Origin of the sequence: Oerskovia sp. Root918, assembly GCF_001428945.1 — a bacterium.
Taxonomy (GTDB): Bacteria; Actinomycetota; Actinomycetes; order Actinomycetales; family Cellulomonadaceae; genus Oerskovia; species Oerskovia enterophila.
This window is the reverse complement of the sequence record NZ_LMJG01000002.1, coordinates 115,048-171,974: the sequence shown is the minus strand read 5'-3', so window position 1 is coordinate 171,974 and position 56,927 is coordinate 115,048. Positions and strand designations below refer to the sequence as shown.

At 71.7% G+C, this 56,927-nt stretch carries 53 protein-coding genes (2 of these 53 only partly in view); 34 read left to right on the top strand and 19 right to left on the bottom strand.

The annotated features are described in order from the left end of the window. Nucleotides 1-994, bottom strand: the beginning of a protein-coding gene (locus tag ASE27_RS05570; protein WP_056647217.1) for a glycoside hydrolase family 3 N-terminal domain-containing protein. The gene continues 1,301 nt to the left of window position 1, outside the view; the window shows 994 of its 2,295 coding nt (coding positions 1-994); its start codon is at nucleotides 992-994; its stop codon lies off the left edge, out of view. Between the two features lie 173 nt (nucleotides 995-1,167). Next, the gene (locus tag ASE27_RS05565; protein ID WP_056647214.1) at nucleotides 1,168-1,740 is read right to left on the bottom strand and encodes a TetR/AcrR family transcriptional regulator; all 573 of its coding nucleotides are present in this window, start codon (nucleotides 1,738-1,740) and stop codon (nucleotides 1,168-1,170) included. 73 nt (nucleotides 1,741-1,813) lie between these two features. Here ASE27_RS05565 and ASE27_RS21120 point away from each other — a divergent pair, with 73 nt between their 5' ends. Together ASE27_RS21120 and ASE27_RS05555 are read left to right on the top strand one after the other, a co-directional pair. Then, nucleotides 1,814-2,443, top strand: coding sequence for a sugar O-acetyltransferase (locus ASE27_RS21120; RefSeq protein WP_056647211.1), 630 nt, complete (start codon nucleotides 1,814-1,816; stop codon nucleotides 2,441-2,443). Nucleotides 2,444-2,541: 98 nt separating this feature from the next. After that, on the top strand, nucleotides 2,542-5,862 hold the full coding sequence (locus ASE27_RS05555; protein WP_157257394.1) for a BTAD domain-containing putative transcriptional regulator: 3,321 nt from the start codon (nucleotides 2,542-2,544) through the stop codon (nucleotides 5,860-5,862). Between the two features lie 62 nt (nucleotides 5,863-5,924). Here ASE27_RS05555 and ASE27_RS05550 read toward each other — a convergent pair whose 3' ends face one another. The 3 genes from ASE27_RS05550 to ASE27_RS05540 form a co-directional block, all read right to left on the bottom strand. Further along, nucleotides 5,925-6,758: an ABC transporter permease gene (locus ASE27_RS05550; RefSeq protein WP_056647205.1), complete on the bottom strand. Its 834-nt coding sequence runs from the start codon at nucleotides 6,756-6,758 to the stop codon at nucleotides 5,925-5,927. Further along, nucleotides 6,755-7,789 carry an ATP-binding cassette domain-containing protein gene (locus tag ASE27_RS05545; protein ID WP_056647202.1) on the bottom strand — a complete coding sequence of 345 codons (1,035 nt, stop codon included), beginning with the start codon at nucleotides 7,787-7,789 and terminating at the stop codon, nucleotides 6,755-6,757. Before ASE27_RS05545 ends, ASE27_RS05550 begins: the two co-directional genes overlap by 4 nt. A 199-nt stretch (nucleotides 7,790-7,988) precedes the next feature. After that, nucleotides 7,989-8,927, bottom strand: a complete 939-nt coding sequence (locus ASE27_RS05540) for a heme A synthase (protein ID WP_056647197.1) — start codon at nucleotides 8,925-8,927, stop codon at nucleotides 7,989-7,991. 180 nt (nucleotides 8,928-9,107) lie between these two features. Here ASE27_RS05540 and ASE27_RS05535 point away from each other — a divergent pair, with 180 nt between their 5' ends. After that, entirely contained in the window at nucleotides 9,108-9,869 is a 762-nt protein-coding gene (locus ASE27_RS05535) for a hypothetical protein (protein WP_056647194.1), read from the top strand. A 59-nt stretch (nucleotides 9,870-9,928) separates the two neighbouring features. On the opposite strand, the gene ASE27_RS05530 is transcribed toward ASE27_RS05535, so the two are convergent. Together ASE27_RS05530 and ASE27_RS05525 are read right to left on the bottom strand one after the other, a co-directional pair. Continuing rightward, nucleotides 9,929-10,744 carry an ABC transporter permease gene (locus ASE27_RS05530; protein WP_056647191.1) on the bottom strand — a complete coding sequence of 272 codons (816 nt, stop codon included), beginning with the start codon at nucleotides 10,742-10,744 and terminating at the stop codon, nucleotides 9,929-9,931. Continuing rightward, nucleotides 10,741-11,700 (bottom strand): ABC transporter ATP-binding protein, encoded by a 960-nt coding sequence (locus tag ASE27_RS05525; RefSeq protein WP_056647189.1) that lies wholly within the window; start codon nucleotides 11,698-11,700, stop codon nucleotides 10,741-10,743. The genes ASE27_RS05530 and ASE27_RS05525 overlap by 4 nt, the downstream gene beginning before the upstream one ends. Nucleotides 11,701-11,871: 171 nt before the next feature. Between ASE27_RS05525 and ASE27_RS05520 the strand changes: the two genes are divergently transcribed. The 8 genes from ASE27_RS05520 (at nucleotide 11,872) to ASE27_RS05485 (ending at nucleotide 18,980) form a co-directional block, all read left to right on the top strand. Then, nucleotides 11,872-12,771, top strand: coding sequence for a metalloregulator ArsR/SmtB family transcription factor (locus ASE27_RS05520; protein ID WP_056647186.1), 900 nt, complete (start codon nucleotides 11,872-11,874; stop codon nucleotides 12,769-12,771). Between the two features lies 1 nt (nucleotide 12,772). Further along, nucleotides 12,773-14,227 (top strand): Fe-S cluster assembly protein SufB, encoded by a 1,455-nt coding sequence (gene sufB, locus ASE27_RS05515; protein WP_056647181.1) that lies wholly within the window; start codon nucleotides 12,773-12,775, stop codon nucleotides 14,225-14,227. Next, on the top strand, nucleotides 14,228-15,460 hold the full coding sequence (sufD, locus tag ASE27_RS05510) for a Fe-S cluster assembly protein SufD (protein WP_056647179.1): 1,233 nt from the start codon (nucleotides 14,228-14,230) through the stop codon (nucleotides 15,458-15,460). A 10-nt stretch (nucleotides 15,461-15,470) separates the two neighbouring features. Beyond that, the gene (locus tag ASE27_RS05505; protein ID WP_056647177.1) at nucleotides 15,471-15,812 is read left to right on the top strand and encodes a non-heme iron oxygenase ferredoxin subunit; all 342 of its coding nucleotides are present in this window, start codon (nucleotides 15,471-15,473) and stop codon (nucleotides 15,810-15,812) included. Nucleotides 15,813-15,856: 44 nt separating this feature from the next. After that, nucleotides 15,857-16,621: a Fe-S cluster assembly ATPase SufC gene (gene sufC / locus ASE27_RS05500; RefSeq protein ID WP_056647175.1), complete on the top strand. Its 765-nt coding sequence runs from the start codon at nucleotides 15,857-15,859 to the stop codon at nucleotides 16,619-16,621. Between the two features lie 74 nt (nucleotides 16,622-16,695). Beyond that, nucleotides 16,696-17,994, top strand: a complete 1,299-nt coding sequence (locus ASE27_RS05495) for a cysteine desulfurase (protein WP_056647173.1) — start codon at nucleotides 16,696-16,698, stop codon at nucleotides 17,992-17,994. A 93-nt stretch (nucleotides 17,995-18,087) separates the two neighbouring features. Then, nucleotides 18,088-18,636: a Fe-S cluster assembly sulfur transfer protein SufU gene (gene sufU, locus ASE27_RS05490; RefSeq protein ID WP_056647170.1), complete on the top strand. Its 549-nt coding sequence runs from the start codon at nucleotides 18,088-18,090 to the stop codon at nucleotides 18,634-18,636. Further along, on the top strand, nucleotides 18,633-18,980 hold the full coding sequence (locus tag ASE27_RS05485; RefSeq protein WP_056647167.1) for a metal-sulfur cluster assembly factor: 348 nt from the start codon (nucleotides 18,633-18,635) through the stop codon (nucleotides 18,978-18,980). The genes sufU and ASE27_RS05485 overlap by 4 nt, the downstream gene beginning before the upstream one ends. Before the next feature lie 147 nt (nucleotides 18,981-19,127). Here ASE27_RS05485 and ASE27_RS05480 read toward each other — a convergent pair whose 3' ends face one another. Beyond that, entirely contained in the window at nucleotides 19,128-19,787 is a 660-nt protein-coding gene (locus ASE27_RS05480; RefSeq protein ID WP_056647164.1) for a Rid family hydrolase, read from the bottom strand. 343 nt (nucleotides 19,788-20,130) lie between these two features. Between ASE27_RS05480 and ASE27_RS05475 the strand changes: the two genes are divergently transcribed. Then, entirely contained in the window at nucleotides 20,131-21,744 is a 1,614-nt protein-coding gene (locus tag ASE27_RS05475) for an FAD-dependent oxidoreductase (RefSeq protein ID WP_056647161.1), read from the top strand. Nucleotides 21,745-21,884: 140 nt separating this feature from the next. Here the strand turns inward: ASE27_RS05475 and ASE27_RS05470 are convergent, their stop codons facing one another. Together ASE27_RS05470 and ASE27_RS05465 are read right to left on the bottom strand one after the other, a co-directional pair. Beyond that, a complete protein-coding gene (locus ASE27_RS05470) occupies nucleotides 21,885-22,493 on the bottom strand; it encodes a dihydrofolate reductase family protein (RefSeq protein ID WP_056647157.1) in 609 nt (202 codons plus the stop codon). 175 nt (nucleotides 22,494-22,668) lie between these two features. Continuing rightward, nucleotides 22,669-23,571, bottom strand: a complete 903-nt coding sequence (locus ASE27_RS05465) for a neutral zinc metallopeptidase (RefSeq protein ID WP_056647154.1) — start codon at nucleotides 23,569-23,571, stop codon at nucleotides 22,669-22,671. 479 nt (nucleotides 23,572-24,050) lie between these two features. Between ASE27_RS05465 and ASE27_RS05460 the strand changes: the two genes are divergently transcribed. Next, nucleotides 24,051-25,649, top strand: coding sequence for an ABC-F family ATP-binding cassette domain-containing protein (locus ASE27_RS05460; RefSeq protein ID WP_056647151.1), 1,599 nt, complete (start codon nucleotides 24,051-24,053; stop codon nucleotides 25,647-25,649). A 90-nt stretch (nucleotides 25,650-25,739) separates the two neighbouring features. Here the strand turns inward: ASE27_RS05460 and ASE27_RS05455 are convergent, their stop codons facing one another. From ASE27_RS05455 to ASE27_RS20565, 3 genes are read right to left on the bottom strand one after another with little or no spacing between them, the layout of a single operon-like run. Continuing rightward, nucleotides 25,740-26,777 (bottom strand): SURF1 family protein, encoded by a 1,038-nt coding sequence (locus ASE27_RS05455; protein WP_235535364.1) that lies wholly within the window; start codon nucleotides 26,775-26,777, stop codon nucleotides 25,740-25,742. After that, entirely contained in the window at nucleotides 26,774-27,022 is a 249-nt protein-coding gene (locus ASE27_RS05450) for a hypothetical protein (protein WP_056647148.1), read from the bottom strand. Before ASE27_RS05450 ends, ASE27_RS05455 begins: the two co-directional genes overlap by 4 nt. Then, nucleotides 27,015-27,482 (bottom strand): DUF3099 domain-containing protein, encoded by a 468-nt coding sequence (locus ASE27_RS20565; protein WP_235535363.1) that lies wholly within the window; start codon nucleotides 27,480-27,482, stop codon nucleotides 27,015-27,017. The genes ASE27_RS05450 and ASE27_RS20565 overlap by 8 nt, the downstream gene beginning before the upstream one ends. Nucleotides 27,483-27,654: 172 nt before the next feature. Here ASE27_RS20565 and ASE27_RS05440 point away from each other — a divergent pair, with 172 nt between their 5' ends. From ASE27_RS05440 to ASE27_RS05425, 4 genes are all read left to right on the top strand, one after another. Further along, complete coding sequence (locus tag ASE27_RS05440; RefSeq protein ID WP_056647146.1) at nucleotides 27,655-28,383, top strand: beta-ketoacyl-ACP reductase; 729 nt, start codon at nucleotides 27,655-27,657, stop codon at nucleotides 28,381-28,383. A gap of 130 nt (nucleotides 28,384-28,513) precedes the next feature. Next, nucleotides 28,514-29,281, top strand: coding sequence for an enoyl-ACP reductase FabI (gene fabI, locus ASE27_RS05435; protein ID WP_056647143.1), 768 nt, complete (start codon nucleotides 28,514-28,516; stop codon nucleotides 29,279-29,281). A gap of 14 nt (nucleotides 29,282-29,295) precedes the next feature. Further along, complete coding sequence (locus ASE27_RS05430) at nucleotides 29,296-29,865, top strand: histidine phosphatase family protein (protein WP_322788294.1); 570 nt, start codon at nucleotides 29,296-29,298, stop codon at nucleotides 29,863-29,865. Nucleotides 29,866-30,000: 135 nt separating this feature from the next. Continuing rightward, a complete protein-coding gene (locus ASE27_RS05425; protein WP_056647135.1) occupies nucleotides 30,001-30,306 on the top strand; it encodes a hypothetical protein in 306 nt (101 codons plus the stop codon). Between the two features lie 44 nt (nucleotides 30,307-30,350). On the opposite strand, the gene ASE27_RS05420 is transcribed toward ASE27_RS05425, so the two are convergent. Genes ASE27_RS05420 through ASE27_RS05410 form a run of 3 tightly spaced genes read right to left on the bottom strand, consistent with a single transcriptional unit; the run spans nucleotide 30,351 to nucleotide 32,780 of the window. After that, a complete protein-coding gene (locus ASE27_RS05420) occupies nucleotides 30,351-30,869 on the bottom strand; it encodes an HAD domain-containing protein (RefSeq protein WP_056647132.1) in 519 nt (172 codons plus the stop codon). A gap of 2 nt (nucleotides 30,870-30,871) precedes the next feature. Beyond that, on the bottom strand, nucleotides 30,872-31,549 hold the full coding sequence (serB, locus tag ASE27_RS05415) for a phosphoserine phosphatase SerB (protein ID WP_255354362.1): 678 nt from the start codon (nucleotides 31,547-31,549) through the stop codon (nucleotides 30,872-30,874). Then, entirely contained in the window at nucleotides 31,542-32,780 is a 1,239-nt protein-coding gene (locus tag ASE27_RS05410; RefSeq protein WP_056647129.1) for a glucose-1-phosphate adenylyltransferase, read from the bottom strand. The genes serB and ASE27_RS05410 overlap by 8 nt, the downstream gene beginning before the upstream one ends. 136 nt (nucleotides 32,781-32,916) lie before the next feature. Between ASE27_RS05410 and glgA the strand changes: the two genes are divergently transcribed. Continuing rightward, on the top strand, nucleotides 32,917-34,137 hold the full coding sequence (gene glgA / locus ASE27_RS05405; protein WP_056647127.1) for a glycogen synthase: 1,221 nt from the start codon (nucleotides 32,917-32,919) through the stop codon (nucleotides 34,135-34,137). Here the strand turns inward: glgA and ASE27_RS05400 are convergent. Continuing rightward, complete coding sequence (locus ASE27_RS05400; RefSeq protein ID WP_056647124.1) at nucleotides 34,101-34,940, bottom strand: hypothetical protein; 840 nt, start codon at nucleotides 34,938-34,940, stop codon at nucleotides 34,101-34,103. The genes glgA and ASE27_RS05400 overlap by 37 nt on opposite strands. 27 nt (nucleotides 34,941-34,967) lie before the next feature. Between ASE27_RS05400 and ASE27_RS05395 the strand changes: the two genes are divergently transcribed. From ASE27_RS05395 to ASE27_RS05370, 6 genes are all read left to right on the top strand, one after another. Further along, nucleotides 34,968-35,753 carry an ABC transporter ATP-binding protein gene (locus ASE27_RS05395; protein WP_056647120.1) on the top strand — a complete coding sequence of 262 codons (786 nt, stop codon included), beginning with the start codon at nucleotides 34,968-34,970 and terminating at the stop codon, nucleotides 35,751-35,753. Between the two features lie 156 nt (nucleotides 35,754-35,909). Beyond that, nucleotides 35,910-36,359, top strand: coding sequence for an NfeD family protein (locus ASE27_RS05390; protein WP_056647117.1), 450 nt, complete (start codon nucleotides 35,910-35,912; stop codon nucleotides 36,357-36,359). A gap of 70 nt (nucleotides 36,360-36,429) precedes the next feature. Further along, nucleotides 36,430-37,665, top strand: coding sequence for an SPFH domain-containing protein (locus ASE27_RS05385; RefSeq protein WP_056647114.1), 1,236 nt, complete (start codon nucleotides 36,430-36,432; stop codon nucleotides 37,663-37,665). Nucleotides 37,666-37,793: 128 nt separating this feature from the next. Then, a complete protein-coding gene (locus ASE27_RS05380) occupies nucleotides 37,794-38,567 on the top strand; it encodes a TetR/AcrR family transcriptional regulator (RefSeq protein ID WP_157257393.1) in 774 nt (257 codons plus the stop codon). 146 nt (nucleotides 38,568-38,713) lie between these two features. Beyond that, entirely contained in the window at nucleotides 38,714-40,453 is a 1,740-nt protein-coding gene (locus ASE27_RS05375) for an ABC transporter ATP-binding protein (RefSeq protein ID WP_056647106.1), read from the top strand. A gap of 215 nt (nucleotides 40,454-40,668) precedes the next feature. After that, a complete protein-coding gene (locus tag ASE27_RS05370) occupies nucleotides 40,669-42,588 on the top strand; it encodes an ABC transporter ATP-binding protein (protein ID WP_082608590.1) in 1,920 nt (639 codons plus the stop codon). Nucleotides 42,589-42,806: 218 nt separating this feature from the next. On the opposite strand, the gene ASE27_RS05365 is transcribed toward ASE27_RS05370, so the two are convergent. After that, nucleotides 42,807-43,250: a hypothetical protein gene (locus tag ASE27_RS05365; RefSeq protein WP_157257392.1), complete on the bottom strand. Its 444-nt coding sequence runs from the start codon at nucleotides 43,248-43,250 to the stop codon at nucleotides 42,807-42,809. Nucleotides 43,251-43,453: 203 nt separating this feature from the next. On the opposite strand from ASE27_RS05365, the gene ASE27_RS05360 reads away from it, so the two are divergent. The 4 genes from ASE27_RS05360 (at nucleotide 43,454) to ASE27_RS05345 (ending at nucleotide 48,584) form a co-directional block, all read left to right on the top strand. After that, nucleotides 43,454-44,461, top strand: coding sequence for a phosphodiester glycosidase family protein (locus tag ASE27_RS05360; RefSeq protein ID WP_082608574.1), 1,008 nt, complete (start codon nucleotides 43,454-43,456; stop codon nucleotides 44,459-44,461). Further along, nucleotides 44,458-45,687 carry a glycosyltransferase family 2 protein gene (locus ASE27_RS05355; protein WP_056647097.1) on the top strand — a complete coding sequence of 410 codons (1,230 nt, stop codon included), beginning with the start codon at nucleotides 44,458-44,460 and terminating at the stop codon, nucleotides 45,685-45,687. Before ASE27_RS05360 ends, ASE27_RS05355 begins: the two co-directional genes overlap by 4 nt. Before the next feature lie 138 nt (nucleotides 45,688-45,825). Next, nucleotides 45,826-46,677, top strand: a complete 852-nt coding sequence (locus ASE27_RS05350; RefSeq protein WP_056647094.1) for an RNA methyltransferase — start codon at nucleotides 45,826-45,828, stop codon at nucleotides 46,675-46,677. Nucleotides 46,678-47,279: 602 nt separating this feature from the next. Further along, nucleotides 47,280-48,584 (top strand): MFS transporter, encoded by a 1,305-nt coding sequence (locus ASE27_RS05345; protein WP_056647091.1) that lies wholly within the window; start codon nucleotides 47,280-47,282, stop codon nucleotides 48,582-48,584. Nucleotides 48,585-48,712: 128 nt separating this feature from the next. Here the strand turns inward: ASE27_RS05345 and ASE27_RS05340 are convergent, their stop codons facing one another. After that, on the bottom strand, nucleotides 48,713-49,501 hold the full coding sequence (locus ASE27_RS05340; RefSeq protein WP_056647089.1) for a metalloregulator ArsR/SmtB family transcription factor: 789 nt from the start codon (nucleotides 49,499-49,501) through the stop codon (nucleotides 48,713-48,715). 185 nt (nucleotides 49,502-49,686) lie between these two features. On the opposite strand from ASE27_RS05340, the gene ASE27_RS05335 reads away from it, so the two are divergent. The 6 genes in view from ASE27_RS05335 to moaA are tightly spaced (at most 3 nt apart) and all read left to right on the top strand, a layout consistent with a single transcriptional unit that may run on beyond the window. Next, nucleotides 49,687-53,463, top strand: coding sequence for a nitrate reductase subunit alpha (locus ASE27_RS05335; protein WP_082608572.1), 3,777 nt, complete (start codon nucleotides 49,687-49,689; stop codon nucleotides 53,461-53,463). Nucleotide 53,464: 1 nt separating this feature from the next. Then, entirely contained in the window at nucleotides 53,465-54,991 is a 1,527-nt protein-coding gene (gene narH / locus ASE27_RS05330) for a nitrate reductase subunit beta (protein WP_056647086.1), read from the top strand. Then, complete coding sequence (narJ, locus tag ASE27_RS05325; protein WP_157257391.1) at nucleotides 54,988-55,746, top strand: nitrate reductase molybdenum cofactor assembly chaperone; 759 nt, start codon at nucleotides 54,988-54,990, stop codon at nucleotides 55,744-55,746. Before narH ends, narJ begins: the two co-directional genes overlap by 4 nt. A gap of 3 nt (nucleotides 55,747-55,749) precedes the next feature. Beyond that, complete coding sequence (gene narI, locus ASE27_RS05320) at nucleotides 55,750-56,457, top strand: respiratory nitrate reductase subunit gamma (RefSeq protein WP_056647083.1); 708 nt, start codon at nucleotides 55,750-55,752, stop codon at nucleotides 56,455-56,457. Continuing rightward, complete coding sequence (locus tag ASE27_RS05315) at nucleotides 56,454-56,924, top strand: molybdenum cofactor biosynthesis protein MoaE (RefSeq protein WP_056647080.1); 471 nt, start codon at nucleotides 56,454-56,456, stop codon at nucleotides 56,922-56,924. The genes narI and ASE27_RS05315 overlap by 4 nt, the downstream gene beginning before the upstream one ends. Next, nucleotides 56,921-56,927 carry the start of a GTP 3',8-cyclase MoaA gene (gene moaA / locus ASE27_RS05310; RefSeq protein ID WP_255354696.1) on the top strand. Its footprint extends 1,163 nt past the window's final position, so the window shows 7 of its 1,170 coding nt (coding positions 1-7); its start codon is at nucleotides 56,921-56,923; the stop codon falls past the right edge of the window. The genes ASE27_RS05315 and moaA overlap by 4 nt, the downstream gene beginning before the upstream one ends.

The following is a 56,927-nucleotide window of genomic DNA, read 5'->3' as shown; positions in this document are numbered from 1 at the left end:
TGAGCGCGAGGATGCGAGCGACCGCGGCATCGAGCTGAGCCTCGTCCAGCAGGCCCTGGCGCACGGCCTCCTGGGCCCCCTCGAAGAACTGGGGCGTGGTCATGACCATGTCGTTCCCGGCGCGCACCGCGGCCGCGGCCGCGTGCGTGTGGTCGGGCTGGATGTGCTGCTCCCAGACCATCCGGCCCACGTTGTCCCAGTCCGTGACGAGGGTGCCGGTGTACCCCCACTCGCCGCGGAGCACGTCGCTGAGCAGCCACTCGTTGACCGTGATCGGCACGCCGTCCATCGACTGGTAGCCCAGCATGAAGGTCCGGCATCCCTCGCGCGCGACGCGCTCGAACGGCGGGAGGAACCAGGAACGCAGCTTGCGGCGCGAGATGTCGGCCTCGGTCGCGTCGCGCCCGCCCTGGGTCTCGGAGTAGCCCGCGAAGTGCTTGGCGGTCGCGAGGATCGCCGTCGGGTCGTCGAGCCCGTCGCCCTGGTAGCCCCGGACCATCGCGGACGCGAGCTCGCCGATGAGGAACGGGTCCTCGCCGAACGTCTCGCTCACGCGGCCCCAGCGCAGGTCGCGCGTGATGCACAGCACGGGGGAGAAGGTCCAGTGGATGCCCGTCGCGGCGACCTCGACCGCGGTGGCCCGGGCCACGCGCTCGAGGAGCTCGGCGCTCCAGGTCGCGGCCATGCCGAGCTGGGTCGGGTAGATCGTCGCACCGAGCCAGAACGAGTGCCCGTGGATGCAGTCCTCGGCGATGAGCAGCGGGATCTGCAGGCGGCTGCGCGACGTGAGCTCGTGCGCCAGCAGCGCGTTCTCGGGGGACGTGTGCAGGATCGAGCCGACGTGCACCTCGTTCACGAGCCGCTCGACACCGTCGGCGGCGTTGAGCTGCATCATCTGCCCGACCTTCTCCGGGAGCGTCATGCGCCCGACGAGGTCGGCGACGCGCTCGGCGACGGGCCGCGAGGGGTCCTGGTAGGGCAGGAGGTCGGACATGTGCGGGGTCCCTTCGGAGACGACGACGGTGGCGCGAACGGTGCGGTCGAATCGATCCGAGCAGGCAGTCGTCGGACGGTTCGAGAAAACCATACACTGATAGGTAATTGTCATGACGGCCGAGGAGGGCAGCAGCGGTGAGGGGTGCGCGCGGGCCGGGCGCCCGTCGAGGCTCAGGGGCGCGGAAGCCCCAGCACGTCGTACAGCAGCGTGCTCAGCGGACCCTCGAGGCGGGCCTCGTCGTCGACCATCCACTGGAGCTGTGCGCCGTCGGCCGTCGCGATGATCAGGCGCGCGATCGCGTCCGGATCCAGGTGGGACGGGAGCTCACCGGCCTCCTGCCGCTCCACGACGTCGGCGCTGAGCGTCGCACGCAGCCCCGCGTAGCGGTGGGCCAGGACCTCGTGGGCCGGGTGCTCGCGGTCGTGGGCCGCTGCCGTGAGCGACACGAACAGCTCGACCAGGCCGGGGCGCTCGGCGTTGCCCTTGACGTTCTCCGCGAGGGTGCGCGGCGCGTCGTGGTAGATGGGGCGCCCCGTCTGGTCGCGGCGCACGATCACCTGGGTGAGCAGGTCCTCGCGCGAGTCGAAGTAGTGCATGACCCCGGCGACCGTCAGGCCGCAGCGCGCCGCTACGGTCCGCAGGCTCGTGCCGCGGTACCCCTCGTCGGCGAAGACCTCGAGCGCGACGTCGAGGATCTCCTCGCGCTTGAGCCGTCCCTTTGCGTACACGCCGTCCCTCGCCACCCGACGATCCTATGCGTGACCCGCGCTGCCGACCGGTAGCGTCGGACGACTACCGAACGACCAGGAGAAGCCGATGACGACCGAGCAGTACCGCACCGTCCGGGCGCGGATGAACACGGGCGAGCCCTACGTGGACTACGGCGAGGGGCTCGCGCAGCTCGAGGCCGAGCGGGTCGCGGGCAAGGAGCTCGCGTACGACTTCAACCACTCGCGCCCGAGCCAGGTCGAGGAGCGCGGGCGGATCCTGCGCGAGCTGTTCGGGACCGTCGGGGAGGGGGTCTGGGTCGAGCCGCCGCTCAGCGTGTCCTACGGCTCGCACGTCCACGTGGGGAACCACGTCTACGTCAACTTCAACCTCGTGCTGGTCGACGACGCCGACATCCACATCGGCGACCGGGTCATGTTCGCCCCCAACGTCACCGTGAGCACCGCGGGCCATCCCGTCGAGCCCGAGGCGCGCCGCGACGGGACCCAGTTCTCGCTGCCCGTGCGCATCGAGGACGACGTCTGGATCGGCTCGAACGTCGTCATCCTGCCCGGGGTCACGATCGGCGCGGGCTCTGTCGTCGGCGCGGGCAGCGTCGTGACGCGCGACGTCCCGCCGCGCGTGGTCGCGGTCGGCTCGCCCTGCCGGGTGCTGCGCCCGGTCGACGACCAGGCTCGCGCTGCGGTCGCCGCGGGCGTGCCGGTCGACGGAGCCTGAGGGGCCCGCACCGGACGCGGGAGGGACCCGACGCCGTCGGGTCCCTCGCGCGGTCGGCGCACCTCGGCGGAGGTGGGGCGCGCACTAGAGTGGGGCGGGTGTCCTCGTCGGTCCCGCGCCCTCGCGCCCTCGTCCTCGGGCCGGTAGTCGTCGAAGGGCGCCACGGGACTCCCGTCGCCCCCTCCAGCGCCCGCGCGAGAGCCCTCGTGGTCGCGCTCGTGCTCGCGCAGGGGCGGACCGTGAGCACCACCACGCTCGTCTCCGACCTGTGGCCCGACGAGCAACCTGCCGACCCGCGCGCGGCGCTCCAGAGCCTCGTCTCCCGCACGCGTTCGGCGCTGGCCGAGGGCCTGCTCGTCTCGGGGCCCGGCGGCTACTCCCTGCGCACCGAGAGTGACCTCGACGTCGCGCGCGAGCGCACCCGTCACGCCGCGGAGGCGCTCGCGGCGGGGGACTCCCACGAGGCCGTCGAGTCGGCGCGCGCCGCGCTCGAGCTGTGGCGGGGCGAACCCGGCGACGACCTGCTCGACCTGCTCGGCGGTCCGGTCGGCGAGGAGCTCGTCGCGACGGCCGAGCACCGCCGGGCCGAGGCCGAGCAGACCCTGCTCGACGCGCTCCTCGCCGCGGGCGACCACCAGGCCGCGGTCGGGTGGGCCGAGCGGGCCGTCGAGCGCGCTCCGCTCGACGAGGACGCGCACCTTGCCCTCCTGCTCGCCTACGAGGGGACGGGGCGCGGGGCCGACGCCCTGCGCGCGTTCGGCGCCCTGCGCACCCGGCTCGCGACCGAGCTGGGGACCGACCCGCGCGCGGACCTGGTCGCGCTCAACACCCGGATCCTGCAGGCCGCGGGCTCCTCGCCCGCACCCCGCGCACCCCGGCGGGGGACGGCGCTCGGGCTGCGCGCCGCGCCCAACGCCCTGGTCGGCCGCGAGGCCGACGTCGTCGCGATCCTCGGCCTCCTGGCGCGGTCCCGGCTCGTCACGGTGCTCGGGCCGGGTGGCATGGGCAAGACACGCGTGGTGCAGGAGGTCGCCCACCGGTCGGTCGGGACGACCCCGCTCGTCGCGGTCGTCGAGCTCGCGAGCGTGCGCACGGGCGAGGACATCGGCCTCGCCCTCACGTCGGCGCTCGAGATCCGGGACACGCGCGGTCTGCGGCTCGGCGACCAGGTCGCGCGCACCGAGGTCCACGAGCTCGTCGCCGACCGCCTCGGGGAGACCGAGACCCTGCTCGTGCTCGACAACTGCGAGCACGTCGTGGAAGAGGCCGCCCGCTGGGCTGCCGAGCTGCTCGCCGTGGTCCCCGGGCTCACGATCCTCACGACCAGCCGTTCGCCCCTCCAGGTCGGTGGCGAGCAGGTGCACCCGCTCGACCCCCTCGCCACGGCCGGCTCCGTGGACGGTGGCGTGGGGCCCGCCGTCGAGCTCTTCCGCGCCCGCGCGCTCGCGGCGCGCCCCGGCGCCGACCTGCCCGACGACGTCGTCGACCGGCTCTGCACCCACCTCGACGGTCTGCCGCTCGCGATCGAGCTCGCGGCGGCGCGCGTGCGCACGCTCTCAGTGCAGGAGATCGAGCGCCGGCTCGACGCCCGCTTCGCCCTGCTCACCACGGGCGACCGGGGCGCCCCCGCCCGCCACCGGACGCTGCACGCCGTCATCGACTGGAGCTGGAACCTCCTTACCGCCCCCCAGCAGGAGCTGCTGCGCCGCCTGTCCCTGCTGCCCGACGGCTTCGGTGCGCAGACCGCGCAGGAGGCCTCCGCCGTCGGGCTCGACGACGTCGAGGCGCTCGTCAACCAGTCCCTCCTGAACGTGACCGACGAGCCCCTGTGCCACACCGCGCGCTACCGCATGCTCGAGACCGTGCGCGAGTTCGGCGCGCTCACGCTCGACGAGGCCGGGGAGCGCGAGACCGCCCAGGAGGCGACCTACCGGTGGGCCGTCCACCTCGCGCGCCGCGAGGTCGCCCGCCTCGAAGGACCCACGCAGGTCCCGGCGATGCTCGCGCTGCGCGTCGAGCAGGAGAACCTCTTGCACGTGCTGCGCACGGCGCTCGCGGCCGACCGGCCCGACGTGGTCCTGCCCGTCTTCCATGCGCTCGGCCTGCACTGGTCCCTGCGCGGGGCCCACACCGAGGTCGTCGGGCTCGGCCGCGACGTGCTGCGCGTCGTCGCGGGCTGGCAGGGTCGGGCCGTGCGGGGCGCACCGGACGTTCCCGCCGAGCAGCTCACGCGCGAGGCGGGCATCGTGCTCTTCCTGCTCACGGCCTCGACGCCCAACGGCGACCCGGCGACCGGCGTCCGAGCAGCGGCCCGGCTGCGCCGTCTCCACCGCGACGCCGACATCGGCTCGCGCGCCGCCGCGCTCACCGACCTCCTGGCCGACGCGGGCGACCCGCTCGGCATGGGACCGCGGCTCGCCGAGCTCCACGGGTCGCCCGACCCGTTCGTCGCGCTCGTGACCCACCTGCTCAGCGCCCAGCTCTCCGAGAACGCCGGACGCCTCGACGAGGCGATCGCGCAGGTCACCGTCGCGCACGGGTTCGCGACCCGCGCCCAGGACACGTGGGGAGCAGCGACGTCGGCCCTCTTCCGCGCCCAGCTCGCGAGCGAGCAGGGCGACGCCGCCCAGGCGCTCGAGTGGGTCGCCCGTGCCCGCGAGGGGCTCGGCCGGCTGCACGCGGACGAGGACCTGCGCCAGCTCGACTGGCTCGAGGCGACGAACCTCGTCCTCGTCGGGCGCATCGCCGAGGCCGAGCCGCTGTTCACCTCGCTCGTCGAGACCGACGACGACCCCGTGCCGTCCGGGCTGGGTGGGACCGCGCACGAGCTGCGCTCGATCGGGCATGCCGGCCTGGCCGAGATCGCCGCTGCGCGCGGTGACCACGCGCGTGCCCTGGCCGAGCTCGAGGCGGCCAACGCCTCGGTCGGGAGCGGGCCTCCGCGGCGCTCGCCCTGGTACACGATGTTCGCTGCGGGGTGGCTGTCGACGATCGTGCTGCCCGCCCCCGGGACGACCGGGCCGTGGGACCCGGACCCGCTGCCCGTTCCCCAGGCCGAGCGGCTGGCCCGCGAGATCCGCGTGCGCATGATCGCCGGGCACCGCGCCGCTCCGGGGATGGTCGACTACCCCGTCCTCGGGACGGCGGCGCTCGCCCTCGGGGCGTACCTGTGGTCGTCGCCCGGGCTCGGCCGGGTCGACGACGGGCTCGTCCTGCTCGAGCTCGCGCAGCGCATGGGAGCCCGGCAGGACGTGCCCTCGCTCCGCACGCCGGACCACGTCGCGTGGGCGCGCACCCTGCACGGTGACGCGCGCGTAGACGATGTGCGCGACGCCGTCGGGCGGCTGGCGCACGACGACCTGCCCGGCCGGGTCATGGAGATCCTGCGCACCGGCCCCTGGACCCGACCCACGGCATGACGACGGGCGGTGCCCCGGCGGGATCCGCCGGGGCACCGCCCGTCCGTGGTGGAGCGCGACGCTCAGGCCTTGCGCATGTACGCCCGTACCGTGAGCGGCGCGAAGACCGCGACGATGACCGCGGCGCCGAGCAGCGAGATCACGGCGTCCGCACCGAGCACGCCGTTGTTCGTCAGCTCCCGGACCGCCGTGACCAGGTGCGAGACCGGGTTGAGGTTGACGAAGCCCTGGAGCCAGCCCGGCATGGTCTCGGGCTGGACGAACGCGTTCGAGAGGAACGTGAGCGGGAACAGGACGATCATCGAGATCCCCTGGACGCTCGACGCGGTGCGTGCGACCACCCCGAAGAACGCGAAGATCCAGCTCACGGCCCACGAGCACACGATCACGAGCAGGGCCGCCAGGACTACCGACCCCAGGCCGCCCGCCGGGCGGTAGCCCATGACGTAGCCCATCGCGAACGTGAGCGTCGTCGCGATGCCGTACCGGACGGTGTCCGCGAGCAGCGCCCCCGACAACGGCGCGATGCGCGCGATCGGCAGCGAGCGGAAGCGGTCGAACACGCCCTTGTCCATGTCCTCGCGGAGCTGGACGCCCGTGACGACCGACGTCGTGATGACGGTCTGGACGAGGATGCCCGGGATGATCGTGGGCAGGTAGCTCACGACGTCGCCCGCGATCGCGCCGCCGAAGATGTACGTGAACATCAGCGTGAACAGGATGGGCTGGAGCGTCACGTCGACGAGCTGCTCGGGCGTCCGACGGATCTTGAGGATGCCGCGGTACGCCATGGTGAACGTGTTGCGGACCGTCTGCCCGAGGCTCGTGCGGTTCGTCAGGTCGCGGTCGGTCGCGGCCTGGATCTGCTCCCGGGGAGCAGTGAGGGTCGTGGTCATCGCAGGGCCGCCTCTCGCGTGGTGCCGGTGGTCGGTACGGGCGCGCCGCCCGTGGGGCTCGGGGTGGCGTCCGCGCCCGGCTCCTCGGCCGCGACGCCGTGACCCGTGAGGGTCAGGAAGACCTCGTCGAGGCTCGGCTTGTCCATGCTGATCGAGTCGACGCCGATGCGGGCCTCGCGCAGCCGGACCAGCAGGTCCGTGACCTCGTCGGGACCCGTCACGGGCACCGTGATGCGTCGGGCCTCGGGGGACGTCGTCGCGGGCACGCCGAACGTGGCCTCGACGATGTCGAGGGCCGACCCCAGGTCCGCGGCCGCGACCAGCCCGAGCTGGAGCGACTGGTTCCCGACCGCGTCCTTGAGCTCGTCGGCCGTGCCCTCCGCGACGACGCGCCCGCGGTCGATGACCGCGATCCGGTCGGCCAGCTGGTCGGCCTCGTCGAGGTACTGGGTCGTGAGCACGACCGTCGACCCCGTCGCGACGAGCTCACGGATCGTGTCCCACATCTGGGCGCGCGTGCGCGGGTCCAGGCCCGTGGTCGGCTCGTCGAGGAAGATCAGGGGAGGCTGGGCGATGAGGCTCGCCGCGAGGTCCAGACGGCGGCGCATGCCGCCAGAGAAGTTCTTGAGCGGACGCGTCGCGGCCTCGGTCAGGCCGAAGGTCTCGAGCAGGTCGGCGGCCTTGCGTCGCGACTCGGCGCGCCCGAGGCCGAGCAGGCGCGAGAAGATCACGAGGTTCTCGGTCGCGCTGAGCGTCTCGTCGACCGAGGCGTACTGGCCCGTGACGCCGATGAGCTGGCGCACGACCTGCGCCTCGCGGACGACGTCGTGCCCGAAGACCCGGGCCTCGCCGGCGTCGGGGCGCAGGAGCGTGGCGAGCATGCTGATGGTGGTGGTCTTGCCGGCGCCGTTGGGGCCGAGCACGCCGTACACCGAGCCGGTGCGGATGCTCAGGTCGACGCCGTCGACCGCCCGGTTGTCGCCGAACGTCTTGACGAGGCCGTGTGCCTCGACCGCCCATTCGTGGGTCATGGATTCCTCCTGGTTGCTGGTGGGTCCAGCCTCCGGGAGGGGCCTGTCACGCCGGTGTCACGGCCCTGTCATGCCGCTGCCGCGGGAGTCGGGGGGAGTGAGGGGAGCGAGAGAGGGCCGTCGTTCCCGCAGGAACGACGGCCCTCTTCGGTCCTGCGGCCCAGGCGCGACGGCGGGCGGCAGCGACAGGTGGTGAGCGTCAGGCGCGGACGCGGAGCGTGAGCAGCGTCCAGGTGAGCGACGTGATGAGGAGCCCGGCGCCCAGCATGTGCGCGGCGACCAGGATCTCGGGCAGTCCCGTGAAGTACTGGACGTAGCCGATCAGCCCCTGGAGGAGCGTCACCCCGACGAGCACGAGGACGGCCTTGCGGGCACGGGCAGGGGCGGTGGCCTGACGCAGGACCATGACCGTCAGCACGACCAGCACGACGAGGAAGAGCCACACCGAGGCCGCGTGCGCCTTGCTGATGAGCGCCGGGTCGAGGGAGAAGCGGTAGGCCACCTCGTCGTCGCCCCCGTGCGGGCCCGAGCCTGTCGCCAGGACACCCAGGACCAGTAGCGGGACGGCCAGGACGGCCAGGACCCGGCCGACCAGCGTGGTCCGCCGGTCCACGGCGGCCGTGGGCTGCCCGTCGCCCTCGCCGGAGCGGTACAGGAGGTACGCCGAGACCGCCACGAGCGCGGCGGAGACGAGGAAGTGGACACCGACCACGGCAGGGTGCAGGTGCAGGAGGACCGTGACGCCGCCGATGAGGGCCTGCAGGGCCACCCCGATCAGGGGGAGCGAGCTCGCCCGCCGGAACGACGTGGAACGCGTCGTGTCCGTCCAGAGGAGCACCAGGACCGCGAGCGCGATGATCCCGACGACACCCGTGAGCGTGCGGTTGCCGAACTCGATCAGGGGGTGGATGGACATCGCCGAGTGGAACTCGGGCGTGAAGCTCCCGGGCTCGCACAGCGGCCAGGTCGAGCAGCCGAGGCCGGACCCGGTCAGACGCACCGCGCCGCCCGTGACGATGATGCCGATCTGGCCGACGAGGTTCGCGACGAGGACCGGTCGGGTCCAGCGGCGGAAGCGGTCGACCTTCGCGTACCAGGCGGGCGAGGTGGGTACCGGGGCGAGTTCTGCGCTGCTCACCGTCCAAAGGTAGCCGCGGGGACAGTGCGGCCCTCAATCGCCGAGGACCCGTGCGGGTGTGAGATTGGCCCGCAGGAGACCGCCGGAAGGGAACCGTGACGGGACGGTGCGTCGTTCCCGACGGATCATGGCCATTTCGATACCCTCACGGGACCTTTCGATACATTCCAGGGGGTTTTCGTGACCGTTTCCCGACCTGCTCGCCGCATCCAGGGGATCGGAGCGCTCGCGGTCGCCCTGCTGGTGCTGGCCGGCTGCACGCCAGGAGCGGACCCGCAGGAGACCCCGGCCGCGGGTGAGACCTCGCCCGCCTCGGGAGGGACCGGGACGACCGACGAGGAGGCGGGCGGTGACGCGGCTCCCGGGCAGACGGTCGGCGAGGAGTCCGGGACGGATGCCGGTGCCGGGGCGGGGACGGCCGGATCCTTCGACCGGACCGCGACCCTGGTCGTCCGCCCCGAGGGCTTCACCTCGGCGAGCGCCTTCCCGTCACGCGCCGGCTGGACGACGCTCGGATCGACCGGCAGGTGCACCGTGTCCAGCACCGCGACGAGCGTGCCCGACGAGGACCAGGTCGCTGCGGAGCGGGACATCTCCCTCGTCGCGCTCGCAGACCTCATGGCTCGCGAGCAACGGGCGAGCGACCCGTCGAGCGTCTCCGAGGTGCTCGTGGCCGACGGCAGCCCGGGGGAGCCCCGCGGGACGAACGCGGCCGTGCAGGAGTGGACCGTCGAGCGCGCAGGCACGGTCGTGCGCAGTCGTGTCCTGGTCCGGTCGGTGTGGACGCGCCTGTACACCGGCGAGGGGCTGCGCGAGAGCACCTACGTGGCCTTCGAGTGCACCGGGACCGCGGTCGACGAGGCGGCCTGGGCGACGGCACTGGCACAGGTGCGCCTCCCGTCCGCGGGCGGGGAGACTGCCGGCACGTGGCGGTTCGAGTGATGCGGGTCCGTCCCACGGTGAGCCGATGGCCGGGGTGCTCCCGGCGCCGGGCGACGGACTCAGTGCCAGCGGAACAGCTTGCCCGCTCCCCAGCCGAGCGCCGCGGTCCACCCCAGCAGCACGACCACGGAGAACGCCGGGACCTCGCCGAGGAGCAGCGCGCCGCGCATGGCCTCGCCCAGCGCGCCCGAGGGCAGCAGCAGCGCGACCTGCTCGAGCGCCCCGGGGAGCTGCGCGGCCGGGACCAGCACGCCTCCCGCGACGGTCAGCAGGACCAGCAGCAGGTTCGCGACCGCGAGCACGCCCTCGGCGCGCAGCGTCCCCGCGAGCAGGAGCGCGAGGCTCGTGAACGCCGCGGTGCCGAGCAGCACCGCGAGCAGGGCCGGCAGGATGCCGGCCGGGTCCGGGGACCATCCGAGCGCGAGCGCGACCCCACCGAGCACGACGACCTGGACGACCTCGACCGCGAGCACCCCGAGGATCTTGCCCGCGAGCAGCCCGCCCCGGCCCAGCGGCGTCGTGGACAGCAGGCGCAGGACGCCGTTGCGCCGGTCGAAGGCCGTCGCGATGGCCTGCGAGGTGAAGGCCGTGGACATGACGGCGAGGGCCAGGACGCCGGGCGTCACGAAGTCGATGCGCGAGTACCCCTGCGTGTCGAGGTCGATGAAGGTCGTGCGGGCCAGGCCCACGAGCAGCATCACGGGCAGGATGATCGTCACGAGCAGCTGCTCGCCGTTGCGCAGGATCATGCGCGTCTCGAACGCCGTCTGCGACGCGACCCGCCGCCACGCGGGGGCGGCGCCGTCCGCGAGGGCCGCCCCGTCGGTCGGGGCGGGCCGCTCGGCGACCGGGCCGGTCGTCGTCTGGTCGGTCATCGGAGCTCTCGTCCTGTCAGGTCGAGGAAGACGTCCTCGAGGGTGCGGCGGCCGATCGTGATGCGTGAGGCGAGCGCGCTCTCGTCCGCGAGCCAGGCGGTCACGACCGCGACGGTCGACGGGTCGACCGGCCCGGTCACGCTGTACGAGCCGGGCTGCGTCTCGGTCACGGTCCACGCGGAGGTGGGCGACGTCGTCGGGCCTGCCTCGACGCGCCGGGCCAGCGCCTCCACGTCCAGTCCCGCGCGCGCCTCGAGGCGCAGCGTGCGGTTCCCGTCCGCGGACGGGCCCGCGTGCAGCAGGTCGGCCGTCGCGCCCGAGGCGATGACCTGCCCGTGGTCCACGACGTAGACGTGGTCCGCGAGGTCCTCGGCCTCGTCCATGAGGTGGGTCGTCAGGACGATCCCGACGCCGTCCGCGCGCAGCTCGCGCACGAGCTCCCACACCGCGTGCCGGCTCTGGGGGTCCATGCCCGCGCTCGGCTCGTCGAGGAACACGACCTCGGGGCGGCCGACGATCGCCGCGGCGAGCGCGAGGCGCTGCCGCTGACCGCCCGACAGGCGTCGGACCGTGGTCCGGGCGAAGCTCGCGAGGCCCAGGCGCTCCGTGATCTCCGCCACGTCGCGAGGGTTCGCGTACATCGACGCGACGTGGTGCAGCATCTCGAGCGCGCGCACGCCCGTGGGCAGGCCGCCGTCCTGGAGCATGACCCCGACGCGCGGGCGCAGGTCGCGTGCGCTCAGCAGGGGGTCGAGCCCGAGCACCCGCACGGCGCCCGCGTCCGGGGCACGCAGCCCTTCGCAGCACTCGATCGTGGTGGTCTTGCCGGCCCCGTTGGGGCCGAGGACGGCGGTCACGGCGCCTCGTGAGGCGGTCAGGCTCAGGTGGTCGACGACCGCCCGGCCGTCATAACGCTTGACCACGTCCTGGAGGACGACGGCGGGGGAGTCGGGCACGGTGGCGATTGTAGGGGAGCCGCCTGGGGCCCGCTGTGAGGTACGCCTTGCTTGCGTCGGACCATTTAGCGCATGAGACTGTTACCTATATCGACCTGTCCCCGGGGCTCTTGCGCGCCCGCGGACCAGGCGAGGCGGATCCCAGCAGGCCGGACGACGTGGAGGTGAGGCATGACGCACGATGCACGCACGTCGGGTGCAGCCCCCCGCTCGCTGCCCGCCGTCGCGCTCGGCAGTGACGCATCCCACGTCGCCCTCGACGGTGACGGGACCACGCGCGAGCGCGTCCTCTCGCTCATCGTGACCGACGGGCCCGTGAGCGCCGCCTCGCTCGCGACGGACCTGGGCCTCACGCCCGCAGGCGTCCGCCGCCACCTCGCGCAGCTCGAGACCGACGGCCTCATCTCGGTCCACGACTCGGGCACCACCACGGGCATGCGCGGACGCCCCGCACGGCACTACGTCGCGACGAACCGGGGCCAGTCCGAGCTCTCGGGGGCCTACCCCGACCTCGCGACCCAGGCCCTGCGCTTCCTGCGCGACGTCGCGGGCGAGGACGCGGTCGAGGACTTCGCGCGTCGTCGCCTCGAGGAGCTCACGGACCGCTACGCGCCCCGCATCACGGCCGACGACGTCGCGGGCCGCGCCGAGCAGCTCGCCGCGGTCCTCGCCGAGGACGGGTTCGCGGCGAGCGTGCGCCCCGTCGCCGGGACCGCGACCGTCCAGCTCTGCCAGGGGCACTGCCCGGTCCAGCACGTGGCCGAGGAGTTCCCCCAGCTCTGCGACGCCGAGGCCCAGGTCTTCTCCCAGCTCCTCGGCTCGCACGTCCAGCGGCTCGCGACCCTCGCGGGCGGCGGGCACGCGTGCACCACCAACGTCCCCGTGCTCCCCGCGGTGACCCGCGCACCCGAGGCGAGCGACGCCGTCGGGCACGAGACCACCGGACGTCGCGCCACCGCGCGCGGACCGCGCGCCCCGGCGCACCCCCCAGCACGACACCCCGAACCGACAGGTTCATCGACCACCGCCCCACCGCCCCCCTCCGTCGTCGACGGAACGTGGAAGGAATGACATGAGCGCTCCCACCCAGGACACCGCTGGCGTGTCCCAGAGCACCGGCCAGTCCGACGAGGAGATCATCGCCTCGATCGGCTCCTACGGCTACGGCTGGCACGACAAGGACGACGCCGGTGCCACCGCGCAGCGTGGCCTCTCCGAGGCGGTCGTGCGCAACATCTCGGCGCTCAAGAGCGAGCCCGAGTGGATGCTGAACTACCGGCTCAAGGCCCTGCGCCTGTTCGACAAGAAGCCCATGCCCAACTGGGGCAGCGACCTGTCGGGCATCGACTTCGACAACATCAAGTACTTCGTGCGATCCACCGAGAAGCAGGCCACCTCGTGGGACGACCTGCCCGAGGACATCAAGGACACCTACGACAAGCTCGGCATCCCCGAGGCGGAGAAGCAGCGCCTCGTCGCGGGCGTCGCGGCCCAGTACGAGTCCGAGGTCGTCTACCACCAGATCAACGAGGAGCTCGAGAAGCAGGGCGTCATCTTCCTCGACACCGACACCGCGCTGCGCGAGCACCCCGAGCTCTTCCAGGAGTACTTCGGCACCGTCATCCCCTCGGGTGACAACAAGTTCGCCGCGCTCAACTCGGCCGTGTGGTCCGGCGGCTCCTTCGTCTACGTCCCCCCGGGCGTCCACGTCGAGATCCCGCTGCAGGCCTACTTCCGCATCAACACGGAGAACATGGGCCAGTTCGAGCGCACGCTGATCATCGCGGACGAGGGCTCGTACGTGCACTACGTCGAGGGCTGCACCGCCCCGATCTACTCGAGCGACTCGCTGCACTCCGCGGTCGTCGAGATCATCGTCAAGAAGAACGCCCGCGTGCGGTACACGACCATCCAGAACTGGTCGAACAACGTGTACAACCTCGTCACCAAGCGTGCGACGGCGGCCGAGGGCGCGACCATGGAGTGGGTCGACGGCAACATCGGCTCCAAGGTCACCATGAAGTACCCCGCGATCTACCTGCTCGGCGAGCACGCCAAGGGCGAGACGCTGTCGATCGCGTTCGCGGGCGAGGGCCAGCACCAGGACGCGGGCGCCAAGATGGTGCATGCGGCCCCGCACACGTCCTCCTCGATCGTCTCGAAGTCCGTGGCGCGCGGCGGTGGACGCACGTCCTACCGTGGCCTCGTCCAGGTCCTCGAGGGAGCGGAGCACTCCGCCTCCACCGTTCTGTGCGACGCGCTGCTCGTCGACCAGATCTCCCGGTCCGACACCTACCCGTACGTCGACGTCCGCGAGGACGACGTCTCGATGGGTCACGAGGCGACCGTGTCGCGCGTGAGCGAGGACCAGCTGTTCTACCTCATGTCCCGAGGCATGGCAGAGACCGAGGCCATGGCCATGATCGTGCGCGGGTTCGTCGAGCCCATCGCGCGCGAGCTGCCCATGGAGTACGCGCTCGAGCTCAACCGCCTCATCGAACTGCAGATGGAAGGGTCCGTCGGCTAAATGACTACTACTGCGAGCACCACAGAGACCGAGCCGATCGGCCTGAGCACGGACCACACGCAGGCCGTCCAGGACGGCGCTCACTCGCACGGGGTCGGCGGCACGCCGCAGGGATCCCGCGCCGAGCGCATCACCTCGTTCGATCCGACCGTCATCACCGTGCCCACCGGGCGCGAGGAGGAGTGGCGCTTCTCGCCGGTCCCGCGCCTCGCCCCGCTGTTCGCGGCCGAGCTCGGCAGCGCCGGCGTGCGCACGACCGTGGTCGACGCCCCCGAGGTCACGGTCGAGATCGTCGGCCGGGACGACGAGCGGCTCGGCCGCGCGGGCGTCCCCGGCGACCGCACCGCCGTGACCGCGTGGAACGCGTTCGCCGAGGCGACCGTCGTGACGATCCCGGCCGAGGCCGTGGCCAGCGAGGTCACGTCCGTGCGCATCGAGGGCCTGTCCGACGAGCCCACCGCGACGCACCTGCTGATCCAGGCCGAGCGTCACAGCGAGTCCGTCGTGGTCATCGACCACGTGGGCTCCGCGACGCTCACCGAGACGGTCGAGATCGTCGTCGAGGACGGCGCGCACCTCACGGTCGTGTCGGTCCAGGACTGGAGCGCGGGCGCCGTGCACGCGAGCTCGCACCGCGCCCGCATCGGCCGCGACGCCAAGCTCAAGCACGTCGTCGTGACGTTCGGCGGCGACGTCGTGCGCGTGACCCCGGACGCCGAGTTCACCGGCACCGGTGGCGAGGTCGAGATGGTCGGCCTGTACTTCGCGGACGCCGACCAGCACCAGGAGCACCGTCTCTTCGTCGACCACGCTGTCCCGAGCTGCAAGTCGCGCGTCACCTACAAGGGCGCGCTGCAGGGCGAGGGCGCGCACACGGTCTGGGTCGGCGACGTGCTGATCCGTACCGAGGCCGAGGGCACCGACACCTACGAGCTCAACCGCAACCTCGTCCTCTCGGACGGCGCGCGGGCCGACTCGGTGCCGAACCTCGAGATCGAGACGGGCCTCATCGAGGGTGCCGGGCACGCCTCGGCGACCGGTCGCTTCGACGACGAGCAGCTCTTCTACCTGCAGGCCCGTGGCATCCCCGAGGCCGACGCCCGTCGCCTCGTGGTCCGCGGCTTCTTCGCGGAGCTCATCCAGGAGATCGGTGTCCCGTCGGTCGAGGAGCGTCTGCTCACCTCGATCGAGGCCGAGCTCGCCAAGTCGATGAGCGTCATCGAAGGCCGGTGACCGGACCCGCATGACTGCACAGCTTGCTTGCATGACCGACGACGTGGCGCCCGAGGAGGCGCTGCGCGTGGAGCTCGAGGGCGAGAAGGGCCCCGTGGAGGTCGCGGTCGTCCGCGACGGCGACGGGAACTGGCACGCCATCTCGGACATCTGCTCCCACGGCGCGGTCTCGCTGTCCGACGGCGAGGTCGAGGGCTGCTTCATCGAGTGCTGGCTGCACGGCTCGCAGTTCGACCTGCGGACCGGCATGCCGACCGCGCTGCCCGCGATGCGCCCTGTGCCCGTCTACCCGGTCACGATCGACGGCGAGCGCGTGCTCGTCGACATCGACCAGACCGTCTCCCCGTCCTGACCCCTGAACTTTCTCGATACTTTCCGAATACTGGAGAACACCACATGTCCACTCTGGAGATCCGCGACCTGCACGTCAGCGTCGAGACCAAGGAAGGGCCGAAGCCGATCCTGCGCGGCGTCGACCTGACCATCAACAGCGGCGAGACCCATGCGATCATGGGCCCCAACGGCTCGGGCAAGTCGACCCTCGCGTACTCGATCGCCGGTCACCCCAAGTACACGATCACGAGCGGCACCGTGACGCTCGACGGCGAGGACGTCCTCGCGATGACGGTCGACGAGCGTGCCCGCGCCGGCATGTTCCTCGCCATGCAGTACCCCGTCGAGGTCCCGGGCGTGTCCGTCTCGAACTTCCTGCGCACCGCGAAGACCGCGATCGACGGCGAGGCCCCTGCGCTGCGCACGTGGGTCAAGGACGTCAAGGGCGCCATGGAGAACCTGCGCATGGACTCGTCCTTCGCCGAGCGCTCGGTCAACGAGGGCTTCTCCGGTGGTGAGAAGAAGCGCCACGAGATCCTGCAGATGGAGCTCCTCAAGCCGAGCATCGCGATCCTCGACGAGACCGACTCGGGCCTCGACGTCGACGCGCTGCGCATCGTCTCGGAGGGCGTCAACCGCGCCAAGGCGAGCACCGACGTCGGCGTGCTGCTCATCACGCACTACACGCGCATCCTGCGATACATCAAGCCGGACTTCGTGCACGTGTTCGTCGACGGCCGCATCGCCGAGGAGGGCGGCCCCGAGCTCGCCGACCGCCTCGAGAACGAGGGCTACGACCGCTTCCTGACCGGCGCGGCCACGGCCTGACCCGGCCGGCCGCCCGTCGGCCTCCCGCCCGCCGGTCCGCCGGCGGGCACCTGACACACCCGAGGAGACTTCCGATGACCACCACCGACACCGTGCGGGCCGGGCTGAGCGCCACCGAGCTCGCCGCCGTGCGAGCCGACTTCCCGCTGCTCGCCCGCACGGTGCGCGGTGGCCGTCCGCTCGTCTACCTCGACTCGGGCGCCACGTCGCAGAAGCCCCAGGTCGTCCTCGACACCGAGGTCGACTTCTACGAGGAGCGCAACGCCGCGGTGCACCGCGGTGCGCACCAGCTCGCGGAGGAGGCGACCGAGGCGTTCGAGGACGCCCGGTCCGCGGTCGCGCGCTTCGTCGGGGCGGACGCCGACGAGATCGTGTGGACCTCCGGGGCCACGGCCGCGATCAACCTCGTGACGTACGCGCTGTCGAACGCGACGATCGGTCGCGGGGGAGAGGCGGCCCGCCGCTTCGCCCTCGCGCCGGGCGACGAGATCGTCCTGACCGAGGCCGAGCATCACGCGAACCTCGTGCCGTGGCAGGAGCTCGCGGCGCGCACCGGAGCGGTGCTGCGCTGGTTCGGTGTCGACGACGAGGGGCGCATCCGCGTCGACGAGGCGGCCTCGGTCATCACCGAGCGCACGCGCGTCGTCGCGTTCACGCACGCCTCGAACGTCACGGGCGCGATCACCCCGGTCGCGCCGATCGTGGCGCGGGCCAAGGAGGTCGGGGCGCTCACGTTCCTCGACGCGTGCCAGTCCGTGCCGCACCTGCCGGTCGACCTGCACGACCTGGACGTCGACTTCGCCGCGTTCTCGGGCCACAAGATGCTCGGCCCCACGGGGATCGGCGCGCTCTACGGGCGGCGTGAGCTGCTCGAGGCGCTGCCCCCGGTCACGACCGGCGGCTCCATGATCGAGGTCGTGACCATGACGGAGGCGTCGTACATGCCGCCGCCGCAGCGCTTCGAGGCCGGCACGCAGGCCGTCGCGCAGATCGTCGGCCTCGGTGTCGCGGCGCAGTACCTCGAAGAGCTCGGGATGGAGAACGTCGCGGCCCATGAGCACGACCTCGCGGTCGAGCTGCTCCGGATCGCGGACATCCCGGGCGTGCGGGTCATCGGTCCGAGGACGCCCGAGGACCGCCTCGCGGTCGTCTCGTTCGTCGTCGAGGGCGTCCACGCCCACGACGTGGGCCAGGTGCTCGACGACGCCGGCATCGCCGTGCGGGTCGGTCACCACTGCGCCCAGCCCCTGCACCGACGGTTCGGGGTCGCCGCCACGGCGCGCGCCTCGGCCTCGGTGTACACGACGTCCGAGGACGTCACGGCGTTCCGGGAAGGTTTGGCGGGGGTCCGGGCGTTCTTCTCAGTGGACTGACGCGCGCACGTCCACGTCGACCGTGGGCGCGACCCGTCTCGCCCCCGCCTTCCAGCGAACCGCAGGATGCACCGAAGGAGCAGGACCCCAGCAATGAGCAGCTCGATGGAGCAGATGTACCAGCAGGTCATCCTCGACCACGCGAAGTCCCCGCACGGGCGCGGCTTCGTGGAGCTCGCGGAGGGGCACCTGCACGGTGAGTCCCACCAGATCAACCCCACGTGCGGTGACGAGGTCACCCTGCGCGTCGAGTTCAACACCGCGGACCCCGCGGCCCCCACGATCTCGCGCGTGAGCTGGGAGGGTCAGGGCTGCAGCATCTCGCAGGCCTCGCTGTCCGTGCTCACCGACCTGGTGACCGGAGCCCCCGTCGCGGAGTCCGAGCACCTCGGCGAGCTCTTCCGCCAGCTCATGCAGTCGCGCGGCAAGGGCCTCGACGACGAGCGCGAGGACGAGCTGGGTGACGCCACGGTCTTCACGGGCGTCTCGCAGTACCCCGCGCGTATCAAGTGCGCCCTGCTCGGCTGGGCCGCGCTGCGTGACACCCTGGCGACGTCCGGAGTCCTCGCGGGCCCGGGCACCGCCTCTCAGCCCTCGCTCGACCACCCTCTGTCCCCGCAGTCCCCCCAGGAGAACCGATGACGACCGAGACCCCCGCCGCCTCTGCGGCACCGACCCCGCCGACCGCGGCCGACGTCGAGGAGGCCATGCGCGACGTCATCGACCCCGAGCTCGGCATCAACGTCGTCGACCTCGGGCTCGTCTACGGCATCCAGGTCGACCAGAACAACCACGCCGTGATCGACATGACGCTCACGTCGGCGGCCTGCCCGCTCACGGACGTCATCGAGGACCAGACGGCGCAGTCCCTCGACGGGCTGATCGACGGCTTCCGGGTCAACTGGGTCTGGATGCCGCCGTGGGGCCCCGAGAAGATCACGCAGGACGGCAAGGACCAGCTGCGCGCGCTGGGCTTCAACGTCTGACGCCCGCCTCAGGGACTTGCGTCGAAGGGGCCGTCGTTCCTCCCGGGACGGCGGCCCCTTCGACGTGCTCACCGGCTCACGCCACCGCGAGCCGGGGGACGGGCTCGGCGGCAGCCGGCCACCCGGCGCGAGCGGCGGCGCCCGGCGTCACTTCGAGTGCTTGTGGTTCGTCCCGGGGTAGACGGCGTCCACCTCGACCTCGACGAGCCAGCCGTTGACCGGCAGGTTCTCGATCTCGAGCGCGAACCGCGAGGGACGCGCCTCGTTGACGACCATCGGCTTGGTCGTCACGGAGCCGAGCTGGACGTCGAGCGTCGCGCCCGTCGCGAGGTTCGTGTTGGCGAAGAACTGCCGGTACGCCCGGTTCCACCCGGCGAAGTCCATCTTCGCCTCGCCCTCGGGGTTCTGGAGGAAGACCCGCATCGAGACGACGTCCTCGTAGGACAGCCCGGCCTTCGTGAGGTTCTCACCGATGCGCATGAGGGCGTTGATGCCCTGGGCCTCGGTGAGGGTGACCCCGGCCGGCAGCTGGCCTCCCGGGAAGACGTCGGTCGGGATGTACCGGGCCTCGGCCGACACGCCGGGGGCCGTGTTCATCGCCGACGGACCGAGTCCCGAGGACTTGTACCAGGAGACGTTCTTGCCGATCGCGACGCCGTCGGCGATCGAGGCCGTGTCACCCGTGATGAACGAGACGGCCTCGGTCGGCGCGGGCTCGAAGAGCTTGCCCTTCGCGTAGGCGGTGCCCGGGACGGCGACGGCTGCGGTCACGACGACCGCGGCGATGATCTTGACGCTGTTCTTCATGAGGACCTCCAGTGGCGGTGCAGCGCGCGGGGCGCCTGGCACGTGTCGGTCCGGTGGGTACCGGATGGCGAGGACCGTAGTGAGGTGCCGTTTCGGCGCGATGAACGCCGAGGTTCGGGCTGAAGTCGGGCCGATGCCTCGTATCGCCGGATCCGCCTGCAGAGGGCATCCGACAGGAACCTCGCGAAACAGACTTGTTACCCCCCGCAACTGTCAGGAAACGCCGAGGAACCGTCCAGGGAACCTGAGGCGCCTAGCGTCACGCACGGTGCTGGCGGCGGCACCCGGCGCTCGCGGCCGTGGACCCCCGTCCGTCAGACCGACAGATGAGAGGTAGGGCATCGTGGTCTCAGAAAACGGCTCCTCCGGCGTCTCGCGCCGCAACTTCCTCCAGGCAGTCGGCGTGGGCTCCAGCGCCGGTGTCATGTTCGCGACGATGGGCGCCGTCGGGCTCGCCCCGACGGCCGCGGCGCAGCCGCGGAACGAGTCCTGGACGCCCCCGAGGGGCAGCGACTTCTCGCTGACCGGGCGCTCCGCCAAGAAGGTCGTGGTCGTCGGTGCGGGGCCCGCCGGGCTCGCGTCGGCGTACGAGCTGCAGAAGGCCGGATACCGGGTGACGGTGCTCGAGGCCCGTCACCGTGCGGGCGGCCGGACGCTGACCATACGCAACGGCGACTCCGAGACGGACATCAACGGCGTCAAGCAGACCGCCCGGTTCTCCGACGGCACGTACATGAACGCGGGCGCCGGTCGCATCGCTCAGTGGATGGTGACCATGGACTACCTGCGCGAGCTGGGTGTGCCGTACGAGGTCTTCACCAACGCCAACGCCGACGCCTACCTCTACAACGAGCGCTCGGGCGCGACCCCGGGCAACCCGGTCCGGTACCGCACGGCCAAGGCCGACGTGTTCGGCTACACCTCGGAGCTGCTCAGCATGGCGGCCGACCAGGGTGCGCTCGACCAGAAGCTGACCGCTGCGGACAAGGAGAACCTGCGGTCCTTCCTGCGCAGCTGGGGGTCGCTGACGGCCGACGGGAAGTACCAGGGCGGGAGCAACCGCGGGTACTCGGTCTACCCGACGGCGTGGAACGAGCACGGCACGCCGCTGCCCGGACCGGGCACGGTTTCGGAGGTGCTCGCCTCGAAGGTGGGGCAGTACTTCCCGTTCGAGATCAACTGGGAGCAGTCGATGCTCATGTTCCAGCCCAAGGGCGGCATGGACACGACCTACGAGTACTTCGTGCGCGCCATCGGCAAGCAGAACGTGCTCTTCAACTCACCGGTCACCGGGGTCGAGAACACGAGCCGCGGGGTCAAGGTCACCTACACGGCGGCGAACGGCAAGGCCCGCCAGATCGACGCCGACTTCGCGATCGTGTCCGCCCCGGCAGGGCTCATGCGTCGCTGGAGCACCAACTGGGGCCCGGACATCGACGCGGCGCTGGGCGAGTTCGCGGTCGGCTCACCCGCGGGCAAGATCGGCCTGCAGTACCGGTCGCGCTTCTGGGAGGACGACCACCGCATCTACGGCGGCATCACTGAGACCGACATGGACCTGGCCCACATCTGGTACCCGTCCTACGGGTACGGGGAGCGCAAGGGGCTCGTCGTCGGCTACTACAACACGGGGGCCAACGCGCGGGCCTACGCGGACATGGCGCCCAAGCAGCGCGAGCTGCGCGCGGTCGAGCAGGGCGTCAAGATCCACGGCGAGAAGTACCGGACCGAGCTCGAGAGCTCGTTCTCGATCGCGTGGCACAAGGTGCCGTACATCGAGGGCGCCTGGGCGTACCCGAACACCGAGTCCGCGCGCTTCAAGCAGCTCCAGCAGGGCGCGGGCAACGTCTACTTCGCGGGGGACTGGATGTCCGAGATCTCCGCCTGGCAGCACGGTGCGTTCTGGTCGGCGCGGTACGCCGTGCAGAACCTCCACCAGCGCGTCATGTCGAGCTGACGCGGTGAAGGGGTCCGGGGTCCTCGGCTCGCCCGAGGGCCCCGGACCGCGGCTCGCCGCCCGAGGCAGGCTCGTCAGCCCTGGGTACGGGCTCCGAGCCCGTGCGCCGGAACGCCGGGATCCTATCCGACCTGGCGCTCTCACCCGTCGGCGGGCAGGAGAGGTGGGTGCTCCAGGACGCGTGGGCGGTACTCGACGATGTGGATCCCGGTGTCGAAGGTGCGGTGGTCGATCATCTCGAGGGCGACGTCTGGATAGCCGTCGTAGATCCGCTCGGCTCCGGTCGCACCGGTGATCACGGGGAACATCCCGACCCGGAACCGGTCGACCAGCCCCGCCCGCAGCAGCGTCCGCGCCACGCTGAGGCTGCCGATCGTGCTCAGGAGCCCGTCCTCGTCGGCCTTCATGGCGCGGACGGTCTCCACCGCGTCGCCGCGCACCAGCGTGGAGCTGGCCCACGTCAACGGTTCGGTGAGCGTGCTGGAGAAGACCACCTTCCTCGCCGCCGTGAGCTCGTCGACCGACGCCTCCTCGTCTGCGGTGAACTCGTCGGTCCCCGCCGGCATCTGCCCGGCCGCGAAGCCCGACATCAGCCGGTAGGTGTTCGCGCCCATCAGGTACGTGACCTCGGGTTGCTCCTCGAGCCACGCGAGGTACTCAGGGCCCTCGAGCCCCCAGAACCCGGGCCAGCCCTCGCCCGACGCGTAGCCGTCGAGCGAGGTGATGAAGTCCACGAGCAGCTCAGCCATCGGTCCGTCCCCGTCCTCGGTGCTCCCGTGCAGTGATGCCGCTCGACGGCGGCCTGGTCTCACTCGTGAGACGGCTGCGCGACCGAGAACTCATCGGTCGGTCGGAGGTGCACGTGCGCTGGGCGCTCACGGACGGTCCGACGACCGCCGTCAGGGTGAGCGGGAACGGGACCGCTCAGAGCGTCGACGCCTCGAGCGCGTTGCAGTCCTGGAACGACCCGCCGTCGTAGCCCGTCATGAACCAGCGCTGGCGCTGCTCACTCGATCCGTGCGTCCACGCCTCGGGGTTCACCGAGCCCGTCGCGGACTGCTGGATGCGGTCGTCGCCCACGGCCGAGGCTGCGGAGAGGGCATCCTTCAACTGCTCCTGCGTGATGGGGGCGAGGTACGCCACGCCGGTCTGGGGGTCGATCGTCGTGGCCGCGTTCCCCGCCCACATGCCCGCGAGGCAGTCGGCCATGAGCTCGATGCGCACCGAGTCGGACTCGGGCCCGGTGCCCGAGCGGTCCGCGGACGACATGGCCCCCGAGAGCTGCTCGATGTGGTGTCCGAACTCGTGCGCCACGACGTACTCCTCGGCGAGCGGACCGCCCGAGGAGCCGAAGCGGTCGCGCAGCTCGTCGAAGAAGGACACGTCGATGTACACGGTCTGGTCCGGCGGGCAGTAGAACGGCCCGACCGCACTGGTCGCCGCGCCGCACGCGGTCTGCGTCGAGCCCGGAAAGCTCACGACGTCAGGGACGACGTAGGCCACCCCGACCTGCGTGGGCAGCGCCTCGGCCCAGTAGGCGTCGAGGGACTGTGCGGTCGCGGACAGCCGGCACTCGCGCTCGGTGTTGGCCTGCTCGACCGTGCACTCCTCCACGAACTGCTGCTGCCCCGTGTCCTCGGTGCTGGTCGACTGGACCTGCTCGCCCACGGCCCCGAGCACGCTGCCCAGGTCGCCGCCGTTGAGCAGGGCGACCACGACCGCCACGAGCACGGCCGCGATGCCGCCGCCCGCGATCGCAGGACCCTTGCCACGGCCGCCCTTGCGGACACGGCCGCCCTCGAAAGAACCACCCTCGTTGAACGTCACAGGTCAACGCTACCCGTCGCCGCAGGTCACGGCGCCCTGCGGGCGCTGTCCGGTCGGCGATGCCCCGGCGTGGCTCGCCGTGCGCGGGAGCCGTCGGCGGGGAGGCCGCCCTTCGCTGCCCGACGGCGCAGCCCGCCGCGCGCTCTCGCCGCGCCCGGGTGCGGCTCGTCCCGGAGGGGAGCGACGACGTCGGGCAGGAAAGGTGGTCGCCGAGAACGAGGTTGCGGTCGTTTCAGGGCTCAGAACGAACGCAACCTCGTTCTCGGCACCCGCGACCTGACCAGGAACAGAGCAGTACGGCCCCCGCGGCGGTCCGGTCCGCAGCCGGCCCACCCACTGTGACGGACCAGCCCGCGAAATCCCGTTCCGTCCGCAGCCGCGCGGCACTAGAATCGGTGGCGTTTGTGTCTCGCACACGGCGCGGTCCCGCGCCGGGCAAGACTCCTGGACACCCCACGACCCCGCCGGAGGAACTCTCTGTGATCACTGCCCATGCCGTCGAGCTGCGCGTCGGCGCCCGCGTCCTGCTGGACGAGGCGTCCTTCCGCATCGCTGCCGGAGACCGGATCGGTCTGGTGGGTCGCAACGGAGCGGGCAAGACCACCCTGACGAAGACCCTCGCGGGGGAGACCCAGCCCACAGCCGGGCAGATCGTGCGCACGGGCGAGGTCGGCTACCTGCCGCAGGACCCCCGTACGGGCGACCTCGACGTGATCGCGATGGACCGCGTGCTCTCGGCGCGCGGGCTCGACGTCCTCGTGCGCAAGATGCGCGAGACCGAGGGCGAGATGGCGAGCGCCGACGCGGACACGCACCTGGCCGCGATGGACCGCTACCCCAAGCTCGAGGAGCGCTTCACGGCCGCTGGCGGGTACGCGGCGGAGAGCGAGGCGCAGCGCATCACCTCGAACCTGGGCCTCGACGAGCGCATCCTCGCGCAGCCGCTCAACACGCTCTCGGGTGGTCAGCGCCGCCGCATCGAGCTCGCACGCATCCTGTTCTCGGGCGTCGAGACGCTCCTGCTCGACGAGCCGACGAACCACCTCGACGCCGACTCGATCCTGTGGCTGCGCGACTACCTGAAGAACTACTCGGGCGGGTTCGTGGTCATCAGCCACGACGTCGAGCTGCTCTCGGCGACCGTCAACAAGGTCTTCTACCTCGACGCGAACCGCGGCGTCCTGGACCAGTACAACCTGGGCTACAAGGCGTACCTCGAGCAGCGCGAGACCGACGAGCGTCGTCGCCGCCGCGAGCGCGCCAACGCCGAGAAGAAGGCCGGCACGCTGCTCGCGCAGGCCGAGAAGATGCGCGCCAAGGCGACCAAGGCCGTGGCCGCGCAGAACATGATCAAGCGCGCCGAGCGCATGCTCTCGGGCCTCGAGGGCGAGCGCGTGAGCGACAAGGTCGCCAAGCTGCGCTTCCCGACCCCCGCCCCGTGCGGGCGCACCCCGATCACGGCCGAGGGGCTGTCCAAGTCCTACGGGTCGCAGGAGATCTTCGCGGGCGTCGACCTGGCGATCGACCGCGGCAGCCGGGTCGTGGTGCTCGGGCTCAACGGTGCCGGCAAGACGACGCTGCTGCGCATCCTGGCGGGCGTCGAGAAGGCCGACACGGGTGAGGTCATCGCGGGGCACGGGCTCAAGCTGGGCTACTACGCCCAGGAGCACGACACCCTGGACATGGACGTGACCGTCGTCGAGAACCTGCGCCACGCGGCGCCGGACCTCACGGACACGCAGGTGCGCTCGGTCCTCGGCTCGTTCCTGTTCTCGGGCGACGACGCCAACAAGCCCACGCACGTGCTGTCGGGTGGGGAGAAGACGCGCCTCGCGCTCGCGACCATCGTCGTGTCGGGTGCGAACGTGCTGCTCCTCGACGAGCCCACCAACAACCTGGACCCGGCCTCGCGGGCGGAGATCCTCGACGCGCTCAAGAACTACGAGGGGGCCGTGGTCATGGTCACCCACGACGACGGCGCGGTCGAGGCGCTCTCTCCCGAGCGCGTCCTGCTGCTGCCCGACGGCGACGAGGACCTGTGGAACGACTCCTACGCCGAGCTCATCTCGCTGGCCTGATCGACCGGTCTGCTCCCTGGAGCAGGCGGGCCGTTCGTCGTTCCCGGCGGGCGGGTCGGTGCGGCGGACGCTGCGGGTGTGGTGCGGCGGTCAGGTCCGTGCGTCGTCGTGCGCGGAGGGCTCGTGCGCGGCCGCCTGGGCGTCGAGGAGGGCGTCCTCCTCCTCCTCGGCGGTCGGCCCGCGCCGACGCCGGGGAGCGGGCTCCCCGGGGGTCCGGCCCGCGGCGCGCTGCTCGCCGAGCAGGTCTCCCGCGGTCACGGTCTCGCGCTTCTCGCGGCGGATCAGGATGAGGAAGCCGCCGATCGCGCCCGCCGCGAACACGAACCACTGGAACGTGTAGGACAGGTGCGAGCCGGGATCGGTGTCCGGGACGGCCAGGGCCCGCAGCGAGGCCGCGGGAGCCGGGTCCTCGGCACGGAGCGAGCCGTACGCGCCGACGGTCATCCCGTCGGCCCACGCGCCGCCGTCGGGCCCCTCGGCGAGCACCTGGGCCGTGTTGATGGCCTGGACCTGCCCGTCGGGTGCGTCGCGGCTCGACGCGGGCTCGTCGGCGCGCAGGCTCACGGTCACCTCGACGCGGCCCGACGGCGGAGCGGCCACCTCGTCGGGTGCGCTCGCGTCGGCGCCCAGCGGGACGAAGCCGCGGTCCACGACCATGACGACCGGCTCGCTGCCGTCGGTGGGCTCGGTGACGAACGGGACCAGGACGTGGAACCCGGCCTTGCTGCCGACCGGACGGTTGCGCAGGAGGACGCTCGCCTCGGGGACGTAGCTGCCCTCGAGCGTGACCTGCTGCCACACCCGCTGCGGGTCCAGCTCGGCGCCCGGCCCTGGCAGGACGTCAGCGAGCGGGACCGGCGTCGCGTCGTAGTTGGACTCGATGATCTCGATCTGGGCCGATCGCGACTCGTACCGGTGCCACTGCCAGCGGCCCGCGAGCACGCAGAGCGCCGCCACGAGCAGGACGCCGAGCGCGAGCGTGATCCACTGGCGGACCGTCCGGGGCTCGGCCTTGGCGTCGCGCGCGACGTCCCGGGCGAGCTCGGCCGCGTCGGGGGTGCGGGCCCGCGGGCTGGAAGGCTCGGCGCTCTGCGGGGTGTCGGGGACCTCGGGGGAGGGAGGCGTCACAGCTCGGGCCGACGTTCCAGGTCGGCGACCGGCACGGTCTGCTTCCAGAAGTCCCGGGCGCCCAGGAACGTCTCGAGGTGCTCGCGGTGGTCGTCGCACGCGAGCCACACCTTGCGACGCTCGGGGGTGTGGAGCTTGGGGTTGTTCCACAGCAGGCCCCACGCCGCCTCGGCGCGGCAGCCCTTGGCGCTGCACAACAGCTCACCCTCGTCGACGGGGTCGGCGAGGTGGAGGAGGTCAACCATCGTGCGGCTCCTGCTGGGTGGGTCGGTCGGTGGGTCGGTCAGTGGCGGGGCCGGCGGCGGACCGGTCGGAAGGCTCGTCGGTCGGCGGCGGGGCGGGGGCGTCCGGGGCGGCGGGGGAGTCGGGGTCCTCACGGCGGACCCGGCCCTCGTCGTCGAGCTCGACGACGCGCCCGAGGCTCGGGTGGTCAGGGGCGGCCTCCACCTGGAGGCGCTCCATGGGCGAGACGTCGTAGGTCCTCTGGTCCCGCCCGGCGTTGACGAGCAGCACCGCGACGTACGGGAGGACGATCGCGGCCCCGATCAGGACGAACGAGAACCACCCGTGGACGATCACGGCCGCGAGGAAGCACACGAGCCGGATCCCCATCTGGATGAGGTAGCGCTTGGTGCGCCGGGCCTGGTCCTGCGCGAGCGACTCCGGTGCGTCCGAGATGCTCGGCACCTTGTTGTTGCTGCTCACCCCTCCATCCTACGTTTGTCGGAACCCGACAAAGGACCCCGGTCGCCTGTGATGGTCCCTGCGCGCACGCCGTCGGGCGCTCGCGGTACGGTCGTTGCGGCGACGTGCCGGACGAGCGGGGGAATCCCCGCCGCGGACGACGCCTCCCAGGCCACCCGAACGAGGAGATGTCGTGTCCGAAGCCCCCGCTTCCCCCAGCCCGCGCACCGTGGTCGTCACGGGCGCCAACCGGGGCATCGGCCGCTCGATCGCCGAGCGGTTCGTCGCCAACGGTGACCGTGTCGCGACGATCTACCGCAGCGGCGACCTGCCCGAGGGCGTGTTCGGCGTCGTGGGCGACATCACCGACACCGAGGCCGTCGACGCGGCCTTCACGGCGATCGAGGCCGAGCTCGGCCCGGTCGAGGTCCTCGTCGCGAACGCGGGCGTGACCCGTGACCAGCTCCTCATGCGCATGACCGACGACGAGTTCGAGTCCGTCATCGACGTCAACCTCACGGGGACCTTCCGCTGCGTGCGCCGCGTCTCCAAGGGCATGATCCGCCTGCGGCGCGGCCGCATCGTGCTCATCTCCTCGGTCGTGGGCCTGTACGGCGGCCCCGGGCAGGTCAACTACTCGGCCTCGAAGGCCGCGCTGGTCGGCATGGCCCGCTCGATCACGCGCGAGCTCGGTGGTCGCGGCATCACGGCCAACGTCGTCGCCCCGGGCTTCATCGAGACGGCCATGACCGCCGAGCTGCCCGAGGAGCGCCAGAAGCAGTACAAGGCGAACATCCCCGCGGGACGCTTCGCCCAGGCCGACGAGGTCGCGGGTGTCGTGCAGTTCCTCGCGTCCCCCGACGCGGGCTACATCAGCGGCGCCGTGATCCCGGTCGACGGCGGCCTCGGCATGGGGCACTGACCACCACCTGACGTCGTCGGGGAGCACGCGTGCTCCCCGACACACCGCACGACCCCCGAGAACTACCCCGGGCAGGTCGTCCATGAGTACGCTCAAGCAGCGCACGACGAAAGAACGGAAGAAGAATCTGATGGGTCTGCTCGAAGGCAAGAAGCTCCTGATCACCGGCGTCCTCACCGACTCCTCGATCGCGTTCCACGCGGCCCGGCTCGCCCAGGAGGAGGGGGCCACGGTCGTGCTCTCCTCGTTCGGTCGCCAGATGAAGCTCACGCAGGCGTTCGCCAAGCGTCTGCCGGTCGAGGCACCCGTCGTCCAGCTCGACGTGACGAACGAGGAGGACCTGGCGGGCCTGGCCGACGCGGTCCGCGAGCACGTGGACACGCTCGACGGCGTCGTGCACTCGATCGGTTTCGCCCCCCAGAGCGTCATGGGCGGCAACTTCCTCTCCGCGACCTGGGAGGACGTCGCGACCGCGCTGCAGGTCTCGACCTTCTCCTACAAGTCCCTCGCCGTGGCCGCCAAGCCGCTCATGACCAACGGTGGTGCCGTCGTCGGGCTCACGTTCGACGCGCAGTTCGCGTGGCCCGTGTACGACTGGATGGGCGTCGCGAAGGCCGGGCTCGAGTCGGCGAACCGCTACCTCGCGCGCGACCTCGGCCCGGAGGGGATCCGCACCAACCTCGTCTCCGCGGGCCCCATCCGCACCACCGCGGCGAAGTCGATCCCCGGGTTCGAGCAGATGGAGGACGGCTGGCCCACGCGCGCACCGCTCGGCTGGGACCAGCTGACCGCGGAGCCCGCTGCACGCGCGGTCGTCGCACTGCTGTCAGACTGGTTCCCGGCGACCACGGGGGAGATCGTGCACGTCGACGGCGGCGTGCACGCCATGGGGCTGTGACGAGAGGGGCGAACGTGCGAGACGGCAGATCGTCGGTGGCGTCCGACGCCGCCGGTTCCGGGGCGGCGGGCGGTACGCACCGCCTGGTGCTGCTCCGGCACGCCAAGGCGGAGCCTGCCGGCGGAGTCGACGACGTCCTGCGCCCGCTGGCGCTCAACGGCCGGCGTCAGGCCGGCCGGGTCGGTGCCGCGCTGGCGCACTCCGCGCTCGTCCCCGAGCTCGTCCTGTGCTCTTCTGCCCTGCGCACGCGCCAGACGTGGGACCTCCTCGCGGCGCACCTGGGTGACGTCGCCCCGGAGGTCGTGGTGACGGACACCCTGTATGCCGCGGGCGTGCGGGACGTGCTGGACATGGTCCGAGGGGCCGACTCCCGGGTGCGCACGCTCCTGGTGGTCGGTCACGAGCCGACCATGGCAGCGACCGCGGCGCACCTGGCCGGCCCCGGCTCGGACTCGGGCGCGCTCGCCCAGGTCCGGGTGGGGGTCCCCACGGCGACGTACAGCGTCCTGGAGTCCTCGACCCCGTGGGGCGAGTGGGACGGTGCGGTCGCGAACCTGTCGTACGTCGGGCGTCCCTCGAGCTGAAGGCGCGAGCCGCGCGAAGCACGAAGCCCCTTTCACCCGATCGACGAGAGGAAGGGGCTTCGTCGTACCTGCTCGCGGTCCGGGGTGATCCTCAGGCGGTCCGGCGACGGCGCGCGGATCCGCCACCATGGAGACATGACGATCGAGCTCCTGTACTTCGAAGGTTGTCCGAGCCGGACGGTCGCGCGTGACAACCTCGCGCAGGCTCTAGAGCTCGCGGGCTGTCCCGGTCGACCCGTCGAGCTCGTCGAGGTCCTGACCGACGAGCACGCCGCGGCTCTCGCGTTCCCGGGGTCTCCCACGCTTCGTCTCGACGGGCGCGACCTGTTCGAGCACCAGGAGGTGAGCGGGCTGGCGTGCCGTCTCTACCCGACCCCGCAGGGTCTCGCGGGTGCGCCCACGGTCGAACAGCTCGTCGACGCGCTCACCCCGGCGGCCTAGAGCCGGTTGCAGACGTCCTGGCCGGGCTCTTCGCCCACCGCTCGTCAACTGACGGGAGGCTCCAGGTCTCGCAGCCAGGCGGCGATCGTGGCGATGTCGGTCGAGGTCACCCCGACCGCAGGCTCGACCTGGTGGAGCAGGGCGGCACCGGGATGCTCGAGCTCGACCCACCACCGGTCGGCGTGCCCGATGACGTCGTCGATCCAGACGAACGGACGTCCGTCCGCGATCCGGACCAGCGCCTTCGTCTTCCACTGCAGGTTGTCGGCGCCGTGGTCGCCGTCGTAGGCGGGCAGATCGGCGACCCGCAGCTGCGGCAACCCCAGCAGCGGCGCGATCACCTCGTTCGCGTCGTGCATCCACGCCGTGGCCCACATCAGCTCGCACCCCAGCCCGGTCAGGAGGGTGCCCAGCGCCCGGTCGACCCGTGCCAGGTGAGGGTTCGTCGTCGCCGTCCAGGACGCGGGTGCGTCCGGGACCACGGGCATCCCGGGGCCACCGAACGGGAGCAGGGTCCCGTCGACGTCGAGGAACAGGATCGGTCGCGACGACGCCGGACGCACCCTCAGGCGGTCCGGCGCGATGCGTCGATGATCTCGAGCACCGCGTCGAGGCGCGGACCCGGGACGGAGAAGGGTGCCTGGGCGACCACGACGGGCTTGGCCGCGAACGCGATCCCGATCCCGGCCGCGCCGATCATGTCGAGGTCGTTCGCGCCGTCGCCGATCGCGACGGTGTCCGCCATGTCCACGCCCTCGCTGGCGGCGAGCTCGCGCAGCGTGACCTCCTTGGTCGCGCGGTCGATCACGGGGCCGGTCGTCCTGCCCGTGAGCAGGCCGTCCACGACCTCGAGCCGGTTCGCCCGGAAGTGCGTGATCCCGAGGCTCGCGGCCAGCGGGGCGACGATCTCCTCGAAGCCCCCGGAGACCAGGGCCACGGTCCAGCCCCGGCCCTGGAGCTCGGCGACCAGCTCGCGGGCGCCGGGCGTGAGCGTGACCCGTTCGAGCACGTCCTCGAACGCGCTGACCGGGACCCCGGCCAGCGTCGCGACCCGCTCGCGCAGGGACTCGCCGAAGTCGATCTCGCCGCGCATGGCGCGCTCGGTGACCTCGGTGACGAGCTCGCGGGTCCCGGCGTGGTCCGCCAGGAGCTCGATGACCTCCTGCGTGATGAGGGTCGAGTCGACGTCCATGACCACCAGCCGGCGGGTCGAGACGTCAGGACGGGCGGCAGTGCTATTCAACGATGGTTCCCTTGGGGACGACGGTGATGCCCGACTCGGTGACGGTGAACCCACGGGCGCGGTCCTGTGCCGGGTCGAGCCCGATGCGGGCGCGCTCGGTGACGATCACGTTCTTGTCGAGGATCGCGCGGTGGACCTGGGCGTGCCGCTCGACCTGGACCCCGTCCATGAGGACGGAGTCGGACACCGACGACCAGGAGTGCAGGTAGACGCCGGGGGACAGGACCGAGCCCACCACGGTGGCTCCGGAGATGATGACGCCGGGGGAGACGAGCGAGTCCGCGGCGTGACCCAGGCGGCCCTGCCCCGAGTGGACGAACTTCGCGGGCGGCAGGCCCACGTACCCGGTGTGCAGCGGCCACTCGTCGTTGTAGAGGTTGAAGACCGGCGTGATCGAGATGAGGTCCTTGTTCGCGTCGTAGTACGCGTCGAGCGTCCCGACGTCGCGCCAGTAGTCGCGGTCGCGGTCCGTGGAGCCCGGGACGTCGTTCCGGATGAAGTCGTAGACACCGGCCGTGCCGCGCGCGACGAAGGCCGGGACGATGTCTCCGCCCATGTCGTGGCGCGAGTCCGGGTCGGTCGCGTCCGCCGTGACGGCCGCGACGAGCGCGTCGGCGTTGATGACGTAGTTGCCCATGGACGCCAGGACCTCGAGCGGCGAGTCCGCGAGCCCGACCGGGTCGGTCGGCTTCTCGAGGAACGCGCGGATCTTGGTGGGGTCCTCGGGGTCCGTGTCGATGACCCCGAACTGGTCGGCCATCGAGATGGGCTGGCGGATGCCCGCGACGGTCAGCTCGGCCCCCGACGCGATGTGGGCGTCGACCATCTGGGAGAAGTCCATGCGGTACACGTGGTCCGCACCGACGACCACGACGATGTCGGGGCGCTCGTCCTCGATGATGTTCAGGCACTGGTAGATCGCGTCGGCGCTGCCGAGGTACCAGTGCTTGCCCACCCGCTGCTGCGCCGGCACCGGCGCGACGAAGTTCCCGAGCAACGACGACATGCGCCACGTCTTGGTGATGTGGCGGTCGAGGCTGTGGGACTTGTACTGCGTCAGCACGACGATGTGCAGGTAGTGCGAGTTCACCAGGTTCGACAGCGCGAAGTCGACCAGGCGGTAGATACCGCCGAACGGGACGGCCGGCTTGGCGCGGTGGGCGGTGAGCGGCATGAGCCGGTTGCCCTCGCCACCGGCGAGGACGATTGCGAGGACACGTGGGGCGGCCATGGGCAGAACCTTATGGCCTCGGCCGGTGTTCGTGGGGACCGAACCACGTGTTGGTCGCGGGTGATTCGCGGTGCGAGAGCGTCGCGGGCGGCCTGCCGTGCGCACGGGCCCTGCCGAGCGCGCTAGCGTGTGCCGCGTGAGAGTCGACCTGCTGACCCGTGAGTACCCGCCCTACGTCTACGGAGGCGCGGGCGTCCACGTCGCCGAGCTGTCCCGTGTGCTGCGCGAACGCATCGACGTGCGCGTGCGCAGCTTCGACGGACCCCGCAGCGAGGAGGGGGTCACGGGGTACTCGGTGCCCGGCTCGCTCTCCTCGGCGAACCCCGTGCTGGGGACGTTCGGCGTGGACCTGGCGATGGCCGACGACGTCGCAGGAGCCGACCTCGTGCACTCGCACACCTGGTACGCGAACCTCGGCGGCCACCTGGCCTCGCTCCTGCACGGGATCCCGCACGTCCTCAGCGCGCACTCGCTCGAGCCGCTGCGACCGTGGAAGGCCGAGCAGCTCGGGGGCGGCTACGCGCTGTCGGGCTGGGCCGAGAAGACGGCCTACGAGGCCGCGGCCGGCATCATCGCTGTCTCGGCCGGCATGCGCGCGGACATCCTGCGCTGCTACCCGGACGTCGACCCGGCCAAGGTGCACGTGGTCCACAACGGGATCGACCTCGACGGCTGGCGTCGCCCCGGGTCCGAGGCCCAGGTCGCCGCGGCGGACCGCGTGGTCCGCGACCTCGGGATCGACCCCGAGCGCCCGGCCGTGGTCTTCGTCGGGCGCATCACCCGCCAGAAGGGCCTGCCGTACCTGCTGCGCGCGGCCGCGCAGCTCCCTCCGGAGGTCCAGCTGATCCTGTGCGCGGGCGCACCCGACACCCCCGAGATCGCGACCGAGGTGAGCGAGGCCGTCGCGCGCCTCGCCGAGCAGCGCACCGGGGTCGTGTGGATCGAGCAGATGCTCCCGCGCGAGGAGCTCGTGGCGGTCCTGGCGGCCTCGACCGTGTTCGTGTGCCCCTCGGTCTACGAGCCGCTGGGGATCGTGAACCTCGAGGCCATGGCCGTGGGCCTGCCCGTCGTCGGCTCGGCGACCGGGGGCATCCCCGAGGTCATCGACGACGGCGTCACGGGCCACCTGGTCCCGATCGAGCAGGTCGACGACGGGACGGGCACGCCCGTGGACCCGGACACGTTCGTCGCCGACCTCGCCGCTGCGCTCGTCGCGGTCGTCTCCGACCCGGAGCGGGCGCGCGAGATGGGTCGAGCGGCCCGGACGCGCGTCGAGGAGCACTTCGCGTGGGACGCGATCGCGGACCGCACGCTCGAGGTCTACCGCAGCGTGCTCGGGTCCGGTCCCGCCGCGTAGCGGGCCGTCGCGGCGGACATGGCCCGCCGCGCGGCACGGTCGACCTCGCGCAGGGCGGTCGAGCGCTGGTCGGCCTGCCAGAGGTTGACCGCGCCGCCGTCGTCGGCCGTGGCCAGGTCCACGATGGCCCGCAGCCGCGCGGCCTGGGCGAGCACGCGCACGCGGCGCGCGTCCGACTCCGAGCGGGCCGCGGGCAGCGGCCAGTCCGGGGGGGTCGTGGACCGCAGCGACGCGATCGTCTCGGCCGCGTCCTCGCGCCAGCGGGCGACGTCGAGCGAGGCCAGGGCCTCGGTCGCGGTGAGCAGGGCCACGCGCAGGTCGCGCTCGGCGTCCGCGAGGGTCCCGACGGCGGCGAGCACCTGGGTGCGCCACGTCGGCACGGGCGTCATGCGCCACGTGACGAGGTGCCCCGTCTCGTAGACGCTCCCGAACGCCGTGACCTCGGGCACGAGCGCCCAGGCGCCCTCGGGGGACTGCACGAGCAGGCACTCCTCGGCGTCGGTCGCGTCGGCGCTCACGACCGACGGCACGCCGAGCGGGTCGCCGGGGGCCGGCAGCACCGCGCACACCTCGAACGGCGAACGGGTCCAGCGGGCGACCAGGTCGGTCAGGGTCGAGGCCGTCCCGTCGCCCTCGACCGTGTGCGGTTCGTCGTCGAGCCGCACCGCGGCGACCGCGCGGCGCACGAGGGCCGTGCCGGGGCCGTCGGGATCGACCGGCTCGTCGGCCTGCGGGCCGAGCGCCTGCGACCACAGGGCGAGGACGACGGTACGGGGGAGCGCGAGGGCAGAGTGGGATTCCACGTCCGCCAACCTATAGGGTCGTGTCCCATGAGCTCGGTTCTGGACCTGCAGGCAGTCACGGTGCGCCGTGGCACGAAGACCATCCTCGACTCCGTGGACTGGCAGGTGAACGAGGGCGAGCGGTGGGTGATCCTGGGCCGCAACGGCGCGGGCAAGACGACCCTGCTGCAGATCGCGGCAGCACGCATGCACCCCACCGCGGGCAGCGCGGACCTGCTCGGCGAGCGGATGGGCCGCACCGACGTGTTCGGGCTGCGGCCCCGCATCGGCCTGGCGAGCGCGGCGCTCGCGGAGCAGATCCCGGCCTCGGAGACCGTCCGCAACGTGGTGGTCACCGCGGCCTACGGCGTCACGGGCCGCTGGACGGAGACGTACGAGGAGTTCGACACCGAGCGTGCCGACGACCTGCTCGCGGCCTTCGACGTGCTGCCGCTGGCCGACCGACTGTTCGGCACGCTGAGCGAGGGTGAGCGCAAGCGCGTGCAGATCGCCCGCGCGCTCATGACCGACCCGGAGCTGCTGCTGCTCGACGAGCCCGCCGCCGGCCTGGACCTGGGCGGGCGCGAGGAGCTCGTCGGGGCACTCTCGGAGCTTGCTGCGGACCCTGCCTCGCCCGTGCTGGTCCTCGTGACGCACCACGTCGAGGAGATCCCGCCGGGCTTCACGCACGTCCTGCTGCTCAAGGACGGCGGCGTCCACCGCGCCGGTCCGTTGCACGAGGTCCTGACGGCGGAGAACCTGAGCGCGGCGTTCGGCCTGCCGCTGTTCGTCGCGCACGGCGGCGGTCGCTGGATGGCGCGCGCGGCGCGCTGACGCGGGGCCCGGACGCCCCGCGTCCGACACGCCCGATAGGTGCACGGAACTCGTTCTTCCGGTAAAATCTGGGCAAAGAACGCAGGTGGTGTCAACGCAGGTGATGTCGACGCGTCCACGACGCGCAGGACGAGCCGCACGACGGAAGGAACCGTCATGGACTGGTTGTGGTGGGTCGGAGCAGGTCTCCTCTTCGTCCTGATCGAGATCATCTCGCTCGACCTGGTGCTCATCATGTTCGCCGGGGGAGCGTTCGCAGCCGCTGGGGTCAACGCGGCCGGCGGTCCCCTGTGGCTGCAGATCATCACCTTCGCGGTCGTCTCGGCCGCTCTCCTGTTCTCGCTGCGCCCGTGGCTGCTGCGCCACCTGCGTCACCGCATGCCGCTCACCGAGACCGGCGCCGCCGCCCAGGTGGGTCGGTCCGCCGTCGTCGTATCCCGGGTGACCGAGCTGGGCGGCCGCGTCAAGCTCCAGGGCGAGATCTGGAGCGCCCGGACCGTGGACGGGTCGCCCGAGCTGGCGACCGGTACCGAGGTCCGTGTGGTCCGCATCGACGGGGCCACGGCCGTGGTGCAGTCGGTCGCCTCCGACAGCCACACCGTCTGAGCCCGTCCGTCCAGCCGTCGCTCCGTCCGCCCCGCCCTTCCGCCGAGAAGCATCCTCAGGAGAAAGATCGATGACTGAACCAGAACCCGGAATGATCGCCGTCTACATCGTGCTCGGGCTGATCCTGCTGTTCGTGATCATCGCGCTCGTCAAGGCGGTGCGGATCGTCCCGCAGGCCACTGCGCTGATCATCGAGCGGCTGGGTCGCTACTCGAGCACGCTCGAGCCCGGTCTGCACCTGCTGATCCCGTTCGTGGACCGCGTGCGTGCGGGTGTCGACCTGCGCGAGCAGGTGGTCTCGTTCCCCCCGCAGCCCGTGATCACCTCGGACAACCTCGTGGTCAGCATCGACACGGTCATCTACTTCCAGGTCACCGAGCCCAAGTCGGCGGTCTACGAGATCGCCAACTACATCCAGGGCATCGAGCAGCTCACGGTCACCACGCTGCGCAACGTCGTCGGCTCCATGGACCTCGAGCAGACCCTCACGAGCCGCGACCAGATCAACGGCCAGCTCCGCGGCGTGCTCGACGAGGCGACGGGGCGCTGGGGCGTGCGCGTCAACCGCGTCGAGCTCAAGTCGATCGACCCGCCCGCGAGCGTGCAGGGCTCCATGGAGCAGCAGATGCGCGCCGAGCGTGACCGTCGCGCCACGATCCTCACGGCCGAGGGCATCAAGCAGTCCCAGGTGCTGACCGCAGAGGGCGAGAAGCAGGCCGCGATCCTGCGCGCAGAGGGCAATGCGCAGGCCGCGATCCTGAACGCCGAGGGTGAGGCGCGGGCCATCCTGCAGGTCTTCGACGCGATCCACGAGGGCGACGCGGACCCCAAGCTGCTCGCCTACCAGTACCTGCAGATGCTGCCCAAGATCGCCGACGGCACCGCGAGCAAGCTGTGGGTCGTCCCCACCGAGTTCACCGCGGCGCTGGGATCCATCGCGCAGGGCTTCGGCGGCGGTGCGCCCACGCCGTCCGGCGAAGGGTACGAGCCCTCCGAGGCGGCGCGCCGCGAGCGCGACCGGGACCGCGTCAAGTTCGGCACCCCGGCACTGGTCGACCCGGCCGAGGCGCTCGCCGAGGCCCGTCGTCAGGCCGAGGCCGCGACGGCCGACGCCACGAGCGCGGGCACGCACTCGGGCCTGCCGTTCGACCCGCAGGCGGAGAGCGGGCAGCGCCCCGGGGGCCCCGGCCAGCGTTTCGCCCCGGCCCCGGAGCCGGGCACCGCGTCGCCGCGCCCGCTCGGTCCGCCGGCGGTCCCGACCGACGCGCCGGAGCCCAGCGAGGGGACGCCGGAGGATCGCCCGTAGGGCATCACCACAGCAGGACCGTACGCCCGAGGGGGCGCCGCGCTCGCGGCGCCCCCTCGGGCGTCCGTGCATCTGGTTGCGTCGGGCAACCTTGACGAGTGAGTGCTCACTCATTTAGGGTCGAGGGCGTGAGCACCCCCTCGGGCCGCGCCCGACCCATGAGCCGTGACGACCGCCGCGCGGCGATCGCCGCCGCGACCGTCCCCCTGCTCGCGCGCTACGGCTCGGCCGTGACGACCCGGCAGATCGCCCAGGCGGCCGACGTCGCCGAGGGCACGCTCTTCCGCGCGTTCGAGGACAAGGACGAGCTGATCCACGCGGCCCTCGTGGCCGCGCTCGACCCGGCGCCGCTCGTGCGCGCGATCAGCGAGACGGCCGACCGCGGGTCCCTCGCGGAGACCCTCACGGCCCTGGCCGAGCTGATCCAGGACAGCCAGCGCGCGACCGCCAAGATCGTCCAGGTCGCCCATCAGGTCATGGGGGACCGGGGCGGCCCGCCGGGCGGTCCGGGGGGCGACGCCCGCCGTCGCCACCGGGACGACGTGCACCGCAACCATGGCAAGCAGGGCCCGGACTCGCACCGCGACGCCCGGATGTCGGCCGTCCAGGACATCGTCGAGGCGATCGAGGCGAGCCTTGTCCCGTACGCGGACGAGCTGCGGACCGAGCCCCGCGTGGCCGCGAGCGTCTTCTTCTTCCTCGTGCACGGCCACGCGAGCCCGCTGCTGTTCCAGGACGGGCCGCTCGACGCGACCCAGATCGTCGACGTGTTCCTCCACGGCGTCCTCGAGGCGCCGTGCCAGGGCGCGGGCCCGCCCCACGCGGTAGGCCCGCCCCACGCGGCGGTCCGTCCGCCGGACCCGCACGTTGCAGCCCCGGGCCCGACGGCGTCGCTCGCCTGAGGCGCCCGGCCTGCCGTCGCGGACCTCACCGCGGCGTCGCATGCTGGACCTCTCGCCGAGGTCGCCGAAATCGCTCGACGTGCGCTCCGCCGTCGGGCACCTTGAGACCTGCTCGCCCCGCCCCCACCTCCGACAGGACACCCCAGATGCTCCAACGTCTCCTGAAGACCTACCTCCGCCCGTACTGGACGCCCATATCGATCCTGCTCGTGCTCCAGCTCGTGCAGACCATCGCGACCCTCTACCTGCCCAGCCTCAACGCCGACATCATCGACAAGGGCGTCACGCAGGGCGACACCGCCTACATCATGCGCACGGGCGGCGTCATGCTCGCGATCAGCCTCGGGCAGGTGATCTGCGCGATCGTCGCGGTGTACTTCGGCGCCAAGGTCGCCATGTCGTTCGGGCGGGACGTGCGCAACGGGCTCTTCACGCGCGTCCAGTCGTTCTCCGCGCAGGAGATGGGTGTGCTCGGTGCCCCGTCGCTCATCACCCGCACCACGAACGACGTCCAGCAGGTCCAGATGGTCGTGCTCATGGGCTTCACCATCATGGTCATGGCGCCCATCATGCTCGTGGGCGGCGTCATCATGGCGCTCCAGGAGGACGTCGAGCTCTCGGCGCTGCTCCTGGTCGTGGTGCCCGTGCTCGGGGTCGTCGTGGGGCTGATCATCTCGCGCATGGTGCCGTACTTCCGCAAGATGCAGAAGCGCATCGACGCGATCAACGGGGTGCTGCGCGAGCAGATCTCCGGCATCCGCGTCATCCGGGCGTTCGTGCGCGAGCGTCGCGAGGAGGAGCGCTTCGCGGTCGCCAACGACCGGCTCTACGACACCTCGCTGCGGGTCGGCAAGCTCATGGCGCTGATGTTCCCGACCGTCATGCTCGTCATGAACGCGACCAGCGTCGCGGTCCTGTGGTTCGGTGCGTACCGCGTCCAGGACGGGATGCAGATCGGGGCGCTCACGGCGTTCCTCAGCTACATCATGTACATCCTCATGGCCGTGATGATGTCGACCATGATCTTCATGATGGTCCCGCGCGCGGCCGTCTCGGCCGAGCGCATCGGCGAGGTCCTCGACACCGAGACCACCGTGGTCGAGTCCCCGACGCCGGTCCGCCTGGCGCCCCGCGAGGACCGCACCGGAGTCATCACGTTCGAGGACGTCGACTTCCGGTACCCCGGTGCCGAGGACCCCGTGCTCCACGACCTCACGTTCACGGCGCGTCCCGGCGGCACGACCGCGATCATCGGGTCCACGGGATCGGGCAAGACGACGCTGCTCCAGCTCGTCCCGCGGCTCTTCGACGCGACCAAGGGCTCGGTCCGCATCGACGGCACCGACGTCCGCGACGTCGCGCTCCAGGACCTGTGGTCGATGATCGGCTACGTCCCCCAGAAGGCCTACCTGTTCTCCGGGACCGTGCGCGACAACGTGCGCTACGGCAAGGAGGACGCGACCGACGAGGAGGTCTGGGAGGCGCTCGAGGTCGCGCAGGCCCGCGACTTCGTCGAGCATCTCGAAGGACAGCTCGACGCCCCTGTGTCCCAGGGCGGCACCAACTTCTCGGGCGGCCAGCGCCAGCGGCTCGCGATCGCCCGGGCGATCGTGCGCAAGCCCAGCGTGTACCTGTTCGACGACTCGTTCTCGGCCCTCGACTACGCGACCGACGCCGCCCTGCGGCTCGCGCTCGCACCCCGCACCCGCGAGGCCACGGTCCTCCTGGTCGCCCAGCGGGTCGCGACCATCCGCCACGCCGAGCAGATCGTCGTGCTCGAGCACGGGCGCATCGTCGGCACCGGCACCCACGACGAGCTCCTGGAGACGTGCGAGACATATCAGGAGATCGTGTACTCGCAGCTCTCGGCGCAGGAGGCAGCATGAGCACCCAGACCCCCCGCCCTGGCGACAACCCGGGCGACAAGAACGCCGAGACCTTCGTGACGTCGTCGGGCGGTGTGCAGGACGGCGCGCCGACGCACGACGCTCCGGAACCCCAGGACGGGGCGGACGCGGCGGGCGACAAGCCCGACCTGTCCACCACACGCCTCAAGGGACGCCCGCAGGGCGGCGGCCACGGCCCCATGGGCGGCATGGGCATGCCCACCGAGAAGGCCATGGACTTCACGGGCTCGCTCAAGCGCTTCGCGGGCTACCTGCGTGTCGAGCGGCTCGCCGTCGTCGTCATCACGGTCCTGTCGATCCTGTCCGTGACCCTCGCCGTGCTGGGCCCCAAGCTCCTCGGCAACGGCACCAACGTGATCTTCGCGGGCGTGATCGGCTCGCAGATGCCCGCGGACGTGACCAAGGCGCAGGCCGTCGAGAACCTGCGCGCCAACGGCCAGGGCACGCAGGCCGACATGCTCGCGGCCATGGACGTCGTGCCCGGCCAGGGCATCGACTTCGCGGCCCTGCGCACGATCCTGCTGCTGGTCCTCGCGATCTACGTCGGGTCCTTCCTGTTCGGGTGGATCCAGGGTCGCGTGACCACGTCCGTGGTCCAGCGCACGGTGCGCCGCCTGCGCGCCGAGGTCGAGGCCAAGCTCGGTCGCCTGCCGCTGTCGTACTTCGACCGGCAGAAGAAGGGCGAGGTCCTCAGCCGCGTCACCAACGACATCGACAACGTCGCGCAGACCCTCCAGCAGACGCTGTCGCAGCTCGTGACCTCGGTCCTGACCGTGGTCGGCGTGCTCGCCATGATGTTCTGGATCTCGCCGCTGCTCGCGGTCATCGCGCTCGTGACCGTGCCGCTCTCGGTGCTCGTCACGGCCCTGATCGCCAAGCGCTCGCAGCCGCAGTTCATCAAGCAGTGGGCCGCGACCGGGCGCCTCAACGCGCACGTCGAGGAGATGTACACGGGCCACGCGCTCGTCAAGGTCTACGGCCACCAGCAGACGGCCGTCGACACGTTCGAGACCGAGAACGCCGAGCTCTACGAGGCGAGCTTCAAGGCGCAGTTCATCTCCGGGATCATCCAGCCCGCGATGGGCTTCGTCGCGAACCTCAACTACGTGATCGTTGCCGTGGTCGGCGGCCTGCGCGTCGCGTCGGGAACCCTGTCGCTGGGTGACGTCCAGGCGTTCATCCAGTACTCGCGCCAGTTCACGCAACCCATCACGCAGATCGCGTCGATGATGAACCTCCTGCAGTCGGGCGTCGCCTCCGCGGAGCGCGTGTTCGAGCTGCTCGACGCCGAGGAGCAGTCCCCGGACCCCTCGCCCGCGGCCGTCGTCACGGACGTGCAGGGCCGGGTCGCGTTCGAGGACGTCTCGTTCCGCTACGTGCCCGACCGCCCGCTGATCGACGACCTGTCGATCGTGGCCGAGCCCGGCCAGACCGTCGCGATCGTCGGACCCACGGGAGCCGGCAAGACGACGCTCGTGAACCTCATCATGCGGTTCTACGAGGTCGACGGCGGGCGCATCACGCTCGACGGCGTCGACGTCCGGACCATGAGCCGGGACGGGCTGCGGTCCAACATCGGCATGGTCCTGCAGGACACCTGGCTCTTCAAGGGCACCATCGAGGAGAACCTGCGCTACGGCGTGCCCGACGGCGTCGAGGTCACCGAGGAGCAGTTCCTCGAGGCGACGCGTGCCACGCACGTGGACCCGTTCGTGCGCACGCTGCCCGACGGCTACGCGACCGTGATCGACGACGAGGGTTCGGGCGTGAGCGCGGGCGAGAAGCAGCTCCTGACGATCGCACGCGCGTTCCTCGCCGACCCGGCGATCCTCATCCTCGACGAGGCGACCAGCTCGGTCGACACCCGGACCGAGGTGCTCGTGCAGCAGGCCATGAACGCGCTGCGCGCCGGGCGGACCTCGTTCGTGATCGCGCACCGGTTGTCGACCATCCGCGACGCCGACGTCATCCTCGTCATGGAGGACGGCGCGATCGTCGAGATGGGCAACCACGAGGTGCTCATCGAGAAGGGCGGCGCGTACGCGCGGCTCTACGAGAGCCAGTTCGCGGCCGCGGCGGTCGAGGAGGCCGTCGAGGGCGAGATGACCCGGTGACCTGGTGACCGTGCGAGGCGGTGACGCGTGAGGGTGACCGCCTGAGGCGGTGACCCGTGGGGCCCCGGTGACGTCGTCGCCGGGGCCTCGCCGTGTGACGGGCCCGTACCGGTGTGACAGGCCCCGTGCCGTAGGACGACGAACGCCGGCACCGCCTTCTGGGCGGGACCGGCGTTCGAGGTGTCGCCCGGGTCGCGGGCGTGATCTGGGGTGGAGCGTCAGGAAGCGGTGTAGCCCGCGCCGGCGCAGAGCGACTCGAGCTCGGCCACGGCCTCGGTGACGCCCGTCGTGTCGATGCTGTCGCCCGTGCCCTTGAAGAGGTCGTCGGCCATCTGGAACGGGGTCTTGATGCTGCTGATGAGGGCGTTGGCGTCCTCCGGACCAGCGAGGCGCAGGACGGCCTCGAGCTGGATGTTGGTGCTGCGCATGGCGTTCGACTCGTCCTCGGTGAGGGCGGTCATGTCGTACTCGAGCTCGTCGGTGACGCGCTGCGCGAGCGACTGGTCACCGCCGTCGAAGTACTTCGCGCACACCTCGGCGCTCGTGGCGCCCGTGGGGGTCTCGTCGGGCGAGGAACCGCTGTCGGTTGCCGTGTCGGTCGCGCACGCGCTCAGGAGCGCGATAGCGCCCACAGCCGCAAGTGCCAGCATCTGCTTTCTCATGGATCCATGAAATCACGCGGGAACCCGGGTGAAAGTATGCATAAGGGGGACGGATGTCCAAGAGTGAGCGACGTCTCATTCCGAGGTCCTCCTGGGAGCGATCCCTCGTGATCGGGATCACGCGGTGCTGTCAGGTCGGGCCTCACAGCGACCCCTCAGCCGGCACCTGCGGAGGGCACACACCGGGTCCGTAGACCGGAGGCATGACCTTCCACGAACCGCACCCCAGCACCTCGTCCGCCCCCGAGCCCTCGGTCGTCGCGCCGACACCCCGACGGCGCCGACGACGGGTGCTGCTCGCCGGCGGGCTGGCGCTCACCCTGGCCCTCGGCGGGACGACCGCCTGGGCGCTCGACCGGTTCGTCGTCGAGCACGTCGAGATCGCCGACGTCTCGGCCTACGAGGCGAGCCAGGCCTCGGCGAGCGGCTCCGCGGAGGCGGCGACGTCGTCGGGCACCTCGAGAGCGGGCACGAGCGCGACCTCCGACGGGACGGGCGTGAGCGTGCGCCAGGTCGTCGAGGGCACGGGTGACGACACCGTGACGTACTACGTCGCGGACGTCGTCCTGGGGGACGCGACCGATCTGCGCTCGGCGTTCGCCCAGGACGCGTACGGCGAGAACATCACCGAGAAGACCTCCGACATCGCGGCCGACAACGACGCGCTCTTCGCGATCAACGGTGACTACTACGGGTTCCGGTCCACGGGCATCGTGATCCGCAACGGCGTCGTCTACCGCGACGAAGGCGCGCGCGAGGGCCTCGCGTTCTACCGCGACGGGACCGTCGAGATCTACGACGAGACGACCACGACCGCACAGGAGCTCGTGGACGCGGGCGTGTGGAACACGCTGTCGTTCGGGCCCGCGCTGCTCGACGACGGAGAGGTCGTCGACGGGATCGACGGCGTCGAGGTCGACACCAACGTCGGCAACCACTCGATCCAGGGCGAGCAGCCCCGCACCGCCGTGGGCGTGGTCGACGCGAACCACCTGGTGTTCGTCGTGGTCGACGGGCGCAGCACCGGGTACAGCCGCGGCGTCACCATGACCGGGCTCGCCGAGATCATGCAGGGCCTGGGGGCCACGACCGCGTACAACCTCGACGGCGGCGGGTCGTCGACCATGTACTACGACGGAGAGCTCGTCAACGACCCCCTCGGCCGCGGCGCCGAGCGGGGCACCTCCGACATCCTGTACGTCGGGGAGTGACGGCCGTGATCGTGCTGGTCCCGGCCTACGAGCCGAACTCGACGCTCGTGCGGCTGGTCGCCGAGCTGCGTGCCACGGGCGCTGTGCAGGGGATCGTCGTGGTCGACGACGGCAGCGGGCCGAGGTTCCGCCCCGTGCTCGACGACGTCGCCCGCGTCGGGGCGGTCGTCGTCGGGTTCGCCGCCAATCGCGGCAAGGGCGCGGCGCTGCGGCGCGGGTTCGCCGAGGTCGCGCGGCGCTGGCCCGGCCAGGACGTGGTGTGCGCCGACGCCGACGGGCAGCACGGCGTCGCTGACGTCCTGCGGGTCGGGGAGCGGGTGTCCGCCGGCGAGGGGGTCATGGTCCTCGGGGCGCGCGCGTTCGCCGGGGACGTGCCCGCGCGCAGCCGGCTCGGCAACACCGTGACCCGGTGGCTGTTCCACGCGGCGACCGGGCTACGGGTCCAGGACACCCAGACCGGCCTGCGCGGGTACCCCGCCTCGATGATCGGGTGGCTCCTCGACGTGCGCGGCGACCGGTACGAGTACGAGCTCAACGTGCTGCTGGCCGCGGCGCGCGAGGGGCGACCCGTGGTCGAGGTCGAGATCGAGACCATCTACCTCGACGACAACGCGTCCTCGCACTTCCGGCCCCTCGCCGACTCGGCCCGCATCTACGCGCCGCTGCTCGCGTTCTCGCTGTCGTCGCTCCTCGCGTTCGGGATCGACACCGCGGCGCTGCTGGTGCTCGATGCCGTGACCGGGTCCCTGCTGGTGTCCGTCGTGGGGGCGCGCGGGGTCAGCGGGGCCGTGAACTTCGTGGTGAACCGGCGGGTGTTCGCTGGTGCTGGTGCTGGTGCTGGTGCTGGTGCTGCGGGCGACAGCGGGCGCGGGCGGGGGGCCGCGCTGCGGTACGCGGCGCTCGCGGTCGGGCTGCTGGCCGCCGGGTACGGGGTGCTCTGGGGGCTGACGGGGCTCGGGCTCGCGCTGCTGCCTGCCAAGGTCGTGACCGAGGTGCTGCTGTTCGCGACGAGCTTTCAGGTGCAGAGGCGCGTGGTGTTCCGCCCGGGGGTGCCGACGGACACGACGGGGCCCGCGACCCAGATGGTCCGGACCACACCGGACGGCACTCCGGACGGTGCTCCGGTGGCCGGACGGTGCCGACGGTCCGGAGCGAGCGGGAGCGTCGCTGCCGCCGTGCGGCCGGTCACCGAGCACGAGGTTCCGCGCGCTCGACCACGAGGTTGAGGTCGCGAACGCCGTCAGAACGACCGCAACCTCGTGCTCGGCACAGGTGGGGCCCTGGGCGAGGAGCGGGGTCGGTGCAGGAGGGGCCGGTCGTCGCCCGATGCCGACCGGCCTCCGTCGGTGCGGGAGAATCTGAGCGTGCAGATCATCCACGTGACCGACCCGGCCGACCCTCGGCTCGCCGACTACACGAACCTCACGGACGTCGAGCTCCGCTCGAAGAACGAGCCGGAGAAGGGCATGTACATCGCTGAGAGCACCACGGTGATCCACCGGGCGCTCCGTGCCGGGCACCGGCCGCGGTCGTTCCTCATGGCCGAGAAGTGGCTCCCGGGCCTCGAGGAGGCGATCTCCGCCGTCGGGCTGGACGACGGGCCCGGAGGGACGGGCGAGCCCGTGCCCGTGTACATCGCCGAGCCCGCCATCCTGGAGTCGATCACCGGTTTCAACCTGCACCGTGGCGCGCTGTCCGCGATGCACCGACCGGTCCTGCCGAGCGTGCACGAGCTGCTCACGACCGCCCGCGACGGGCAGGGCGCACGACGGGTCGCGATCCTGGAGGACATCGTCGACCACACCAACGTGGGCGCGATCTTCCGCGGGGCGGCCGGCCTCGGGGTGGACGCCGTGCTCGTGTCGCCGCGGTGCTCGGACCCGCTCTACCGGCGCAGCGTCCGGGTGTCGATGGGGACGGTGTTCCAGGTCCCGTGGACGCGCCTCGAGTCGTGGCCGGGTGGCGTCGAGGAGCTGCGCGAGCACGGGTTCACGGTCGCGGCGCTCGCGCTGTCGGACGACTCGCTGACGCTCGACGAGTACGTCGCGCGGGGCGACGAGAGGTCGGCGTTCGTGTTCGGGACCGAGGGCCACGGGCTGCAGCGCTCGACGCTCGCGGCCGTGGACCACGTCGTGAAGATCCCGATGAGCGGGGGAGTGGACTCGCTCAACGTCGCGGCGAGCGCCGCTGTGGTGTTCTGGGCGACGCGCGCGTAGTGGTCGCCTGAGTCGCGCAGTCCCGTGGGCCGCGCCGGGTCGCGAGGGCGGGAGGTGCTTCCATGGAGCCACAACAATCGTGGTGGCTCCGCAGCAAGCACACCCGGGGTTGGCGGGCTGGGCTGACCGCCGCTCAGACGAGGCGCGCGATCGAGGTGCGCGACGCCGTCGGGCACCCGGGAACCAGCCCCGACGGCAGCCCCGAACATTCCTCCTGACCTCGCAGGACGTCGATTGTGACGGAAAGCACAAAGTCGAGGGCCTGTCACGGCGCCCCTCGGCCGACCGCCGTTCTTCGGGCGAAACGACCCGCTCCGACCGGCGCCCGCGCGCCTGGCCCGGCCCGCCGTCGGGCACCACGGGGCCACGGGGGACGAGCCCGCCCGAGTTGATCCACAACAACGCCTCGGACGGCCAAGTCCGCAGGTCAGAGGGCTGTCGACGCCGCTGTCCCGGTTCGGGACCAAGGGCGCCGCGACGGGACCTAGGTCCCGGTACGCACGAGTGAACTCGTCCATATGTTGTGGGTGCCCCCAGCCCCACTTCTCGGACGGAGACACCCGGTGGTCACAGCCGACGTAGCCCCCAGACCAGCACACCAGGTGAGCACCGACGCGCGCCGCGACCTTCTCGACTGGGACCCCAACGACCCCCAGCGCTGGGACTCGAAGGTCGCCTGGAGCACGCTCTGGGTCACGACGTTCAACCTCATGCTCGCGTTCATCATCTGGTACCTGCCCGGGGCGCTCATCCCTACGCTCGGCACGGTCACCGGGTGGGACCTGAGCGAGAGCCAGTCGTACTGGCTGCTCGCCATGCCCGGCCTCACGGGCGGCCTGCTCCGCATCGTCTGGATGATGCTCCCGCCCATGCTCGGCACCCGCAAGATGCTGACGCTGTCCGCGCTCCTCATGATCATCCCGTTCGTCGGGTGGACCTGGGTCGTGATGCTCCCGACGCAGCCCTCGTACGCGCTGCTCGTCGCGCTCGCCCTGGCAGCCGGCCTCGGCGGCGGCGTCTTCTCGGGCTACATGCCCTCGACGTCGTACTTCTTCCCCAAGAGCAAGCAGGGCACGGCCCTTGGTCTGCAGGCAGGGATCGGGAACTTCGGCGTCTCGGTCGTCCAGTTCGTCGTCCCGTGGGCCATCGGGTTCGGGATGTTCGGCCTCGCCGGCCAGCTCGCGCACCCGCAGAACGCCGAGCCGCGCCAGGTCTGGTTGCAGAACCCCGGGCTCATCTTCATCCCGTTCGCGGTCGTCGGTGTCGTGCTCGCCTGGACCCTGCTCAAGTCGGTGCCGGTCAAGGCCAACCTCAAGCAGCAGTTCGACATCTTCCAGAACAAGCACACCTGGCTCATGACCATGGAGTACGTCCTCACGTTCGGGATCTTCTCCGGGCTCGCCGGCACGTTCGGCATGCTCCTCAAGCAGCAGTTCGGCCCCGAGTACCTGACCTGGGTCTTCCTCGGCGCGCTCGTCGGCTCGCTCGCCCGCATGTGCTGGGGGCCGCTCTGCGACCGCTTCGGCGGTGGCGTCTGGACCGTGGTGTCCGGGATCGGCGTCGCGGCCTCGGCCGGGCTCGTGCTGTTCGGCCAAGTCACGGTCGCGGACGGCGAGACGCCCAGCCTCCCGATCTTCATGACCGGGATGGTCCTGATCTTCTTCTTCTGCGGGGTCGGCAACGCCGCGACGTTCAAGCAGATGCCCATGATCTTCCCAGCCCGTCAGGCGGGTGGCGTGATCGGCTGGACGGCCGCGATCGCCGCGTTCGGACCGTTCCTGTTCTCGATGCTGTTCAACTACCTGCCGAGGACGGCCGTGTTCGGCGGGATCATCGCCTACGCGCTCCTGTGCGCGGGCATCGCCTGGCACTTCTACGCACGCCCCGGCGCCGAGGCCAAGAGCTGACCGTGCGCCCGTCAGCAGTGCGTCCGGCACGCCCCGCGCCCGGCCTCGCCCCCTCGGGCGAGGCCCGGCCGGGTGCGGTCACGCCGGGTGCGGCCACGCAGGAAGTACCCCGGCCGGGAGCACCCCGGTCAGGCGGGGGCGACCCGGCCCGCCACGAGGATCGGGATCTGCGCGGCCTCGTCGTGGCGTCCCACGTCCACGGTCTCGAGGCGGGCGACGCAGTGGTGCTCGCCGAACTGGGGGACCAGGGCGGTCGCCCGCCGGCTCGACCCGAGCTCGGCGAGCGCGCCGTTGATGAACCCCGCGTGCAGCGAGCACACGACCTGCGGGGTGCAGCGGGCCGTCGCGACGAACGGGCAGTTGTTGAGGACGAGCGCGTCCATGCCCGCGCCGCCCGGCGACGCGACCTGCGCCGACGGCTCGCCGCCGAGCGTGGGGGCGAACCAGAGCGCGTCGAGCTTGGACACGAGCCGGGCCGAGACCTCGTGCTCGTCGATGGCCTCGTCGGGCTCGGGCGGCTCGGTGAGGTTCCGGCCCCACGTGCGTCCCACGGCGTAGGTCACGGCGCCCGCGTCCGGCACGTTGTCGGCGACCGCGGTCGTCAGTGCCTCGGCCAGGAGGCGGTAGGCCTGGGCCCGCTCGTGCGTCTGGTTGGGCAGGGTGCCGCGGTACAGGACCTTGGGCCGGCCGGGTGTCGTCCGGGTCTGCTGGGTGCGCTCGGCCAGGCCCGAGTCGACGAGCGACTCGAGGTGGAACCGCGCCGTGTTCTGGTGGACGCCCACCTCCTCGGCGACGTCCTTGACCGACACCGGCGTCTTGGAGTCGCGCAGCAGCTGGATGACGTGCGTCCGCCGTCCGCCGTGGTTGCTGCGACCCGTCGTGCCGTCGAACCCACCGTTGACGTGCTGTCTGGGCACGTGCTCGCCCCACTTCTTCCCGTTCCTGGATCTCTGGTCCCGAGCCGCAGGGCTGCCCCCGCCCGCTGTGCTCGGCACGACAACTCTCGCACGCGCGGTCGGTCCGCCGCACGGAGCGCCCCCTCGGGTGCCTCCGTAGCCCGTGCGCTGAACGCCCCCCACGCAGTCCCCGAGGAGCTCTCGCCATGACCATCGACGACCAGGCGGCCATGTCGCCCCTGATGAAGAAGCTGCTCACGACGCGCAGCCACTTCCCCCAGACGGAGGTGTTCGACTCGGCGCACGCCATGATCGAGACGAACCCTTCGGAGTGGGACCGGTTCTACCGGGACCGCTGGGCGCACGACAAGGTCGTGCGCTCGACCCACGGCGTGAACTGCACGGGGTCGTGCGCGTGGGACGTGTACGTCAAGGACGGCCTCATCACCTGGGAGCACCAGGGCACCGACTACCCGACGACGGGGCTCGACAGCCCCGAGTACGAGCCGCGCGGCTGCCCGCGCGGCGCCTCGTTCTCCTGGTACACGTACTCGCCGTCGCGAGTGCGCTACCCGTACGTGCGCGGTGTCCTGCTCGAGATGTACCTCGACGCGCGCTGCCGCCTGGGCGACCCGGTGCTCGCATGGGCCGAGGTCGTCGAGAGCCCCCTCAAGGCGACGCTCTACAAGCGCGCCCGCGGCAAGGGCGGCCTGGTCCGTGCGGACTGGGAGCTCGCGACCGAGATCATGGCCGCGGCCCACGTCTACACGATCAAGGCGTACGGGCCGGACCGGTGCGTGGGTTTCACGCCGATCCCGGCCATGTCGATGGCGAGCTTCGGGGTCGGGACCCGCTTCCTGTCGATGATCGGCGGGACCTTGCTGAGCTTCTACGACTGGTACGCGGACCTGCCGCCCGCGAGCCCGCAGATCTGGGGTGACCAGACCGACGTCCCCGAGTCGGGCGACTGGTGGAACTCGAGCTACATCATGATGTGGGGCTCGAACGTCCCGGTGACGCGCACGCCCGACGCCCACTTCCTGGCCGAGGCCCGCTACAAGGGCACCAAGGTCGTCGCGATCAGCCCCGACTACGCGGACAACGTGAAGTTCGCTGACGACTGGCTCGCGCCCGCTCCGGGCACGGACGGCGCGCTCGCGCAGGCCATGGGCCACGTGCTGCTCACCGAGTTCTACCGCGACCGCCAGGTGCCGTACTTCGAGGCCTACTCGCGCACGTACACGGACGCGCCGTTCCTGGTCACGCTCGACGAGGCTCCCGGGGAGGGCGGCCAGGGCGCAGGCCAGGAGGGCACGCTGCCCGACGGCGGAGCCGCCCCGGTCTTCCGGCCCGCCAAGTTCCTCACGGCAGCCGACCTGGACGGGCTGCCCGTCGCGGGGGCGACGGGGCAGCGCCCCGAGTTCCGTCCCGTCTTCCTCGACACGGCCGCCGACGCGCTCACGGTGCCGAACGGCACGCTCGCCGACCGGTGGACCGAGGACGGCCTGGGGCGCTGGAACCTCGACCTCGAGGACCACGACCCGGCGCTGAGCCTGCTGGGCCTGACGCACGCGGGAGCCGAGGCGCAGGGGGTCGTGGTCGAGCTGCCGCGCTTCGACGTCGGCGCGACCGAGGGCGGCTCCTCGGTCCTGCGCGGCGTCCCGGCGATCCGCGTGGGCGACCGCCTCGTGACGACCGTGTTCGACCTGCTCATGGCGCAGTACGGCGTGGGGCGCGACGGGCTTCCGGGGTCGTGGCCCACGGGCTACGACGACGCCGAGTCTCCCGGGACCCCCGCGTGGCAGGAAGCGTTGACCGGGGTGCCTGCCGAGCAGTGCACCAGGATCGCGCGCGAGTTCACGCGCAACGCCGAGGTGAGCAAGGGCAAGTCCATGATCATCATGGGCGCGGGTACCAACCACTGGTACCACGCGGACACCATCTACCGGACGTTCATCGCCCTCCTGACCCTCACCGGGTGCCAGGGCGTCAACGGTGGCGGCTGGGCCCACTACGTCGGGCAGGAGAAGGCGCGGCCCGTGACGGGGCAGCAGCACATGGCCTTCGCGCTCGACTGGCAGCGCCCCACGCGCCACATGGCCGGCACGGCGTTCTGGTACACCGCGACCGACCAGTGGCGCTACGAGGGCTTCGGCGCGGACGAGCTCGCCTCGCCGACCGGTCCGGGCACCCTCAAGGACCGCAGCATGATGGACTGCCTGACCCAGGCGGCCCGCATGGGCTGGACGCCCTCGCACCCCGGGTTCGACCGCAACCCGCTCGACCTGTGCGACGAGGCCGCGGCCGCCGGCGTGCCGGTTGCCGACCACGTGGTGTCCGAGCTGCGCAGCGGCGCTCTGAAGTTCGCGGTCGAGGACCCCGACGACCCGCAGAACTTCCCGCGTGTCCTGACGGTCTGGCGGGCCAACCTGATCGGCAACTCTGCCAAGGGCAACGAGTACTTCCTCAAGCACCTGCTGGGCGCCGACTCGTCGCTGAGGGCGCACGAGACACCGCCCGAGCGTCGCCCCGAGGAGGTCGTCTGGCGGGACGAGGCCCCCGAGGGCAAGCTCGACCTGCTGACCAACATCGACTTCCGCATGACCTCGACCTCGCTGTTCGCCGACGTCGTGCTCCCGGCCGCGACCTGGTACGAGAAGCAGGACATCTCGACCACGGACATGCACCCGTTCGTGCACGCCCTCAACGCTGCCATCGCGCCGCCCTGGCAGGCCAGGACCGACTACGACGCGTTCCTGGGGCTCGCCGACAAGGTCTCCGAGCTCGCCAAGATCCACCTGGGCACCCGCACCGACGTCATCGCGGCCCCGCTCACGCACGACACCCCGGACGAGATGGCCCAGCCCGGAGGCGTCGTCCTCGACTGGCGCAAGGGCGAGTGCGAGCCCGTGCCGGGCGTGACCATGCCGCGCCTCGTGGTGATCGAGCGCGACTACACCCAGATCGCCGAGAAGATGCGCGCCGTCGGGCCGCTGATCTCGAAGGTCGGGACCACGACCAAGGGCGTCACGGTCGTGCCCGAGCAGGCGGTCGAGTTCCTCGCGAAGGCCAACGGCGTGCGCAAGGACGGCGTCGCGAAGGGCCGTCCGTCGCTCGAGACCGCGGCGCACATGTGCGAGGCGATCCTCGCGCTGTCCGGCACGACCAACGGTGCGGTCTCGGTCGCGGGCTTCAAGGCCCTCGAGAAGCGGGTCGGGAAGCCGCTCGCGGACCTGGCCCAGGAGAACCACGACCGGCAGGTCACGTTCGCCCAGACCCTGTCCGGTCCGCAGAACGTCTTCACGAGCTACGAGTGGTCGGGCTCCGAGCAGGGCGGCCGGCGCTACTCGCCGTTCGTGGTCAACGTCGAGCGGCTCAAGCCGTGGCACACGCTCACGGGGCGCCAGCACTTCTTCGTCGACCACGACTGGATGACCGAGCTCGGCGAGCAGCTCCCGGTCTACCGGCCGCCGCTCGACATGGCACGCCACTTCGGTCACCAGGGCTTCAGCGAGCCGGGCTCGACCGAGGTCACGGTGCGCTACCTGACCCCGCACTCCAAGTGGTCCATGCACTCGCAGTTCCAGGACAACCCGTACATGCTCGCGCTCTCGCGCGGGGGCCCCACGATCTGGATCTCCGAGGAGGACGCGCGGACCGCGGGGATCGCGGACAACGACTGGATCGAGGCGGTCAACCGCAACGGCGTGGTCGTGGCCCGGGCCGTGGTCTCGCACCGCATGCCCACGGGCACGGTCTACATGTACCACTCGAAGGACCGCAACATCGACGTGCCCAAGGCCGAGGCCTCGGGCAAGCGAGGGGGCATCCACAACGCGCTGACGATGATCATGATGAAGCCCACGCACCTCCTGGGCGGGTACGGCCAGCTCACCTACGCCTTCAACTACTACGGGCCGACCGGCAACCAGCGCGACGAGTACACGGTCATCCGTCGGCGCAACCAGGAAGTGGAGTACTGAGATGCGGGTCATGTCGCAGGTAGCGATGGTCATGAACCTCGACAAGTGCATCGGGTGCCACACGTGCTCGGTCACGTGCAAGCAGACGTGGACCAACCGCGACGGCGTCGAGTACGTGTGGTTCAACAACGTCGAGACCAAGCCCGGGACGGGGTACCCGCGCGGGTACGAGGACCAGGACCGGTGGCACGGCGGCTGGGAGCTCGACCGCAAGGGACGGCTCCGGCTCCGCTCGGGCGGGCGGCTGCGCCGTCTCGCGTCGATCTTCGCGAACCCCGACCTCCCAGGGCTCGACGACTACTACGAGCCCGCGACGTACGACTTCGACCAGCTGATCTCCGCGCCGGCGAACTCGCCGCAGATCCCCGTGGCCCGGCCCAAGAGCGCGATCACGGGCAAGGACATGAAGATCACGTGGGGGCCCAACTGGGACGACGACCTGGGCGGCTCGCCGCAGATCGCGTCGAAGGACCCCAACCTCGCGTCGATGATCGAGAAGGTCCAGCTCTCGTTCGAGCAGACGTTCATGTTCCACCTGCCGCGGATCTGCGAGCACTGCCTGAACCCCGCGTGCGTCTCGGCCTGCCCGTCGTCGGCCATGTACAAGCGCGTCGAGGACGGGATCGTGCTGGTCGACCAGGACAAGTGCCGCGGGTGGCGCATGTGCGTCTCGGCCTGCCCCTACAAGAAGGTCTACGTCAACCACCAGACGGGCAAGGCCGAGAAGTGCACGTTCTGCTTCCCGCGCATCGAGGCGGGCCAGCCGACCGTGTGCGCCGAGACGTGCGTCGGGCGGCTGCGGTACATCGGCCTCGTGCTCTACGACGCCGACGCGGTCGAGGCCGCGGCGTCCGTCGAGGACCCGAAGGACCTGCTCGACGCCCAGCGCGACGTCTTCCTCGACCCCACGGACCCCGAGGTGATCGCGGCGGCACGGGCGGCCGGCATCGCCGAGGACTGGATCGGCGCGGCACAGCGCTCGCCCATCTGGAAGCTCATCCAGAAGTTCAAGGTCGCGCTGCCGCTGCACCCCGAGTACCGCACCATGCCCATGGTCTGGTACGTGCCGCCGCTCTCGCCCGTCCTGGACGTCACGACCGAGCTCGGCAAGGACGACGCCGACGCCGACGACGTGTTCCACACCATCGCGTCGCTGCGCATCCCGCTCGAGTACCTCGCGAGCCTCTTCTCGGCCGGGGACGTCGACGTCGTCGCGGGGGTCCTCATGAAGCTCGCCGCGATGCGCAGCCACATGCGTCGGCGCACGCTCGACGGCGACGTCGACCAGGCCCTGCTCGACCAGGTCGGGTACTCGGCCGAGGACGTCGAGGAGCTGTACCGGCTCCTGGCGATCGCCAAGATGGAGGACCGCTACGTGATCCCCGCGGCGCACAAGGAGGACGCGGCCGAGATGGCCTCGTGGGCCTCTGGCTGCTCGCTCGACAACCCGGGCGGACCCGGCATGAGCGCGGCCGCGACGCGCGGCGGACCCGTCTCGGTGCCCCTGCAGGTCCGGAGGCCGTCATGACGACCCAGGCTCCGCCGTCGGGCAGGCGCGCGTTCGTCCCGCTCCTGCGGCGCTCGCGGCGCAAGAACCTCGTCGAGGTCCCCGCCCGGTCCGACGTCCTCGCCCTCGCCAGCATCCTGCTGGCCTACCCCGACGACGCCTGGTACGCCGACGCCGACGAGCTGGCCGCGGCCGTCGCGGCTCTGCCCGACTCGGCCCCGGCCGCGCACCTGCGCGCGTTCTGGGACCAGCACGCGCGGACGGAGCCGCGCGCCGCGCGCGCCCACTACGTCGAGACGTTCGACCTGCGCCGCAAGTCGTCGCTGTTCCTCAGCTACTACCTGCACGGCGACACGCGCCAGCGCGGCATGGCGCTCCTCGCGCTCAAGCAGCGCTACCGCGCGTGCGGGTTCGCCCCCGACGAGTCCGAGCTCCCCGACTACCTGCCCATGGTCCTCGAGTTCGCCTCGCGGGCCGGGACAGGGGCCGGCGAGGCGCCGTTGCGGACCCACCGCGGCGGGATCGAGCTCATCCGGCGCTCGCTCGCCGACCGCGGTTCGCACTACCGCGAGATCCTCGAGGCCGTGAGCGACCTCCTGGGCCCGGTCACCGACCACCAGCGCGACGAGGTCGACCAGCTCGCGCTCAGCGGACCGCCCACCGACGACGCGGGGCTCGAGATCGCCTCGATGCCCTACGGGGGAGCGAGCTGGACGGACACGCCCGGCGCGCCGTTCGGCCCCCCGGAATTCACCTGCGCCCCGGAAGGACGCTGACTCATGTGGGACACCCTCCTCTTCGTGGTGCTGCCGTACGTCTGCCTCGCGATCTTCGTCGTGGGGCACGTCTGGAGGTACCGCAACGACCAGTTCGGCTGGACGACCCGCACGAGCCAGGTGCTCGAGAAGCGCTGGCTCGCCTGGGGATCGCCCCTGTTCCACTTCGGGGCGCTGTTCGCGATCCTCGGCCACGCCGCGGGGCTCCTGATCCCGACGTCGTGGACCCGGGCCCTCGGGATCTCGGACCACACGTACCACGTCGTCGCGGTCGCGGCCGGGACCGTCGCGGGGGTCGTGCTGTGCGCGGGCCTCGTGATCCTGCTGCTGCGGCGGTTCTACGTCTCGGACCGCGTGCGCGTGGTCACGACCCCCATGGACCGGGTCCTGTACGCCCTGCTCACGGTCGAGATCGGGGTCGGCATGTGGCAGACCGTCGCGATCAACGTGTTCGGCTCGGGCTACGAGTACCGGGGGACGGTCTCGGTCTGGTTCCGCCAGCTGTTCGTCCTCCAGCCCGACCCGTCGCTCATCACCGCGGCGCCCGCGGTCTACGGCTGGCACGCGGTGCTCGCGTGCCTGCTCCTCGCGATCTGGCCCTTCACGCGCCTCGTGCACGTGTGGTCGGTGCCCGTGGCGTACCTGGCCCGGCCGTACGTGGTCTACCGGCAGCGTTCCGCGGCGCCGGGGCGCGGCAAGGTGCGGGCATGAGCGCGGCCGGCCTCCCTGCGGACGCGGGCACCGAGGTGGCGGCCGACGCGCTCGTGGTCCTCGCGGGCGTGGGGGAGTCCGTCCTCGACGTGGCCGAGCACGAGCGCGCGGTGGCCTCGGCCCACGCCGGGGCGGTCGTGACGTTCGCTGGCGTGGTGCGCGACCACGACGAAGGCCGCTCCGTGGCCGCGCTCACCTACGAGGCGCACCCCGACGCCGACCGGATCATCGGCGAGATCGCCGCGCGGGTCGCGGCCCGTTCGGGCGCGGTCCGGGTCGCGGTGTCCCACCGCGTGGGCGACCTGGCGGTCGGCGACGTCGCGCTCGTCGCGGCCGTGTCCTCGGCGCACCGCGCCCAGGCGTTCGCGGTGTGCGGCGACCTGGTCGAGGAGGTCAAGGCGGCGCTGCCCGTGTGGAAGCGGCAGGTCTTCGCCGACGGCACGCACGAGTGGGTCGGGGCGCTGTGAGCC

Coding starts and splice junctions, on each gene's coding strand:
- sufU (WP_056647170.1), top strand. CDS start 18,088: ATGAGCAGCTCGATGGAGCAGATGTACCAGCAGGTCATCCTCGACCAC.
- ASE27_RS05505 (WP_056647177.1), top strand. CDS start 15,471: ATGACTGCACAGCTTGCTTGCATGACCGACGACGTGGCGCCCGAGGAG.
- ASE27_RS05370 (WP_082608590.1), top strand. CDS start 40,669: ATGCCCACCGAGAAGGCCATGGACTTCACGGGCTCGCTCAAGCGCTTC.
- ASE27_RS05390 (WP_056647117.1), top strand. CDS start 35,910: ATGGACTGGTTGTGGTGGGTCGGAGCAGGTCTCCTCTTCGTCCTGATC.
- ASE27_RS05335 (WP_082608572.1), top strand. CDS start 49,687: ATGACCATCGACGACCAGGCGGCCATGTCGCCCCTGATGAAGAAGCTG.
- ASE27_RS05365 (WP_157257392.1), bottom strand. CDS start 43,250: ATGAGAAAGCAGATGCTGGCACTTGCGGCTGTGGGCGCTATCGCGCTC.
- ASE27_RS05450 (WP_056647148.1), bottom strand. CDS start 27,022: ATGGTTGACCTCCTCCACCTCGCCGACCCCGTCGACGAGGGTGAGCTG.
- ASE27_RS05385 (WP_056647114.1), top strand. CDS start 36,430: ATGACTGAACCAGAACCCGGAATGATCGCCGTCTACATCGTGCTCGGG.
- ASE27_RS05375 (WP_056647106.1), top strand. CDS start 38,714: ATGCTCCAACGTCTCCTGAAGACCTACCTCCGCCCGTACTGGACGCCC.
- ASE27_RS05360 (WP_082608574.1), top strand. CDS start 43,454: ATGACCTTCCACGAACCGCACCCCAGCACCTCGTCCGCCCCCGAGCCC.
- ASE27_RS05520 (WP_056647186.1), top strand. CDS start 11,872: ATGACGCACGATGCACGCACGTCGGGTGCAGCCCCCCGCTCGCTGCCC.
- sufD (WP_056647179.1), top strand. CDS start 14,228: ATGACTACTACTGCGAGCACCACAGAGACCGAGCCGATCGGCCTGAGC.
- ASE27_RS05480 (WP_056647164.1), bottom strand. CDS start 19,787: ATGAAGAACAGCGTCAAGATCATCGCCGCGGTCGTCGTGACCGCAGCC.
- narH (WP_056647086.1), top strand. CDS start 53,465: ATGCGGGTCATGTCGCAGGTAGCGATGGTCATGAACCTCGACAAGTGC.
- ASE27_RS05530 (WP_056647191.1), bottom strand. CDS start 10,744: ATGACCGACCAGACGACGACCGGCCCGGTCGCCGAGCGGCCCGCCCCG.
- sufC (WP_056647175.1), top strand. CDS start 15,857: ATGTCCACTCTGGAGATCCGCGACCTGCACGTCAGCGTCGAGACCAAG.
- ASE27_RS05485 (WP_056647167.1), top strand. CDS start 18,633: ATGACGACCGAGACCCCCGCCGCCTCTGCGGCACCGACCCCGCCGACC.
- ASE27_RS05550 (WP_056647205.1), bottom strand. CDS start 6,758: ATGACCACGACCCTCACTGCTCCCCGGGAGCAGATCCAGGCCGCGACC.
- ASE27_RS05395 (WP_056647120.1), top strand. CDS start 34,968: ATGAGCTCGGTTCTGGACCTGCAGGCAGTCACGGTGCGCCGTGGCACG.
- sufB (WP_056647181.1), top strand. CDS start 12,773: ATGAGCGCTCCCACCCAGGACACCGCTGGCGTGTCCCAGAGCACCGGC.
- ASE27_RS05410 (WP_056647129.1), bottom strand. CDS start 32,780: ATGGCCGCCCCACGTGTCCTCGCAATCGTCCTCGCCGGTGGCGAGGGC.
- ASE27_RS05495 (WP_056647173.1), top strand. CDS start 16,696: ATGACCACCACCGACACCGTGCGGGCCGGGCTGAGCGCCACCGAGCTC.
- ASE27_RS05315 (WP_056647080.1), top strand. CDS start 56,454: ATGAGCGCGGCCGGCCTCCCTGCGGACGCGGGCACCGAGGTGGCGGCC.
- ASE27_RS05470 (WP_056647157.1), bottom strand. CDS start 22,493: ATGGCTGAGCTGCTCGTGGACTTCATCACCTCGCTCGACGGCTACGCG.
- ASE27_RS05425 (WP_056647135.1), top strand. CDS start 30,001: ATGACGATCGAGCTCCTGTACTTCGAAGGTTGTCCGAGCCGGACGGTC.
- ASE27_RS05545 (WP_056647202.1), bottom strand. CDS start 7,789: ATGACCCACGAATGGGCGGTCGAGGCACACGGCCTCGTCAAGACGTTC.
- narJ (WP_157257391.1), top strand. CDS start 54,988: ATGACGACCCAGGCTCCGCCGTCGGGCAGGCGCGCGTTCGTCCCGCTC.
- ASE27_RS21120 (WP_056647211.1), top strand. CDS start 1,814: ATGACGACCGAGCAGTACCGCACCGTCCGGGCGCGGATGAACACGGGC.
- narI (WP_056647083.1), top strand. CDS start 55,750: ATGTGGGACACCCTCCTCTTCGTGGTGCTGCCGTACGTCTGCCTCGCG.
- fabI (WP_056647143.1), top strand. CDS start 28,514: ATGGGTCTGCTCGAAGGCAAGAAGCTCCTGATCACCGGCGTCCTCACC.